68 protein-coding genes and 2 pseudogenes (2 of these 70 running past the window's edge) are annotated in these 55,829 nt (G+C 40.9%); 12 read left to right on the top strand and 58 right to left on the bottom strand.

Annotated elements, in window-relative coordinates:
- Positions 1-440, top strand: the end of a protein-coding gene (locus MHH52_RS12910; RefSeq protein WP_340009014.1) for a GNAT family N-acetyltransferase. The gene continues 442 nt to the left of window position 1, outside the view; only the last 440 of its 882 coding nucleotides appear in the window; its start codon lies beyond the left edge, outside the window; it ends in the stop codon at positions 438-440.
- 54 nt (positions 441-494) lie between these two features.
- Here MHH52_RS12910 and MHH52_RS12905 read toward each other — a convergent pair whose 3' ends face one another.
- The 9 genes from MHH52_RS12905 to MHH52_RS12865 all read right to left on the bottom strand — a co-directional run bounded on the left by MHH52_RS12905 (position 495) and on the right by MHH52_RS12865 (position 6,547).
- On the bottom strand, positions 495-1,211 hold the full coding sequence (locus MHH52_RS12905; RefSeq protein ID WP_340009012.1) for a hypothetical protein: 717 nt from the start codon (positions 1,209-1,211) through the stop codon (positions 495-497).
- Positions 1,212-1,231: 20 nt separating this feature from the next.
- Positions 1,232-1,735, bottom strand: coding sequence for a GNAT family N-acetyltransferase (locus MHH52_RS12900; RefSeq protein WP_340009011.1), 504 nt, complete (start codon positions 1,733-1,735; stop codon positions 1,232-1,234).
- Between the two features lie 10 nt (positions 1,736-1,745).
- A complete protein-coding gene (locus MHH52_RS12895; RefSeq protein ID WP_340009008.1) occupies positions 1,746-2,261 on the bottom strand; it encodes a TlpA disulfide reductase family protein in 516 nt (171 codons plus the stop codon).
- 134 nt (positions 2,262-2,395) lie between these two features.
- Entirely contained in the window at positions 2,396-2,923 is a 528-nt protein-coding gene (locus tag MHH52_RS12890) for a ClbS/DfsB family four-helix bundle protein (RefSeq protein WP_340009629.1), read from the bottom strand.
- A gap of 25 nt (positions 2,924-2,948) precedes the next feature.
- Positions 2,949-3,281, bottom strand: coding sequence for a DUF3024 domain-containing protein (locus tag MHH52_RS12885; RefSeq protein WP_340009006.1), 333 nt, complete (start codon positions 3,279-3,281; stop codon positions 2,949-2,951).
- Between the two features lie 26 nt (positions 3,282-3,307).
- Positions 3,308-4,165, bottom strand: a complete 858-nt coding sequence (locus MHH52_RS12880) for a S66 peptidase family protein (protein ID WP_340009004.1) — start codon at positions 4,163-4,165, stop codon at positions 3,308-3,310.
- Positions 4,166-4,185: 20 nt separating this feature from the next.
- On the bottom strand, positions 4,186-4,821 hold the full coding sequence (locus MHH52_RS12875; protein ID WP_340009002.1) for a pyridoxamine 5'-phosphate oxidase family protein: 636 nt from the start codon (positions 4,819-4,821) through the stop codon (positions 4,186-4,188).
- Positions 4,822-4,832: 11 nt separating this feature from the next.
- Entirely contained in the window at positions 4,833-5,594 is a 762-nt protein-coding gene (locus tag MHH52_RS12870; protein WP_340009000.1) for a class I SAM-dependent methyltransferase, read from the bottom strand.
- Entirely contained in the window at positions 5,591-6,547 is a 957-nt protein-coding gene (locus tag MHH52_RS12865) for a phosphotransferase (protein WP_340008999.1), read from the bottom strand. The genes MHH52_RS12870 and MHH52_RS12865 overlap by 4 nt, the downstream gene beginning before the upstream one ends.
- Before the next feature lie 178 nt (positions 6,548-6,725).
- Between MHH52_RS12865 and MHH52_RS12860 the strand changes: the two genes are divergently transcribed.
- The 3 genes from MHH52_RS12860 to MHH52_RS12850 all read left to right on the top strand — a co-directional run bounded on the left by MHH52_RS12860 (position 6,726) and on the right by MHH52_RS12850 (position 8,073).
- Complete coding sequence (locus MHH52_RS12860; RefSeq protein WP_340008998.1) at positions 6,726-7,220, top strand: hypothetical protein; 495 nt, start codon at positions 6,726-6,728, stop codon at positions 7,218-7,220.
- A gap of 139 nt (positions 7,221-7,359) precedes the next feature.
- A complete protein-coding gene (locus MHH52_RS12855) occupies positions 7,360-7,554 on the top strand; it encodes a hypothetical protein (protein WP_340008997.1) in 195 nt (64 codons plus the stop codon).
- A gap of 108 nt (positions 7,555-7,662) precedes the next feature.
- On the top strand, positions 7,663-8,073 hold the full coding sequence (locus tag MHH52_RS12850) for a hypothetical protein (RefSeq protein ID WP_340008995.1): 411 nt from the start codon (positions 7,663-7,665) through the stop codon (positions 8,071-8,073).
- A gap of 70 nt (positions 8,074-8,143) precedes the next feature.
- On the opposite strand, the gene MHH52_RS12845 is transcribed toward MHH52_RS12850, so the two are convergent.
- Positions 8,144-8,617 carry a GNAT family N-acetyltransferase gene (locus MHH52_RS12845; RefSeq protein ID WP_340008993.1) on the bottom strand — a complete coding sequence of 158 codons (474 nt, stop codon included), beginning with the start codon at positions 8,615-8,617 and terminating at the stop codon, positions 8,144-8,146.
- A 43-nt stretch (positions 8,618-8,660) separates the two neighbouring features.
- Positions 8,661-9,698 (bottom strand): annotated as a pseudogene (locus MHH52_RS12840) (Gfo/Idh/MocA family oxidoreductase); the annotation flags it as partial.
- Positions 9,699-9,763: 65 nt separating this feature from the next.
- Between MHH52_RS12840 and MHH52_RS12835 the strand changes: the two are divergent.
- Positions 9,764-10,114, top strand: coding sequence for an AraC family transcriptional regulator (locus tag MHH52_RS12835; protein WP_340008991.1), 351 nt, complete (start codon positions 9,764-9,766; stop codon positions 10,112-10,114).
- A gap of 145 nt (positions 10,115-10,259) precedes the next feature.
- On the opposite strand, the pseudogene MHH52_RS12830 reads toward MHH52_RS12835, so the two are convergent.
- The 5 genes and pseudogenes from MHH52_RS12830 to MHH52_RS12810 form a co-directional block, all read right to left on the bottom strand.
- Positions 10,260-11,361, bottom strand: a pseudogene (locus tag MHH52_RS12830) (Gfo/Idh/MocA family oxidoreductase).
- 20 nt (positions 11,362-11,381) lie between these two features.
- A complete protein-coding gene (locus MHH52_RS12825; protein WP_313640321.1) occupies positions 11,382-12,104 on the bottom strand; it encodes a ThuA domain-containing protein in 723 nt (240 codons plus the stop codon).
- Between the two features lie 25 nt (positions 12,105-12,129).
- Positions 12,130-13,290 (bottom strand): Gfo/Idh/MocA family oxidoreductase, encoded by a 1,161-nt coding sequence (locus MHH52_RS12820; protein WP_340008989.1) that lies wholly within the window; start codon positions 13,288-13,290, stop codon positions 12,130-12,132.
- Position 13,291: 1 nt separating this feature from the next.
- On the bottom strand, positions 13,292-14,407 hold the full coding sequence (locus MHH52_RS12815; RefSeq protein WP_340008987.1) for a LacI family DNA-binding transcriptional regulator: 1,116 nt from the start codon (positions 14,405-14,407) through the stop codon (positions 13,292-13,294).
- Between the two features lie 96 nt (positions 14,408-14,503).
- Positions 14,504-15,379, bottom strand: coding sequence for a LysR substrate-binding domain-containing protein (locus MHH52_RS12810; protein WP_313640324.1), 876 nt, complete (start codon positions 15,377-15,379; stop codon positions 14,504-14,506).
- A gap of 129 nt (positions 15,380-15,508) precedes the next feature.
- Between MHH52_RS12810 and MHH52_RS12805 the strand changes: the two genes are divergently transcribed.
- Positions 15,509-16,402 carry a DMT family transporter gene (locus MHH52_RS12805; protein WP_340008983.1) on the top strand — a complete coding sequence of 298 codons (894 nt, stop codon included), beginning with the start codon at positions 15,509-15,511 and terminating at the stop codon, positions 16,400-16,402.
- Positions 16,403-16,487: 85 nt separating this feature from the next.
- Here the strand turns inward: MHH52_RS12805 and MHH52_RS12800 are convergent, their stop codons facing one another.
- The 4 genes from MHH52_RS12800 to MHH52_RS12785 all read right to left on the bottom strand — a co-directional run bounded on the left by MHH52_RS12800 (position 16,488) and on the right by MHH52_RS12785 (position 20,841).
- On the bottom strand, positions 16,488-17,987 hold the full coding sequence (locus tag MHH52_RS12800; protein WP_340008981.1) for a DHA2 family efflux MFS transporter permease subunit: 1,500 nt from the start codon (positions 17,985-17,987) through the stop codon (positions 16,488-16,490).
- Between the two features lie 254 nt (positions 17,988-18,241).
- Positions 18,242-18,991 (bottom strand): stalk domain-containing protein, encoded by a 750-nt coding sequence (locus MHH52_RS12795; protein ID WP_340009627.1) that lies wholly within the window; start codon positions 18,989-18,991, stop codon positions 18,242-18,244.
- Between the two features lie 131 nt (positions 18,992-19,122).
- Positions 19,123-19,881 (bottom strand): M15 family metallopeptidase, encoded by a 759-nt coding sequence (locus tag MHH52_RS12790; protein ID WP_340008980.1) that lies wholly within the window; start codon positions 19,879-19,881, stop codon positions 19,123-19,125.
- A 51-nt stretch (positions 19,882-19,932) separates the two neighbouring features.
- Positions 19,933-20,841: a hypothetical protein gene (locus MHH52_RS12785; RefSeq protein ID WP_340008979.1), complete on the bottom strand. Its 909-nt coding sequence runs from the start codon at positions 20,839-20,841 to the stop codon at positions 19,933-19,935.
- Between the two features lie 184 nt (positions 20,842-21,025).
- On the opposite strand from MHH52_RS12785, the gene MHH52_RS12780 reads away from it, so the two are divergent.
- Both MHH52_RS12780 and MHH52_RS12775 read left to right on the top strand, forming a co-directional pair.
- On the top strand, positions 21,026-21,559 hold the full coding sequence (locus MHH52_RS12780) for a PadR family transcriptional regulator (protein ID WP_313639629.1): 534 nt from the start codon (positions 21,026-21,028) through the stop codon (positions 21,557-21,559).
- 58 nt (positions 21,560-21,617) lie between these two features.
- Positions 21,618-22,436, top strand: a complete 819-nt coding sequence (locus MHH52_RS12775) for an SDR family oxidoreductase (RefSeq protein WP_313639630.1) — start codon at positions 21,618-21,620, stop codon at positions 22,434-22,436.
- 159 nt (positions 22,437-22,595) lie between these two features.
- Here MHH52_RS12775 and MHH52_RS12770 read toward each other — a convergent pair whose 3' ends face one another.
- Together MHH52_RS12770 and MHH52_RS12765 are read right to left on the bottom strand one after the other, a co-directional pair.
- A complete protein-coding gene (locus tag MHH52_RS12770; RefSeq protein ID WP_313639676.1) occupies positions 22,596-24,050 on the bottom strand; it encodes a DHA2 family efflux MFS transporter permease subunit in 1,455 nt (484 codons plus the stop codon).
- 49 nt (positions 24,051-24,099) lie between these two features.
- A complete protein-coding gene (locus MHH52_RS12765) occupies positions 24,100-24,669 on the bottom strand; it encodes a TetR/AcrR family transcriptional regulator (RefSeq protein ID WP_313639631.1) in 570 nt (189 codons plus the stop codon).
- A 146-nt stretch (positions 24,670-24,815) separates the two neighbouring features.
- On the opposite strand from MHH52_RS12765, the gene MHH52_RS12760 reads away from it, so the two are divergent.
- Complete coding sequence (locus MHH52_RS12760; RefSeq protein WP_313639633.1) at positions 24,816-25,250, top strand: DUF4395 domain-containing protein; 435 nt, start codon at positions 24,816-24,818, stop codon at positions 25,248-25,250.
- A gap of 6 nt (positions 25,251-25,256) precedes the next feature.
- On the opposite strand, the gene MHH52_RS12755 is transcribed toward MHH52_RS12760, so the two are convergent.
- The 16 genes from MHH52_RS12755 to ltrA form a co-directional block, all read right to left on the bottom strand.
- Positions 25,257-25,790, bottom strand: a complete 534-nt coding sequence (locus tag MHH52_RS12755) for a hypothetical protein (protein WP_340008976.1) — start codon at positions 25,788-25,790, stop codon at positions 25,257-25,259.
- Between the two features lie 64 nt (positions 25,791-25,854).
- Positions 25,855-26,289 (bottom strand): NUDIX domain-containing protein, encoded by a 435-nt coding sequence (locus tag MHH52_RS12750; protein ID WP_313639636.1) that lies wholly within the window; start codon positions 26,287-26,289, stop codon positions 25,855-25,857.
- A 26-nt stretch (positions 26,290-26,315) separates the two neighbouring features.
- Complete coding sequence (locus tag MHH52_RS12745) at positions 26,316-27,191, bottom strand: serine/threonine protein kinase (RefSeq protein WP_340008973.1); 876 nt, start codon at positions 27,189-27,191, stop codon at positions 26,316-26,318.
- A gap of 175 nt (positions 27,192-27,366) precedes the next feature.
- Positions 27,367-27,633 carry a PQ-loop domain-containing transporter gene (locus tag MHH52_RS12740; RefSeq protein WP_313639641.1) on the bottom strand — a complete coding sequence of 89 codons (267 nt, stop codon included), beginning with the start codon at positions 27,631-27,633 and terminating at the stop codon, positions 27,367-27,369.
- A gap of 98 nt (positions 27,634-27,731) precedes the next feature.
- Complete coding sequence (locus MHH52_RS12735; protein WP_313639643.1) at positions 27,732-28,706, bottom strand: ROK family protein; 975 nt, start codon at positions 28,704-28,706, stop codon at positions 27,732-27,734.
- A 106-nt stretch (positions 28,707-28,812) separates the two neighbouring features.
- Positions 28,813-30,327, bottom strand: coding sequence for a PLP-dependent aminotransferase family protein (locus MHH52_RS12730; protein WP_340008970.1), 1,515 nt, complete (start codon positions 30,325-30,327; stop codon positions 28,813-28,815).
- A 32-nt stretch (positions 30,328-30,359) separates the two neighbouring features.
- The gene (locus MHH52_RS12725; RefSeq protein ID WP_313639645.1) at positions 30,360-30,671 is read right to left on the bottom strand and encodes an AzlD domain-containing protein; all 312 of its coding nucleotides are present in this window, start codon (positions 30,669-30,671) and stop codon (positions 30,360-30,362) included.
- Positions 30,668-31,057: a hypothetical protein gene (locus MHH52_RS12720; RefSeq protein WP_313639646.1), complete on the bottom strand. Its 390-nt coding sequence runs from the start codon at positions 31,055-31,057 to the stop codon at positions 30,668-30,670. Before MHH52_RS12720 ends, MHH52_RS12725 begins: the two co-directional genes overlap by 4 nt.
- 156 nt (positions 31,058-31,213) lie before the next feature.
- Positions 31,214-31,411 carry an AzlC family ABC transporter permease gene (locus MHH52_RS12715; protein WP_340008968.1) on the bottom strand — a complete coding sequence of 66 codons (198 nt, stop codon included), beginning with the start codon at positions 31,409-31,411 and terminating at the stop codon, positions 31,214-31,216.
- A gap of 150 nt (positions 31,412-31,561) precedes the next feature.
- Positions 31,562-32,665 carry a PRK06851 family protein gene (locus tag MHH52_RS12710; RefSeq protein ID WP_340008966.1) on the bottom strand — a complete coding sequence of 368 codons (1,104 nt, stop codon included), beginning with the start codon at positions 32,663-32,665 and terminating at the stop codon, positions 31,562-31,564.
- 91 nt (positions 32,666-32,756) lie between these two features.
- Positions 32,757-33,212 carry an NUDIX hydrolase gene (locus MHH52_RS12705; RefSeq protein ID WP_340008965.1) on the bottom strand — a complete coding sequence of 152 codons (456 nt, stop codon included), beginning with the start codon at positions 33,210-33,212 and terminating at the stop codon, positions 32,757-32,759.
- Between the two features lie 151 nt (positions 33,213-33,363).
- Entirely contained in the window at positions 33,364-33,984 is a 621-nt protein-coding gene (locus MHH52_RS12700; protein WP_340008964.1) for a thermonuclease family protein, read from the bottom strand.
- Positions 33,985-34,152: 168 nt separating this feature from the next.
- Complete coding sequence (locus MHH52_RS12695; RefSeq protein WP_340008963.1) at positions 34,153-35,328, bottom strand: MFS transporter; 1,176 nt, start codon at positions 35,326-35,328, stop codon at positions 34,153-34,155.
- Between the two features lie 82 nt (positions 35,329-35,410).
- The gene (locus MHH52_RS12690; RefSeq protein WP_149644331.1) at positions 35,411-35,722 is read right to left on the bottom strand and encodes a winged helix-turn-helix transcriptional regulator; all 312 of its coding nucleotides are present in this window, start codon (positions 35,720-35,722) and stop codon (positions 35,411-35,413) included.
- Positions 35,723-35,769: 47 nt separating this feature from the next.
- Entirely contained in the window at positions 35,770-36,723 is a 954-nt protein-coding gene (mraY, locus tag MHH52_RS12685; protein WP_340008961.1) for a phospho-N-acetylmuramoyl-pentapeptide-transferase, read from the bottom strand.
- A gap of 318 nt (positions 36,724-37,041) precedes the next feature.
- The gene (ltrA, locus tag MHH52_RS12680) at positions 37,042-38,304 is read right to left on the bottom strand and encodes a group II intron reverse transcriptase/maturase (protein ID WP_340008960.1); all 1,263 of its coding nucleotides are present in this window, start codon (positions 38,302-38,304) and stop codon (positions 37,042-37,044) included.
- Positions 38,305-38,478: 174 nt separating this feature from the next.
- Here ltrA and MHH52_RS12675 point away from each other — a divergent pair, with 174 nt between their 5' ends.
- The gene (locus tag MHH52_RS12675) at positions 38,479-38,802 is read left to right on the top strand and encodes a hypothetical protein (RefSeq protein WP_340008959.1); all 324 of its coding nucleotides are present in this window, start codon (positions 38,479-38,481) and stop codon (positions 38,800-38,802) included.
- A gap of 178 nt (positions 38,803-38,980) precedes the next feature.
- Here MHH52_RS12675 and MHH52_RS12670 read toward each other — a convergent pair whose 3' ends face one another.
- The 6 genes from MHH52_RS12670 to MHH52_RS12645 all read right to left on the bottom strand — a co-directional run bounded on the left by MHH52_RS12670 (position 38,981) and on the right by MHH52_RS12645 (position 43,907).
- The gene (locus MHH52_RS12670) at positions 38,981-39,451 is read right to left on the bottom strand and encodes a GNAT family N-acetyltransferase (protein WP_340008958.1); all 471 of its coding nucleotides are present in this window, start codon (positions 39,449-39,451) and stop codon (positions 38,981-38,983) included.
- A 37-nt stretch (positions 39,452-39,488) separates the two neighbouring features.
- The gene (locus MHH52_RS12665) at positions 39,489-40,043 is read right to left on the bottom strand and encodes a hypothetical protein (RefSeq protein ID WP_340008957.1); all 555 of its coding nucleotides are present in this window, start codon (positions 40,041-40,043) and stop codon (positions 39,489-39,491) included.
- A gap of 281 nt (positions 40,044-40,324) precedes the next feature.
- A complete protein-coding gene (locus MHH52_RS12660) occupies positions 40,325-41,068 on the bottom strand; it encodes an ABC-2 family transporter protein (protein WP_340009624.1) in 744 nt (247 codons plus the stop codon).
- 48 nt (positions 41,069-41,116) lie between these two features.
- Positions 41,117-41,866: an ABC-2 family transporter protein gene (locus tag MHH52_RS12655; protein WP_340009622.1), complete on the bottom strand. Its 750-nt coding sequence runs from the start codon at positions 41,864-41,866 to the stop codon at positions 41,117-41,119.
- 127 nt (positions 41,867-41,993) lie between these two features.
- Positions 41,994-43,049: an ABC transporter ATP-binding protein gene (locus MHH52_RS12650; RefSeq protein WP_340009620.1), complete on the bottom strand. Its 1,056-nt coding sequence runs from the start codon at positions 43,047-43,049 to the stop codon at positions 41,994-41,996.
- Positions 43,050-43,127: 78 nt separating this feature from the next.
- Complete coding sequence (locus MHH52_RS12645; RefSeq protein ID WP_340009619.1) at positions 43,128-43,907, bottom strand: GTP cyclohydrolase II; 780 nt, start codon at positions 43,905-43,907, stop codon at positions 43,128-43,130.
- Between the two features lie 194 nt (positions 43,908-44,101).
- Between MHH52_RS12645 and MHH52_RS12640 the strand changes: the two genes are divergently transcribed.
- Positions 44,102-44,428 carry a helix-turn-helix domain-containing protein gene (locus MHH52_RS12640; RefSeq protein WP_042127276.1) on the top strand — a complete coding sequence of 109 codons (327 nt, stop codon included), beginning with the start codon at positions 44,102-44,104 and terminating at the stop codon, positions 44,426-44,428.
- 91 nt (positions 44,429-44,519) lie between these two features.
- Here MHH52_RS12640 and MHH52_RS12635 read toward each other — a convergent pair whose 3' ends face one another.
- The 12 genes from MHH52_RS12635 to MHH52_RS12580 form a co-directional block, all read right to left on the bottom strand.
- Positions 44,520-45,404, bottom strand: coding sequence for an ABC transporter permease subunit (locus MHH52_RS12635; RefSeq protein WP_340008956.1), 885 nt, complete (start codon positions 45,402-45,404; stop codon positions 44,520-44,522).
- Positions 45,401-46,393 (bottom strand): ABC transporter ATP-binding protein, encoded by a 993-nt coding sequence (locus MHH52_RS12630; protein WP_340008954.1) that lies wholly within the window; start codon positions 46,391-46,393, stop codon positions 45,401-45,403. The genes MHH52_RS12635 and MHH52_RS12630 overlap by 4 nt, the downstream gene beginning before the upstream one ends.
- Positions 46,390-47,511: a hypothetical protein gene (locus tag MHH52_RS12625; RefSeq protein ID WP_340008952.1), complete on the bottom strand. Its 1,122-nt coding sequence runs from the start codon at positions 47,509-47,511 to the stop codon at positions 46,390-46,392. Before MHH52_RS12625 ends, MHH52_RS12630 begins: the two co-directional genes overlap by 4 nt.
- A 54-nt stretch (positions 47,512-47,565) precedes the next feature.
- The gene (locus MHH52_RS12620; protein WP_340008950.1) at positions 47,566-48,084 is read right to left on the bottom strand and encodes a sigma-70 family RNA polymerase sigma factor; all 519 of its coding nucleotides are present in this window, start codon (positions 48,082-48,084) and stop codon (positions 47,566-47,568) included.
- 178 nt (positions 48,085-48,262) lie between these two features.
- Complete coding sequence (locus MHH52_RS12615; RefSeq protein WP_340008948.1) at positions 48,263-48,580, bottom strand: hypothetical protein; 318 nt, start codon at positions 48,578-48,580, stop codon at positions 48,263-48,265.
- Positions 48,581-48,727: 147 nt separating this feature from the next.
- Positions 48,728-50,179 (bottom strand): N-acetylglucosamine-specific PTS transporter subunit IIBC, encoded by a 1,452-nt coding sequence (gene nagE, locus MHH52_RS12610; RefSeq protein WP_340008946.1) that lies wholly within the window; start codon positions 50,177-50,179, stop codon positions 48,728-48,730.
- 48 nt (positions 50,180-50,227) lie between these two features.
- Positions 50,228-50,734, bottom strand: coding sequence for a PTS glucose transporter subunit IIA (locus MHH52_RS12605; RefSeq protein WP_313639662.1), 507 nt, complete (start codon positions 50,732-50,734; stop codon positions 50,228-50,230).
- A gap of 22 nt (positions 50,735-50,756) precedes the next feature.
- On the bottom strand, positions 50,757-51,629 hold the full coding sequence (locus MHH52_RS12600) for a PRD domain-containing protein (protein WP_313639663.1): 873 nt from the start codon (positions 51,627-51,629) through the stop codon (positions 50,757-50,759).
- 211 nt (positions 51,630-51,840) lie between these two features.
- On the bottom strand, positions 51,841-52,227 hold the full coding sequence (locus MHH52_RS12595; RefSeq protein ID WP_313639679.1) for a DivIVA domain-containing protein: 387 nt from the start codon (positions 52,225-52,227) through the stop codon (positions 51,841-51,843).
- Positions 52,228-52,320: 93 nt separating this feature from the next.
- Positions 52,321-52,680 (bottom strand): helix-turn-helix transcriptional regulator, encoded by a 360-nt coding sequence (locus MHH52_RS12590; protein WP_042127258.1) that lies wholly within the window; start codon positions 52,678-52,680, stop codon positions 52,321-52,323.
- A gap of 634 nt (positions 52,681-53,314) precedes the next feature.
- Positions 53,315-53,668, bottom strand: coding sequence for a GNAT family protein (locus MHH52_RS12585; RefSeq protein ID WP_313639664.1), 354 nt, complete (start codon positions 53,666-53,668; stop codon positions 53,315-53,317).
- Between the two features lie 18 nt (positions 53,669-53,686).
- Positions 53,687-53,878 (bottom strand): hypothetical protein, encoded by a 192-nt coding sequence (locus MHH52_RS12580; RefSeq protein WP_340008943.1) that lies wholly within the window; start codon positions 53,876-53,878, stop codon positions 53,687-53,689.
- A gap of 121 nt (positions 53,879-53,999) precedes the next feature.
- On the opposite strand from MHH52_RS12580, the gene MHH52_RS12575 reads away from it, so the two are divergent.
- Positions 54,000-54,890, top strand: coding sequence for a GNAT family N-acetyltransferase (locus tag MHH52_RS12575; RefSeq protein ID WP_313639666.1), 891 nt, complete (start codon positions 54,000-54,002; stop codon positions 54,888-54,890).
- An 88-nt stretch (positions 54,891-54,978) separates the two neighbouring features.
- Here the strand turns inward: MHH52_RS12575 and MHH52_RS12570 are convergent, their stop codons facing one another.
- A complete protein-coding gene (locus MHH52_RS12570; RefSeq protein WP_313639667.1) occupies positions 54,979-55,341 on the bottom strand; it encodes a YmaF family protein in 363 nt (120 codons plus the stop codon).
- Positions 55,342-55,444: 103 nt separating this feature from the next.
- Positions 55,445-55,829, bottom strand: partial view of a GNAT family N-acetyltransferase gene (locus tag MHH52_RS12565; RefSeq protein ID WP_313639668.1) — the end only. It continues 554 nt past the right edge of the window; only the last 385 of its 939 coding nucleotides appear in the window; the start codon falls outside the window, past its right edge; the stop codon is at positions 55,445-55,447.

The following is a 55,829-nucleotide window of genomic DNA, read 5'->3' as shown; positions in this document are numbered from 1 at the left end:
TAACTCCCAAAGGCATAACAATAAAGAATCTGGATATCCAAAACGACTTATATAAACATCAAAAAGTACTGTGGGAGGGCTTTAACAACGAAGGACCTGTCCCCACCGATGAAGCTACGATTATTAAACAGAAGGTAATGTTGTCGGCACCCAATTTGAATCCTACCTTACATATCGCTGCCCAAAATGAAAACGGGGAATATGTTGGATACTGCGGCTTATGGTATAGTACGAATACAGATTACGCTTATGTTGAACCTGTTTGTACTGTTCCAGAATATCGGTCTAAGGGAATAGCTAAAGCACTGCTTTCAGAATCCTTGAACAGATGCTACGCCTTAGGTGCAAAAAGAGCATACGTTATCTCCAATGATTCTTTTTATAAATCCTTAAGCTTTAAACAGCATTCACATTATACTTTTCATTGGCATAAGGGATAACTTTACAGCACTGATTTCTTTTGGATTGATATTCTTAACCTAATAATACATGCCCTATCTACGAGATTCGATTGCTTTGTACAGTTCATTAAACGCTACGCCCTTATTTAATCCCTCAATCAGTTCCGATAAGCCTGATTTTCCTACGACACCAAACCATCTAGCAACTTCTGAATGGGCGATCTCATAATTTTCTTTAACTTGTGAAGGTTCATAAAAAGTATCTCTACTACACAGATCATTAATATTATCTAAACGTATATTTTCATTACTCATATATCTATGATCAACGATGGTTGCTAACCCTTCATCAAACCATACAGGCACCTTATCCTTATTCTTTAATCTCGTTCTTAGTTCACTATGCATCAGTTCATGAGCTACCACATCCTCATTAAATCCATCAGGACCAATAACAATGTAATTTCCCCAATAAGTATAATAAGTCTGGCCCGTTCGATTCTTCTGAGCATACTTCTCAAGGGCGTGTGGAGATTGAACAAAAAGAATGGTTGGAGTAGCATGTACCCCGTCAAAAATCCCAGAAATTCTCTCTTTGGATTGTTCGAGATCATTTAAAATCATATTCTCAATATTCTCAGGGATGTCAGGTTCTATATAAACTTGTTCCTCATGCTCCTCCATACTAGAAAAGCCTACCATCATCGCATGAACAGGTTGAGGGTTTAACATATAGCTAGCTATTAGTAACAATAGGAAGATGGAGAGAAATGCGGCGATGATGAATATCTTTTTCCTTTTTTTGATCATACCCCGTAGCTCCTTTAGGTTTAAATACTAAGCGTCTTTCGATAAAAATATTTATTATCCTCATCCACATCAGCAGACTTTATGAACCCAACACTTCTCCAAAAACTTTCATTCGCCTCATTAGTTGGAGTCAACTCCATGTACTTGGCACCGTCTGCATAAGCCTGCTCTTCAGCCATAGAATAAACTGCCTTCCCATAACCACTCCCACGGTAAGCTGGCTCCAGATAATACTCCATTAAAAAACACTTTCCACCCTCATCAAAATAAGTAACATACATTAAAAATCCAAGCATAGTACCGTCCTTATGTATAAGAAACAAATTCAAAGGATTTATATCTCTTGTTCTAAGCTCTTCAATGGCCTCTCTATACTCGTCTGAATAAAAGTAATCCAAGTCAAAATCATCACCCATAGATACATGGAGAGATAATTCATTAATGTAACTATTAAAAAGTCCCCAAAATATATCTACATCCGATTGATCTTTTGCTACAAAAATCTCTAAATTGGTCGTATTCATTTCAACCTCCTTAATCATAGTTTTTAATAAAAATCTTAAACGAGCTCTCAATAGCGTCAAAATCAGTCGAGCCAATAATTTGATCCATAACCTTGCCATCAGAGTTCATAAAAAACAACGCAGGAAAAGCTTGTTCACCAAAATGTTTATGGAGATCGCCTGTTTCGTCTAGGAGAACGGGATAATTAATGTTGTAATCCTCCACATATTGTTCTACTTCAGAAAGATCATCTTGATAAAGCAAATTAATTCCGTAAATGTTCACTCTATCTTTATATTTCTCATACAATGAGACAATCTTAGGAGCATCGTCATTACAATATGGACACCATGAGGTGAAAAATACGAATACCGTTGGTTTCTCCGAGAAGTTCACTTGTATTTTGTTTCCATTCGACAACTCTTTTAGTTCAATGTTCTCAGGACTCTTAATGGGTTTGGAAGAGTTGTTTACCACGACAAATATAATCGAACTTAATGTAATCAATAATATAAATGTACTTACAATAATAGATGGTTTCTGCAAAAATAATCCGCCCTTTTCTAATCTATTAACCACTGTTATACATTCTCTTCTACTAATCCTATATCCTCCATATTGATCATTGAACAGCTCAAAACAGCCCCTGCTTCAGAGATTTCTCTTAGGCGGGGGCTTGATTATACTTCCTTAGTTAGATTAAGTTTTTTCCATTTACGAATCTTAGAACGAAAAGTCTTGAACGGTGCAACTGAATTAATATGAATCCATTTGATCATAGGCCATCTCGGATTATTCCCTGTCCATTTCCGGACGCCTTGCGTAAAGAGTTCTTCATCACTTAAAAAATCAATCCAGTCCTGCCATTGCTGTTCTGTTTCTTTAAATAAAGATCTTAATTCGTCTAATGAGTAAGTAGCATATGTATGATAAAAAGATTGATATAATCCGCCAAGTTGATTCCATTTATAGTCCGGTGAAGGCGTAATGACGGTTCCCCCTGCTTTTTCATCCCTATCCCATTTCATCACAAGGTTCAACCATCCCAATTGATAGGCAAGGATTTCTACAGGAGTACGATCGACCCCTTCCATACGAATGTCTTTTTGAGTATTCTCAATGCCCTCAAACTCATGATCAAGAGACAAATAGGCAGTATGTATAGCATTTTTCAATATTTCTTTAGATGGGTAGTCGTGTGTAGACATCATAACTCTCCTTTACGAACCTTTGTTAACCCCAGAACATCCCTCTACTATCGTTATCAACGATTTCCAACTGTTTTTCAAAATCATCTTGGGGGGCAAAATCATCGACAAAATGCCATTTTTTCTTGCTGTCTCTCCAATATATTTTCCACTTATGTTCTTCAAATCGAAATTGCGCGATGGGCATTTCTACCCATTTATCGCTCATAAACGCCGGTCTTTCTTCATTTAATGTAACGCTATTTCCTTTGAACTTATAATTAAGTTTAATTTGATTACTAATGTGTTTTGGTACCTTCGCTTCAATGTAAGTTGACAGTATCTTTTCAATTCTCTTTTTAGTGAATGAATCCAGCATATGGACACTTCCTTAGTAATATTATTTCACAACGTAATATTCTCACCTATTTTAATACACTTACTATTACTACCATGCCCGATCTCGTTTGTCTTAACGATAGGAATTGGGCTGATCTCCTTCACATACTCTTCTACTATTGAAAATTCATTATTGCTCTCAAGTTCAGTAAAAGACCCAAGAATCAGTCCAGCACATTTATCAAAGATTTTAACTTGCTGAAGCTGGGCAAATAAGGAGACGATTTTGTTAGCTCTACCACTTAAACTCTCTAAGAATAAAATCTTGTTCGAAGGGTCTGGAAAATAACTTGTTCCTGCTAACTTCATAAAACATCGAATATTGCCGCCAATTACAATCCCACTCATCTGGTTCCCACGGACCCAATGAAAGTCGAAATCGTAAAGATCGTTATGTCCTTCGAAAAATGTTCGATAAAAAGCAGCTTGCTGCTCCGACCCATTAGTAGAAACTAGATTCATCAACTGAAAATGATAAGATTTTGAATTACTTTGCGTATATAAAGCGTTCAAAATAACTGACAAATCACTCATTCCAAAAAAGGGCTTGGGGTTTAATCGGATATTATCGTAGTCTATATACTCTAAAATCTGGTTGGCGGAATCCCCACCTGAAATATCAAAAATCGCGCGAATTTCATCATTTTTAAATAGACGGTTTAATTCGGTTGCTCTTTCCTTAGGATTACCGCTGAAATAACCATCTCTTCTAAACAAGGTGTTAGACATCACTACCTCTAGACCAAACGAGTTCATAATTCTAATTAGTTCTTCAACTTTAGGTAGGTTCTCTACTCTCACACCATCAGAACAAGCGATAAGTCCTACTATATTCCCGGGAGTGAGTTTTAAAGCATTGCTCATCTTAGTTAATCCTTTCATTTCTAATATAATCGGTTCTCATAGCTGTCCTTTAATCCCTTTGATACATCCTCTTGAGAAATCCCAAGCACTTTCGCATGTTCTGCAATGATTACTGAGGGTTTAGGTAGCTCTTCTTTCAACGGCCAATACGTATCATCCCATAGATGTGATCTCTTAAAAGCTTTAGCACAATGGATAAAACACTCATCAACTTCTACAGCAATGCCTACCATCGATATTTTACCGTGAGCCTCCATACGAGCCATTATTTCTTGATCTTTGATTATCCTTGCATGCCCATTTATTCTTAAGGTTTCTTCAAGTCCGGGTATTATAAATATCAATCCCACTTTTGAATTTAAAAGGATGTTGCGCAAAGAATCAAACCGTCGATTACCAGGTCGCTCAGGAATTACTAAATGTTTGTCATCTAACACATATACAAAACCTGCAGCATCTCCACGCGGTGATACATCACAATTTCCAGATGAATCACATGTTGCTATAAAGAGTAACGGTGATTTGGATATATAATCTCGGCAATGGTGATCGATGAGGGTTATACTTTTGTTGTTTACCAATTCACTGGGATACCCATACATTGACCTTAACTCTTCTTCAGAATCTATAACTTCCTTGAAAATATTATAGTTCATTTTTCCCCCTCCTACTTTCGCAGTTTAAGAACCAAAAAATCGCTGCAGCGAAAATCCTCCTCAAAAGACGGATACTTCTCAAGCATTTCAGCAGATGGCTTCGGCTCGATCATTTCTTCAATTTGAAAGCCAGCCCGTACAATCGTATTTACATAACTGGATAATGTCCTATGAAAAATCAGAAACTTTTCCTCTTGATCTATAGGGAAGATCTGATTATAAGTGCCCTCGTAGAAATAATTATCTACTTTCCAATAAAGCTTCTCTCCAGTATCCGACTTCACCCATCCGCTACCAGGGGTTACAAAGCAAGGGTGTGGAATTGAGAATATAAACGTCCCACCAGCGACTAACAACCGATACATTTCATGAATCGCCATCTCATAATTGGATAAATCATGAATCACCATGTTGGAGACGATTAAATCAAAGCTCTTGTCATGAAGAAAGCTAAGTTCTTCACAATTGCCATGAAGGAAGCTTATTTTTAACGACTCTGGTGATTTTTTCGTGGCTAGCTTTATCATATTCTGCGAATAATCAACCCCAGTGACTGAGGCTCCTGCCTTAGCTATCATTCTGCTTAAATACCCTTCACCACAGCCTGCATCTAGCACCTTCTTATTTTCAACAGAACCCATGAGACTGAATAAAGCAGGATTCAAAAAAATTTCTCGATGGATATCCCCGTTTTCGCCGTACGAAGTTGAGATTAGTTCTGCGTATTTATCCCATCTTTTTATGGCTTCTTTACTGCCCAATTCATTATTCATTTGATCAACTCTAATTTTCTGAAATAATCCATTTTACTATCGATAAATCCATTGTCAAAGTCAGCTGCACCAATAAGTTCACCTTCATTAAAACATAAAGCAAACAGCCAAAGCTGTCTAAGCGCAACAAACATAGGAACAGCACTAATATCATTGTCACTGAGATTTCTTAAACTCTTGTATCCATTTAAAAATGCTGCCCATAACCGTTCAACTTCATCTTTATTATGGCCACTATGAATCTCTCTTGCCAATCTAAACTCTGCGATATCATAGGCTCTCCATCCGTAGCCACAAATATCGAAATCATAATGTGTTAGTTTCCCCTCGTCCGTAAAGGCCACATTCGTATTTCCATGCAAATCGCCATGGCAGATGCCCCAGTCCAAACCCGCTTCCAGATGAGCTTCAATCTGCGCTTTTAATTGCATTACAAGATCATACAAGAATTGATAATCCTCTTGTCGATGGTCCATATGCAGTTTGATCGTATGAAGCGGTTTTTCAATTAAATGTTCAAAATCAAGCATACCTCTCACATGTTCACTCTTAAAGTTATCCGTAGCTTTGTGGATTTGTGCAACTGCTTGTCCAAATAAATAGCTGTCTTCTACCGCATGAATAGGCTTTTCATTTCCTACAGCAAAACTAAACATAACGCCATACTTCACACCCTCAGGCACCAAAAATTCATTAATCATGATTCCATCTTTTCGAGGAATAGGGATGAAGACGTTTATACCTTTATCTTGCAAATCGTTCAACAATTCTAATTCAAAATCAATATCCGATTTACTCCGTCTATCCGCACGATAAACACGAAAGATGTATTTTTCCAATGCCGTTTCTAAGATGTATGTATCGTTCATGCCTCTAAGAAAATACTGTAGTTTATCTGGTTCATGAGTCTCATAATGATCTTTAATATGTAATAATAATGCGTCTGTTGCCAAGAGTGAGTATGTAATAGGAAAAAAACTCAAGTGTATCCCATCCCTTTATGTTTATTGATAGTAATATTTACACCATACCATATTTAGGGAACCGAATCATTTTCTTCTTGAATCTGCGAAACCAATGTATGGTAATATAAGTATAATAATACAGAATCAATTACATGGGGGTGTTCTGGTGCGTAAATCACCGTTGATCTTGAGTATGATTTTATTATCCCTAACGTTAATTATGGGCTGTAGTTCAGAAGTGGATGATGCCACTAAAGCCGCTGAGAAGTACAAAAATGTTGAATATACCATCAAGGTTTCTGATGAATTATTTTCTGAGGAATCCATTCTAGCGCGAAATGAAGAAATGAAACCGTACTTTACAGAATACTATACCGAAAAAGCTATAGGGAGCCGAATCACAACTATCCCTTATCAAATCGCTAATAAACAAAAGCTTTCTTTAAAACCAGATAATCTAAAGTTCACCCTTTCCGAACAAAAGAAAAATATTGTTGAGTTAAAATATACTTGTGATCTTGTTTTGTTGGATAAGGATGACAAAGAAAGTAAACGTGTGCCATTGGAAGGTATCATGACTATGTTTGATGTGGACGGTCAATGGTTAGTGCAAGGGGATCGATTTGACACTGAGGCTTTAATGAAACTCATTTATGACTAAATACACTTCATATACCATATTATTACTGGAACATATTATCTATCAATAGTAATATTAATTTCCAGTACATAGTAATATGATAAGAAGCTAATGAGTCATGAAGCGAACTGCATGGATCATAGTAACATTACTTTTATTATTGGGGAGTATTCCAATTACTGCGTCAGCAAAAGCAGCAACTGCAACATGGAAGACACTTTACTCTGAGTATATCAAGAAAACGTTAATGGATGCTACTAGAGACAGGTCTTATGACGATAACTTCAATTATTTCACTTTAGTAGATTTGAACTTTGATGGTACTCCTGAACTTATACAGGGGTATTCTTTTTGATTCATTCAGCCCATCAACATTGCTCTAATCGTCCAAAATGGAAAAATCATTCCATTCAATTATCAAGGAAAACTGAAGGATATTTCAGAGGGTATATTTAATGTAGGTATGGGTGGATTTCTACCGCGCGATGAAAATCGTGGCTTGCATCTCTATAAGAACAAAAAGGATGGAACATTACATTATATTGCTTTTGTAGATGGCAGTGGCTCGTACAATTCTTATCTGCAGGTTTTCGAGATTAATTTTCAAGGAACCAAATTTAATGATCAAGAGATTTTCTTGGCAGACATACCAGACCAAGAAAAAACGGATGATATGCCAAGCTATTATGTAAATCAAAAAGAAGTGAATAAATCCGCCTTTGATAAGGCGTATAAGCAATATTTTTCAAGTTTAACGTTAGTACCAAGTAAAGTTATCACTGCAAACTATACAGACCTATTTAATAATGAAGATAACAAATTCGTTCCAAACGGAATCGCTAGTTTTATAAATCTTTATTCTTCATCCAAATAAAGCTTATTGATTGATCCTCCTTCATTAAATATAAAAGCAGACTGCTCACCATAGCAATCTGCTTTTTTGATTAAATTAGCTTTTTACTCATCCGATAATTAACTAACTGAACCCCTTTTCGTTCAACACTTTGTTGTGCAACAAGCTCGTAACCATGTCGTTCGAAAAAGGGTTTCGCTGTAATACTTGCTTCCGTATTCATTTCATTAAGACCCAGTATTCTCGCCTCCTGCTCAAGCTTGTTCACTAATGCAGAAGCTACGCCTTGCCCTTGGAAATCTTTGTGGACATAAAGGCGATCCAAGTGTCCTTCCACCGTCATATCCGAAAAGCCAACTACGTAACCGTTAGTTTCGGCTACATAAGTGATATTTTGTCGTAAAGAAGCTTTCCAACTTTTAAGCTTGAGCGCTTCTTCCTCTTTAGGTGCCCAAGCATCCAGTTGTTCCTGTGTGTAGTGTAGTTTATTTACAGAATAAACCGTCTCATAGAACAAAGAGATAAGCTGACTAATATCCGATTCTTGATAAGCCCTAATTTCCATTGCGAATTCTCCTTGCTACATTGCTACTATTTCACAAGTACTTTTACAGCTCTGAAGCATTCATGAACTGGATAAGATCAATTTTCCGGCCTGTTTTCGCACTTTCCAGCGCTCCGAATACCATTGCCATACTATATCGATTATCTCTACAGTTCGTTTCTGCTGGGCGTTCTTCTTCAAGTGACAGGAACATTTCCTCCAAACAACCATGATGGAAGGTCTTGTTCATCTCAACAACCTCTCCATTTGCACGCTCAATGTCGCGCATAAATTTATCGCTCTGATCTCCTGCTATGACTACCTCTGCATATGGCATATCATGCCCATCCCAAATCGCAGTTCCTTTTTCCCCATTCATCCGCCAAGCTGCTTCCCATGAGGTAGAGGCACCTTCAGCACACCAAGATCCCTGATAAGTAAATACAGACCCGTCCGACATCTGGAAAATGCACACTGCCGACGCATTCCCCTTATACCATGAACCAGGAGGATTAAACTCCTGACAGTAAACGGAAATCGGATTTGCTCCACTAATAAAGCGGGCCTGATCAAAGGTATGAATCGCCATATCCAGCAGCAGCGGACTTTTCATAACATCACGGAATCCCCCGAAATGAGCCCCGAGGAAAAAGCTAGAACTGATGTATCCTACTCTCCCAATGGTATCAGACTCGATTAAGTTGCGTAAAGAATGAATACGAGGGTCATAACGGCGATTCTGCATCACAGCATGGGCATTTCCAGTTCTTTCTGAGATCTCTACAATCTTAGTGCACTCCTCCATAGTCTCGGCCAGCGGTTTCTCACTAAACACATTACATCCGAGTTCCAATGCGGTGCTAGAAATACTGTAATGGCTTGCCGGAACCGTAACGTCAAAGACAAGATTAGCTTCAGTCTCCTGAATGGCCTGTATAATGTCAGTAAACGTTAGACAAGGAATTTCATGCTTTGCTGCCATCGCTTGTGCTGACTCCAGCCGTATATCTACAAGAGCGACAATCTGAGTATCTGAACGTGTTAAAGCGTATTCAATCCACGCGTTAGCCATCCCACCGCAGCCTGCAACCGCTACACGATACTGTGCTGTATAATTCCTCCCCTCAACGGTTAAAGCGGATTAGGTATAAAGCTTCCGCCGCGACATTGTTTCAAATAGTTCAAACTAATGAGCGTCATTCCTTTAATCGCGAGCGTTTTAAGCCACTACTAGAGTACATGGAGAACCATTTTGATGACAAAATGACCATAGAAAGCGCCGCAAGGTCCGTTAATCTAAATCCTTATCATTTCTGTAAAACCTTTAAGAAGCTGACGGGCCGAACCTTCATCGACTATGTTAATCTTTGCCGAGTAAATGAAGCGGAGCGATTGCTGCTTGAGACAGATTTTACAGTAACCGAAATTGCTGGGCGAGTGGCCTGCGACAATCCCAATTATTTTACCAAGCTGTACAAGCAGTATAAGGGCATTACCCCATCAGGGGTTCGGAAATAGGAGATTCGGTCACTAAAAAATAGCACCGTTCCCCTCTCGCAAACGGTGCTGACTATAGGATTATTCCGTAACAGCAAGCTCCAGCCTCATTAAGCAACTGTGACTTCGGATTGAATGAGAACCTGTCAGATTCAGCAAGAACTCTCTAATCCAAAGTATAAGGATCAAGTCCGATAGGAAGTGCTACAGGACGAGTACAGGTGCTCTCCATTTCGTAGAATGTATGAGCATCAGAAGAATCATGGAATGCCCACATCGCTTCCAGTACATGATAAGCCAATTCTCCACTAGCGCGGTGCTTTCTTCCCGTCCGAATGGCATAAGCCATATCCGCTGGACCAATTCCACGTGTATTCTGGTCATATCCAGACAGTAGTGGCTGCTCCGTCCAGTCATTCTCACCTATTAGGCGGTACTTCACTGGACCTCCAAAGTTATTAGGATCTGGTACTTGAATCGTTCCAAGCGTGCCGTAGATTTCTATATGCGGCAGGTTACTTCCGCCAAAGATATCAAAGCTTGTAATCAGCGTTGCAATGGCTCCATTCTCAAATCTTAATGTTCCGGCAACGTGAGTTGGAATTTGAACAGGAATTTTATTACCCAATTTCTTCTCACTTGTAATCGTGCGTTCTTCTAACGCTTTTCCAGTCATTCCGCTAACCGTACGAATTGGACCCAATAGCTGCACCAAAGCCGTCAAATAGTATGGTCCCATGTCGAACATTGGACCACCGCCTGCGGCATAGTAGAATTCTGGATCTGGATGCCAATGCTCATGTCCACGACCCATCATAAACGAGGTGGCTGCAACGGGCTGGCCAATTACACCCTCGTCGATCAATTTGAGCGCCGTCTGAATCCCTGTTCCGAAGAATGTTTCTGGTGCACTACCCACAAGCACTCCCTTTTCTTGTCCTGCAGACAGAACTTGGCGTCCTTCTTCTCTCGTAACAGCTAATGGCTTCTCTACATACACATGTTTGCCCGCCGATAGCTTTCAAGCATACTTCCGCATGTACCGCTGGAATCGTTAGATTAATAACGATTTCGATCTCTGGATCATTTAGCAATTGTTCTGTGGTATAGACGTGAGGAATATTGTATTTATCCGCTTGCTCTTATGCTCTAGCCAAATCTAAATCCGCACATGCAACTAGATCCAAGACCTCGAATTTTTGACAGTTCTCCATATAGATACTACTGATTTTACCGCATCCGATAATACCAACTTTGACTTTATCCATTAGTTGATCTCTCCCAGAGTTTATTGACTGTCTGCCATTCCGCTATAGCTATTACTAACCGTTGAAAGATTGGATTGTGCAAGAGCTTTACCCTCGGCTGCCCATAGTAGTCCTCTGCGCATCATTTCCCGTACCTGAGGCATAGCTACAATATCCGCATGATGTCCGAGTGAATTATAATACACTCTTCCATGGCCCCAACGTTTAGTCCAACATACCGGCATATCCACGGCTTTGTTGAATGAATGTGGGCCTTCAGTAACCGGAAAGCGAGTCGTTGCAAGAACTTCAACAGCAGGATCTACATGCAGGTAATATTGCTCTGAACAAACGCTGAAATCCTCTAAACCTTCTACCAAAGGACTTGAGCATTGACAAATCTCTACGGTATAGTTAATACCGTCATTTCCGGGATGAGCTACCCATTGTCCACCCGTCATAAACTGCCAATCCACATTATTTCGGAAAGAATCACACATACCGCCATGGCAACCCGCAAGACCCGTCCCTTGCTGTACAGCTGCTGAGACATTATCAACATGTTTCTGATCGATTGCACCCATCGTCCATACCGGAACGATCAAATCTAATCCAAGTAGCTTCTCTGCATCGGCGAAAGCCTCAAGCGAATTCGAAACCTCCACTTCAAACTGTTCCTCTTGCAACACCTTAGCGAATATATCAGCTACCTGTTCAGGCTCATGACCATCCCAACCGCCCCATACAATCAATGCTTTTCTCATCTTCAGCACTCCTTCAAATGATAGATTACATCTCGGATATCTCGACCCAGCGGCGCTGCTCAATAGAGCGTTCTACTGCTTCTAGCACAGCTTGGCATTTCACTCCATCATGGAAATTAGGTACAGGCTGACGTCCTTCTTCAATCGCGTTGGAAAGCTCCAGCATCTCGTGAATAAACGTATGTTCAAAACCAATCGTATGACCAGGCGGCCACCAAGCCTCCGCATATTCATGCGCAGGGTCCGTTGCCAGCACACGCCGAAAGCCCTGTACATCCTCAGCATCTGAGGTTAAATAGACTTCAAGTTCATTCATACGCTCGAAATCGAATTTCACACTACCAAGGCTTCCGTTGATCTCAAAAGAATTGGTAGAGCGATGACCTGCTGCGAACCGCGTAGCTTCAAAACTACCTAAGGCACCGTTTACAAAACGAGCTAAAAACAATGTAGCATCATCAACAGTAACCTTGCCCTTTGGTGCATTCTTGTCACCTTTGGCGCTTAATCCAGTCATTTCAGCAGCAAGTGGACGTTCTTTAATGAAGGTCTCACTCATGCCGGTTACTTCCTTCACATCACCTACTAAGAAATGTGCCAAATCAATGAGATGCGCACCTAGATCTCCATGTGAGCCTGAACCCGCAATCTCCTTCTGCAATCTCCACACTAACGGGAACTCCGGATCAATAATCCAGTCTTGTAGAAACCAAGCCCGAAAATGATAGATCTTCCCAAGCCTCCCGCTCTCTACAAGCTTCTTAGCAAGTCTAACCGCCGGTGAAAAACGATAATTAAAACCAACCATATGTGTAACCCCTGCAGCTTCAGCGGCTTGCAGCATTTCACGGGAATCCGCCAAGGTCAGCGCGAGTGGTTTTTCACAAAAAATATGTTTACCAGCTTTGGCAGCTGCCAGAGCAATCTCCTTATGTGCATTACTAGGGGCATTTATATCAATAAGATCGACGTCCTCATGAGCGATTAGATCTCTCCAATCCGTAACACAATCCGACCATCCTAATTGAGTGGCAGCCTCTTCAAGCGCTTCAGCATTGCGTCCACAAATCACAGACATCTCAGGTTTAAGCGCTTTCGGGAAAAACATTGGCAAACTGCGGTAAGCATTACTATGAGCCTTGCCCATAAATTTATAACCGATCATTCCGATGCGAAGCTGTTTCATCTTATTCCTCCTTAGGATTCATAATATTAGATGAAGCTCGTATAACAAGTTCTGTCGGTAGTTTAATCTGGATGACTTGGGAGGACGCTGATGTTTCTGAGAGATTAGTACCCTCCAATTCTAACACCTTAACAACAGCGATTTCTCCTAGCTCATAAAAGGGAACACGTACACTGCTTAAGGCTGGTGTAGTAAGCTCAGCAGCGTCTGAATCATCATAACCCACGATGGCTGGGATGTGATCCCTTGGGATGCCTAGCTCCTGCAGACCTTGCTGCAACCCAATGGCCATTCGATCATTAGCGGCAACAATGGCATCAATCTCATTCAGCAGAGGCAACATCTCCTTGGCAGCAATGACGCCGCTTTTACGACTGAAGTTACCTTCGAATAGAATCGAATCATCCAAAGGAATGTTCGACTCCGCCAAAGCGTGGGCATAACCAGTTAAACGATCTCGGCTGTTCGAATAAGATTCTGGGCCGTTTAGAAAGGCAATCCTCGTAAATCCCTGATCCAATAAGTGCCTTACTGCTTGCCAGCATCCTTCGACATGATCGGCATCCACCTCATGAAAAGCTTCTCCTTCAAAATGCTGATTAATCAGACAAAACGGATGGCCTTCCTCCTTCAAACGGCGAAGTGAAGCTAGCTCACCAGGTTCTTCTTTGGCGCCGAGTACAATGCATGCATCAATCTTCCGCATCTTAAACAATTCGCTATAGTCCATTGGCTCTTCGGCATTTCGAAACAGCATTAACAGATCATAACCCTCTTCTCGCGCTTTACTCCCAATTCCACTTAATATTTCTGAAAAATAATAAGTGGAGAACAAGCGAGCTTTTGGCAAATAAGGCATTACTACACCGAGGTTCCCACTCCTTTTGCGAGCAAAGCTCTGAGCGAGTGAACTAGGGGTATATCCCAGCTTGAGTGCAGCTGCCAACACACGTTCCTTCGTTTCTTCCTTGAGCGGACCTACATTGTTTAACACGCGAGAGACTGTGGCTTCTGAGACTCCGGCAAGCTCGGCAACCTCTTTACGGCTGGCGATAGAAATCCCTCCTACGAAAGCGCATTCAATAGATGTACGCGCGTACATTCTCTCATGGACCATGCCCTCCGTCAACCCTTATTTTGGATATTTATTAATACTAAATCCCCTGTAATGAATCAGGGGATTTTATCAATCAAAAAGGTGTATTCTCAGAATTTAGGGATTCCCCATCAACCACGATTGTACATGCTTTAGGAATTTTTTAGTGACAGGAGATGCGTATTTCATAGAATGGACAGCTATTCCTAACGATCTGAAACTACGTTCCTCCAATTCAAGCATAGCTACTTTATAATTCTGACGAGTTAGTACAAGCTCTGGCAAAATACTAATCCCAAGCCCCTTCTCCACCATGGCCATAATGGCATAATCATCACCCGCTGAGAATTTAATATTCGGTTTGATGCCCGCCTTATCCAGCACACGTCTAACATCATAATCCGAACCAGCCTTTGGGATAATGAAATCCTCCTTAGCAATTTGTGATAATGACAGGAACGGTTCTGCACTAAGCGGATTCTCTTTGGATACGATGCCTAACATCCGGTCCTTTTTTAAGGGAATCACTTCGAACTTCTCACGTGTAGGCAGAGAAATAAAACCGCAATCTACAACTCCAGCCTCGATCCATTGCTCAACCTCTAAGTAACCACCTTCCATCAACCTAATTTCTATAAAGGGGTACTCACAGCGAAATTGCTTAATCATTCCTGGTAGCCAATGCACGGATACACTGGTGAATGTACCAATGGTTATGGTCCCGACCTCTAGCCCATGTATATCTGCTACCTCCTGCTTCAATTTTTCATTCCACTTTAGAATTTCACGGATAGGCTGTAGTACTTGCTCCCCATTTACCGTCAATTTAACGCCAGATCTATTTCTAATTAATAACGTGAAACCAAACTCCATCTCCAGGCTACTAATCGTGTGGCTAATTCCAGATTGCGTAAAGCCCAGCACATCTGCTGCTTTTGTTAAGCTCCCTAGCTCTACAACTTTTAGAAAAATCTCATATTTATTAATGCTCAAACGCTATCCCTCACCTTTATAAATTACATAAGTTTTACTCATGTATCCTATGATAAACATTCAGTTACCTTATGTATAGAGCCGTATTATACTAAATTAAGTTGAAATTAAAGAAGGATGGATGACGAGATGAAACCGCTCAAAGCTGAGCTGATGCTGTTAGTTGTAACATTATTTTGGGGTTCTTCCTACATATTTATGAAAATGGGGTTAGGCACGTTAGGCGAATTCAATCTGATTGCACTCCGCTTCGGACTTGCTTTTATATTAGCCGCAGTGATCTTCCACAAACGTTTAAGAAAAGTTGACATCAAAACATTGAAATATGGTGCTCTTCTCGGATTCTTACTCCTCGGCGTGTTCACATGTATAACGTTCGGACTTAAGACCACGACAACCTCCAATGCAGGATTTTTAGTAGCCCTGACGGTCATATTTGTACCGATACTAGATCGGGTTATTTTCAAAAAAAGAGTCGCACCTCCGCAAGTCTTTGGCTCCGTACTCGCTATAGCTGGAATTGGACTCCTTACATTAAACGCAACCTTAAAGATTCAGCCGGGTGACTTCCTATGTATCCTTTCGGCGGTGTTCTATGCGGTACAGATTTTATTTACAGGCAAGGCGGTAAAAGAATGTGATTCACTCAATATTGGGATCTTGCAGTTAGGTTTTGCCGGAGGGTTTGCTTTAGTATTATCTGCACTGTTCGAGACACCTTCGCTTCCTTCGACTTTACCAGCTTGGATAGCGATCCTCGCACTTGGGATTCTCTGTAGTGCCTGTGGCTTCATCTTACAACCCATTGCTCAAAAATATACTTCCCCAACACGCACCGGATTGATCTTCTCCCTTGAGCCGGTATTCGCCGCGCTGTTTGGCTACTGGTTCGCTGCTGAAAAGCTATCGATGCAAGGATATGCTGGCGCAGCCCTTGTTCTACTGGGGATTGTAGCATCGGAGCTACTTGGTAAAGTTACGTTCAGCCCTCAGTGGGCACAAAAGAAACCAGAACATCTATAGGATGATTTTCTCATACAAAAAAAGGCGTCGCTAGCTATACAAGCTAAACGACGCCTTTTTATTTTATCAAAGATTATCGTATGAATTAATGTCCCATCATCATTGCTGCATCTGCCTTCTGACCTTCTCCGGAGGAGGAATCATTTGCGGAAAGCTTCGGTTTGCGCAGGATAATACTCATGAGTACACCGACTACAGCTATACAGCCAGATAGGAAGAATACATCATCGAAGCCTAGAACTGCTGCTGATAAAGGATTACTTCCCGCTTTCAATGCTCCCATGTGAACAGTAATTTGACTTGTCAGATAGCCCGTTAAGCCTGCGACGGCAAAGGCCACCACCACCTGCTGTGCTGCCGCTGTAAGCGATGTGACACGGCTCACCAATTCACGCGGCGCTGCATTCAGAACATGTGTATTGAGCGGCATCATCGCTATGCCCATCCCAAATCCTAATAAAGCAAGATACATCATAATTGTGTTTAGACTTGTAGTTATCGTAATCCCCGATAGCAGGAATAAGGTAATTGTAATGATGCTCAGACCCACAAATGCCAGAGGGCGGGCTCCTATCTTATCAAACAACTTACCACCAAGCGGCATGCCGATTACACAAGCTAAAGCTTGTGGAAGCAGAATTAGACCCGTTTCTAGTGGTGTATAAGCCCGAATCTGCTGTAAGTATAGCGGCACGAACAGCATAGAACCAAACAATGCGGCTTGCATAACCCATGTTAAGATAATGCCGCGGGTGAAATCTGAGGAACGAAAGACGCGTAGATCCAGCAAAGGCTGTTTATGCCGTAACTCAACGATTATAAAAAGAATCAGTGCAATACCCCCAACAGTTAACCCGAGGATTGCTGGAGTTGATGACCAACTATTCGCCCCACCTTCATTTACTCCATAAGCCAGCATGGAGAACGCAATCGGAGCCAGTATAATGCCTAATACATCGAGATTGCCTTTACCGATCTTCTCCGTCTTAGGTAGATACTTAACACCAAGAATAATACCAACAATCCCAATCGGCACGTTGATCAAGAAGATCCAATGCCAGCTAACATATTCAACAAGCCATCCGGACAAAATCGGGCCAAGTGCAGGTGCAAGCAGCATGGGAATTCCAAGCATCCCCATAATCGATCCTCTTCTTTCTGCTGGAGCTAATTTAAAAACCATAGCCATCCCTATTGGGGCAACCATTCCCCCACCAAGACCTTGAATCACACGAAAAATAACAAGCTGCGAAGAGGTTTGAGCCACTGAACATAACATGGAGCCAAGAATAAACAACGTGAGCGTCACCAGAAATACTTGTTTTGACCCAAAACGGTCAGTCATCCAGCCTGCGAGTGGTATTACAGCGGCTAAAGCTAAAGTGTAACCTGTAATCGTCCATTGAATCGTTTGGAGATCAGAGCCGAAATAATCCACCAGCTTGGGGACAGCCACATTCACGACGGTTCCATCTAGAATAACCATAATCATACCCACGATAATGGCAAGAAGCGGGGGTATGATAGCTCTTAGCGAGAATGGCTGTTCTTCTGTAGCACTCATTCCAGTCATTGATTTTGTCATCCAGTACTCCACTCTTTTCTCTAATTTAGTTAAATGCTTTAACAATTATTTCAAATTTTAATTTACCTTCGTTGAATGTGAAAGTCAACAAATAAAACCCTTTTTTACAATAAAAATACATTGTGTTTACGATCATCTCAGAATGTATGTTGAAACAAAAAAAAAGACTACGCTTAGTCCCTATAAGAAATTTCTTCTTAAGGAACATGAGCATAGTCTGTTATGTGTGTATCTGAATGTTTGAAATTCTCAGATTACTTTAGAAGCAACTTCTCCCGTAGATCAATAATTTTTCCGGACTTATTCAGGATAATCTCAAGCGAAGCATCCGCCTGAGCAAAACTCAATACACATTGTATTGAGAATTGATCCACCGTTTGATTGCTTTCTGTAGCTTTTACTCCATGGTAATTACCTGCTTGTACCGATAGTTCCTCCCAGTTTTGTTGCAGACCCGTAACCGAAATCGAACGCTTCAGTTCTTCACTAAAGAAACGATCTTCTAATACCTGAAATTGTCCGGTGGTAAGTAACCCCGCTATCGCATTCGCAGTCACCTCAGGGGTATAGATCTCCGCTAGATTAGCGTCAGCATCATAGGCAGTCAATAGTCCTAAACTAGTAAAAAAAGAAAGTGGAACGTATAAGTGTTCCTTCTTAAAGACAACATCATCTTTAAAATCTCTTTTCTCTTTATCATTAATGGTAATATGGTCGTCTCCTACCTTATATTCAATCTTTTGTTTGACTCCACTTAATGTAATGGTATCTGAGCTTTTTTGATAAGCCACTTTGTATTTCAAGGCAATTGATGATTCTCTAAGCGGGATCATGACCGTAGAACCGTTAGGATAGGGCGAATACGGGTCTGCGTTTAGAACTTGTCCGTTTAAAATAACCCTGACATCGCTCGAAGCAGCCCAGACCGTAGAAGAGGATGTTATTCCAAATCCATTAGCTATTAACAATACACTCAACACAACAACAGCCACGATTTTCTTCATCACCTCAAAACCTCCTTTTTTATGCCTACTATTATTATATTCGTTTCCAGCTTGAGCTAATCCTCTGAGATTCAAACTCCATAAAAAAAGAAACGTTCCAACATTATGTTGAACCGCTTCTTCTAGTTCAGTTATTCCACTTTGAAGTCAAAGTATTGTTTAGGATAAGATTCCTTGATCAAGGTAAAATGCCACCATTCCTTACTATAAGGTTTAAATCCCTGTTCTTCCATTGCCTCTTTGAGGATTGCGCGATTTGCTTTCTGAGTCTTGTTGATTAAGGACGTATCATAATAGGAGATATCTCCGAAAAAATCAAAAGGGCTACCCATATCTACATCAAGGCCCGTTTCTTTATTTACGATCGTTAAATCGACGGTGCTCCCTCTGGAATGACCTGATTTTTTAGCTATAAATCCGAGTTTGAATAAATTACGTTTATCCAGACGCGGATAATATTGCTGCTTCATCTTAGTATCTGCGGCATTCTGTGACCATTTTACAAAATGATTCACCGCCGTCTGCGGACGATAAGCATCATAGATTTTAAGAATATATCCTTGGTTCGCTAAATCCTCACTTACAGCCTTTAAAGCCGTTGCCGCTGTCCGCGAGAATATCGCTAAAGGTGACTTGTAACCATCAATCCGCTTCCCAACAAAATTATTGTCCCCGTAGTATCGAATCTCATATTGTGCTGTAGGAATCACTTCATCCAAATAGACAAACCCTTGCGGTAGATGGTTTTTCTTCTCCAGTTGCATTTGCTGCAGCACAACGTCTGTGGATGAGCCAACATAAGCGGCATCTGCACTGCCCATAAAAATAGTGTTTGTCCACAACAACAGTACAAATACGAAAACTTCGATTCTTGTTCCTCTTGATCCCATTCTCAATTGATCCAGCCTCTTCTCAGATGTTGTCTTCACATACTCTAATAATTATGAGTTTACGGTTTCTACTAGAAATTTTTCTATTACAGGTGTGAATTTATTATTCGTGGAATTCAGTAATTGTAGTAGCTTTTCTAAAATCGAAAGAATTCTAGTATCAACTTTGCTATCTTTTAGTGCATCCTCATACGCCTTTTTCACTTCTGGTTTGATAACTTGCTCATCATAGTCATATGCAGGTGTATTACTTGTTCCATATAATAGGCGAGACGTTGCAATAAGAAGTTCTTTTTGAAGAGCGGTTGACCGGTTGGAAGCAGGATATTTCGTCACAAAATCCTCTATCGCGAGCGCTCTATTCGTTAAATCTGTCCAACTGATAGCAATTGCTCCATCAAATACACTCGGTTGATTAGATTCGGTGGCCATGATGTCAATGTAAGCAGCAATGTCTTTTGTGATATACGGCTTAAAGCTTTTGAAGCCCTCATAATGCATCACTGGATAATACATGCCCTCACTGGTCTCCAGCTTATACCCCTTATCTCGGCCTTCCTTTAATACAGAACGGATCTTAGAATCTTTTATCGTGTTAAGAAGAGTGGTATACGTTAGACTTTTACTTTTGCTATAAGCACTGTTTATCGCTTTCTGAACATTCTCCGGAAAAACCTTTTCAGAGTAAACAGGTAAATATGCCTTCTGTGCATTCTCGAGATGAAGTGTCATCTGAGTCGCTGTCCAGGTATCCACTTCTTTGATATGGTTAATTAAATAATTGCGTGCATTAGTAAGAGATGCTGGCTTCTGGACATACTGCTGGAATTGCTTATTAACTTTTACAGTTTCCTTTGCTGTTGCGGCAAGTACTGGCTCTATGCCCAAAGTTCCTAAACCTGTCACAGAACCTAAGGCTATAGCAATACTTAACAAGCCGGCTTTTTTCCAGTTCATCATAAGACCTCCTTATGCCATATAAGTAATTGTACTTAATATTTAGACATTCGGGAATAACCTGAATCTAACTTAAAACGGCACTTCTTTTTTGTATCTAAATAATATATATTGACACAATATATATCGAACCGATATATTATAAGCGTGATATACAAATTTTTCTAAACTACAAGGAGGTTCTATTTTGAACAGTCAGGATGTTATTTTAGGCATGCTTATGAAAGAATCGTTGACTGGATATGAAATAAAACAGTTATTAGAGAATGTATTCTCTAATTTCTATAGTTCCAGTTATGGAACGATTTATCCCACACTTGCTCGAATGGAAAAGGAGGGTTTGATAACTAAGGAAAATGTGCAACAGGACGGTAAGCCTAACAAGAATCTTTTAAACATCACGGATAAAGGAAGAGTTAGTTTTAACGCCTATTTACTAGCCCCACTTGAGGCAGACAGTATTAAGAAATCTGATTTTATGATGCGGCTTTATTTTGGTGAATTTGTTGGGTATGACAAAGTGATTATTTGGTTGAAGCAAGCACAAGAGGAATCACAAAATAAGTTAGATCAATTACTTGAGCAGTATTCACTTTATAAAGATGAAATGCATCCAGCACAGATCATCTGTATCCAAATTGGCATAGAAGAATATAAAGCAAAACTCAGAATCATTGCCGAGGGATTGTTAAACATGGAGCAGTTAGTGCTTACGAAGTAAGTTTTGTACAAACCAGGTTAAGATGTAACGCTCACAAAACTTTTAGGAGGAATTGTTAATGAAAACAATTTTCATTACAGGGGCTTCGTCTGGCATAGGAAGAACAACAGTAAAATATTTTGCTGAAAGAGGATGGAACGTCGTAGCCACGATGCGTTCTCCTGAACAAGAAAGTGAATTCAATACACTTGATAATGTGTTAGTGTTAAGGCTTGATGTTGAGAAAGTAGATACGATTCAATCTGCGTTAGCGGAAGCGATTAATCGGTTTGGTAAAATTGACGTTCTTCTCAATAATGCTGGTTATGGAACAATGGGTCTTATAGAAGTAGCTACAGATGAGCAGATCAGAAGACAATTTGAGGTGAACGTTTTTGGTCTTATCAGTATGACTAAAGCCATGTTGCCCCATTTTAGATCTAATCAAGATGGTTTGCTGATCAATATCTCTTCTATGGGAGGGAAAGTAACCTTTCCTACGATGTCTCTGTATCATTCAACTAAATTCGCTGTAGAGGGTTTTTCAGAATCCGTATCTTATGAATTAGCATCACAAAACATCAAAGTAAAGTTAATTGAACCTGGTGCTATTCAGACGGACTTTGGTGGAAGATCGATGGAGTTCTTTTTTAATGATGCATTAACGGATTATAAGCCCTTTACTACTGCATTTTTGGGTAAATTGGGTGAGATGGAAAAACAACCTGCGTATGCTTCGCCTCCAGAAATTGTTGCGGAAACAATCTATCAAGCCGCCACAGATGGGACAAGTCAATTCCGATACATTGTTGGAGAAGATGCAAAGATGCTCATTCAAATGAAAGAAAATACGGATGAAGAAGAGTATCTGACTAATATAGCCCAGCATTTTTCTTAAAAAGAAGTTAAGTGGCGGACGCTTCTCGGTATTCTACCGGGGAGAGGTCCCTCTTTCATGTTGTGGGCAAAAAAATCCCCTCCGTTCAACAGTGGTTTGTCCATACGTTCATGAACTTTCTCCACTATCTAGCGTAAGGGGATTGTACAAACTTAATTATTAGTGCATTGGTGTATTCATTTTATGATCCACAACTACTCTTTTTACGAAGAAAGCAAGAATTAGACCCACAATGGCCATGCTCATTCCAAAAATAAATGCGTTTTGTACACCTTGCGTGAACGCAGGTAACATATTAGCTGGATCTGCTGGATTGGCCACAGTTTTCAAATAATTCTTCGAACCTGCAGACATAATGCTGACTGCTAATGCGGTACCGATCGCACCAGCAACTTGCTGCAATGTATTCATGATCGCTGTACCATCTGGATATAGTTCTAGTGGCAACTGGTTAATACCGTTAGTTTGTGCGGGCATAAATACCATCGACACACCGATCATAAGCGTACTGTGAAGTACGATTACGAATACGACCGTAGAAGCTACAGTAATACTGGAGAAGAACCACAAAGCTGCAGCTGCAATAACCAGACCCGGAATAACGAGCCATTTTGGACCGTATTTATCGAAAAGACGACCCATAATTGGGGACATCAATCCGTTAATAATTCCACCTGGAAGCAATAGCAAGCCCGCTTTGAACGCTGTATATCCTTGACCCTGTTGAAGATACATCGGAAGAATCAACATGGACGATAGGATAACCATCATACAGATAAATACCATAGCCACACCAATAGAAAACATTGGATATTTAAAAGCACTCAGATTAATCATAGGCTGCTTCATCTTCATTTGACGCAATCCGAACAACAAGAGTGATACCACACCTACTAATATAGCTATAATCACTTTTGGACTTCCCCAACCGGCTTCTTCACCGGCACTGCTGAAACCAAACACGATACCACCAAACCCGATTGACGATAACACTATGGAGAGGATATCGATCTTCGGCTTCGTAACCTTCGTTACATTTTGCATGAAGAGGATTCCGAATATCAAAGCGAGCACTAGGAATGGTAGTGACAACCAGAAGATCCAGTGCCAGCTAAGACTTTCAATTAGAAGTCCAGCAATCGTTGGTCCGATCGCTGGTGCTACCATGATAACCAAACCGATCATCCCCATCGCGGCCCCACGTTTTTCAGGCGCAATGATAATAAGGATAGTATTGAACATTAGCGGTAGCAGTAGCGCAGTACCCATTGCTTGTACCACACGTGCTGTAAGTAAGAACTCAAAATTAGGTGAGACTGCCGCTAGAAACGTTCCAAGTATTGAAAAACATAATGCAGCAACAAACAACTGTCTGGTCGAGAACCACTGAAGTAACATACCCGAAATCGGTACTAGAATTCCCAGTGTAAGCAGATAAGCTGTCGTCAACCATTGTGCCGTTGCTGGGGTAATTTGTAGGACATTCATAAGATCGCTTAAAGCTACATTTAGTGCTGTTTCACTGAACATTCCGATAAATCCTGCGAGCAATAAAGAAACGAGAATTGGTATCGTTTTAAACTTCTTTACTTCCTTTTGTTGATTTCCTTGCATTGTTGCTTCCACTCTTAATCCCCCTGATGATCTGTCTATTTGTCTGTGTCTAACAAAGTATTGCTGGGATAATCTTTGCCGCCGCGAGAAGCGGTTGTTCATCCCGAAAAGTCAGCGTCTGAAGAAGCGCTCCTTCAAATAAAGAGACTACAACTGAAGCCTTATCGGCAGCTGTCTTGTCCTCCACTCCTTCTTCAAGAAGGCGTTTTTTGATCACATCTTGCAAGTCCATAAACACAGATTTACATGCAGTCCGCAGCTCCTCACTAATACAAGAGGTCTCCGCCGCTAACCAAAAACTGAACGGAACAATCCCCTCGAATGAGGATTCAATTGCATCCATAGCCATTCCTAAAATGAAATCCTCCATCGCTTCAGCAGCATTATTGCAACTCTCCAAATGATACTTAAGCTTCTGAATAACTGTTTCACTAGTCCGGTTAATGCATGTTAAAGCCAGCTCTTCTTTGCCGTGGGGGAAGTAATAATAAAGAGATCCCTTCGGTGAATCGCTGTCTTTAATAATCTGATTTAGCCCTGTTGCATGATATCCCTGAGAAAAAAATAATTTCGAAGCGGTGTCCAGAATCGCCTCACGCGTATTCGGCTTGTTCGACAAGCTGACACTTCCTTTGCATTATAACAATTGGTCTACATAATAAAACCATATTTTTTAGAGATATGTCAACATATAAATTACTTAAATTAAAAGTAATTTGGTGGATGATAGTAGGGTTCGAGGTCAATCAGAAAGGTGTGAATAGGATGCAAGACGTACCCAAAGGATTTCCTCGGCCATTAGTAAAGACTAATCAGGCGTTTATCGTCATTTCTGTAATATTAACATGGCTAACAGGACAGCACTGGATACTTGCGCTGCCCTTGTTCGCCGGATTGCTCGGACTCTTGTTTGGTTATAATCCCATTATTAAGCTAGCTGCTAAGTTTCTGACAAAAGAGCGTTCGCACTATGTACTCGAAGATTGGTCTCAACAGAAGTTTAATCAAACCATTGCTGTCTTCTGCCTCACAGGTGGTCTGATCAGCTTCATCGCGGGCTGGACGATTGCTGCCTACATTTTCACAGCGCTCGTTGCAGTGGCAGCGACTGTAGCCATTCTTGGTTTTTGCATCGGATGCTTTATCCATTATCAGTGGAGAATGTACACCTACAAACGTAAACAGAGCAGCACACATTAAATCTTCTTATTCTTTCTCTTCTCCAACAACATCCCAACGATGGCGAAATTTTAGTAACCGTGGATGCAGTGATGAAGGTGCAGATGGCAACAATAACCGAATCTTTACAATCCACTCTTCAAAAGAGGAATAAGACGCAAACTGATTCGCCACCTCAGGCGTCAGATAAAGAAAGATCGGTGAAGGATAGATTTCAGCAAGATGGCGAAGCGCTGAATCAAGCGGAGTATACTTCTTTCGCTTTCCTTCCAAACTCTCTACTGTGATAAAGCTACGTCCTTGCTCCCGTTTCCATTCGTGCAGCCGGTCTTCACGTTTATAATAAGCGCTCACCGGCTCTTTGGTCATCCGTCTCACCGTTTCTTCATGAAGTGGATAAAGTACCAGCTTAGTGAAACGCCGATCTGCTGCTGTTTTTGCCGCGACTTCAAGTTCCTGATCTGTTATGTGTTCAAAAGAATCGTAAAACACTAACGTCCCTTTACGTTGTTCAACTGGTGGCTCATAGCCGTAGGGTACATGCTGAATGTCTCTTTTCAATGAAATCCCTCCTGCTTGTTCTATTTATAAATTATAGCATGCGACAACAGCAGGGCTATCATTCTTATCTAACAGGAGAACTGTCCATGAACTCAAGTACTTTTGAAATTAAAGCAGGATAAATCAATGGATAAGTCAGATCCGATGGTATCTCAATAAATCCTTTGATTTCTGCCATCTCATAGGGTGGGAGCTCAGCGAATTGTTCCACATTAGCAAAATACAGCTTTCCATAACTCCCAGGTGCATCATCCAAAATAACCGTATATACAGCTATTGGAACGATAGAGAATTGCTCCGCACCTGTCTCCTCAAATAACTCTCTAGCAGCAGCCTGCTCCGGTGATTCGCCAACCTCTATATGTCCTCCGGCAAACTCCCAAGTCGAACGGTCCTGATGTCTGGCTAATATCCATTCCTTACCATGCTTAACTATAATAACAACGTATTCCAGTTCAACTTCCTTTTCCTTGTCCAAATTGAATAAGTTTACCTGCAATTAACATCCCCCGCTTTTCACTCGCTTCAAACAAGCCCTACCTTATCCCAAGCTAATATAAATTCCGCTACATTCCGATACCGCTGTTCTCGCTCTGGGCAGACAGCCCGCAAAGCAACATCGTAGAGCGCTTGGCTCGCTTCCCATTTTGCAAACGATCGATCGGTGGCTCCTCCTAATAGAACAAAAGCAGTGGCACCCATATTGAATACATTTGTAACTTCATCAATCGGTGCACCCAGAATAAACTCTTCCGGAGACTTGAATCTTGTTGAGCCCCAGAAGTTCTCTCCTACATCATTTACTGTTGGTTTAAGTCTATAAAAATCAATATCACAAATTCTTGTTTCATCGCTTGTAAAATTATAAAGAATACTTCCATCGTAAAAATCCACGGCTACATAATCTTGCAACTCAACATGTTCATGAAACGAAAAAATCACATCTAGTGAAGCTAAACGCTTTTTAACGGATAACTGCTTATAGCGATAAAAAGGCGACTCAGGATGACTCAGCTTAGCTTCACCCGTAAAAAGCCAATGCGAATGTAAACATTCACCTTCAAACCAATCAAACACCGCTACATACCCCGACCCAACCTCAAAATGTGATACCAGTGTGATCAGCGCTTCATATCTAAGGTCCTTATACAACGGAATGGCTTCAATTAAACGGGTAATAGCATCTTGAGGATTTCCATCGTAAGTCAAAGGCTTCGCTCCAGCAAATTTAACAAAGTACTTCTGTCCTTCCTTCTCCACGCCAAAAGAAAGATTTCCAGAGTCCTGCTGATCGAACACTTTGAACACCTTACCAAGCTTCCTTAACCAAGTAAAGTCACATGCCTCCTGCAATTGAAAAGTTACCGCATCGATTTCATATGTATAATATTTTTCGCTCAAATTAACCTCCTGCAATCACTATTCTAAGTCAGATCTATCTTCATAAAAATCCCGGCGATGGTTGTATCTTGTGGACCTGTTCATGTTCATTTAGGATCACCGTTTGCTTTTCCTTGTCTATTGCAGCCTGCTCTAATTGATCAGAGGTAAGTGGATATTCCAGCAGCCTCATTCATTATCTTGTTCGATATTTAATCACTAGAATAATAACCAGCAACACAACACATAAGGACATCGTATTTGTAATCAAAAAAGCTAAACCTACCCCCGTAACCGCCAAACTGATCGCGTAAGCTTCCATTAGACTAATCCCGAGCAGCATAAGCAAATACGACTTCAAATTTAAATCGGCTACGGATTTTGATTTCAAGATCTGAACAATCTGAGGAATCCATCCCAAAGACAGGATCACTCCACCTATTAATTGCATGACTGCAAACATAACAGCACCTCCACGGATTTTATTACTGTTGTATTCCGGGCGGCTCCGTCTGGTTCCAGTCCAAACTAAATTAACAAGTAATTCTAAGCAACGATCAGTTACTCTACATCTTGAAGCTTACTATATGCATATGAAGCAGCACCTATAGTTCCGGCCCGACTTCCAAGCTCCGCTTGAACAATTCTACACTTACTGCCAGATAGCTTCAGCGCATGTTGATTTACAGTTTCTCTTACGGGTTGAAGCAGTTTGTCTCCCGCAGCTGCCATTCCCCCACCTACAATAATAAGATCAGGGTTGAGGATATTCACAACATTCGCTAAGCCAAATCCAAGTATAGAACCTGTCTCTTGCATTACCTCTATAGAGAGGGCGTCTCCAAGCTCGTAGGCTTCAGATATCATTAACGCGGTAATTTGCTCTTCTTGATTATTAGTCCAGGTCTGAATAATACTTGTTCGGCCTTCTTTCAGCTTCTCTTTAAAAGTATTCACCATGCCAATCGCGGACACATAGCGACCCAAGCAACCCGAGCTTCCACATTTGCAGGGACGTCCGTTCCTGTACATATTCATATGCCCGATTTCACCAGCGCTATAAGACGTACCGTAGATCACTTTTCCATCGTTCACGATTCCAGATCCCAATCCAGTTCCCAGTGTGATCAGAACTAGATTGTTATAGCCTTTTCCGGCACCTTGTAGCCATTCACCGTAAAGATTAACTCTCACATCATTATCAATAAAAATAGGAAAATCGTAAAACTGTTTCATCTCGTCAACAACATGTACGTGCTCCCAATCCGGAAAATTCGGCGAGAAAAAAGAAATCCCAGCAACCGGATCAAGTAATCCGGGCACTCCGATTCCCATACCTACTATTAAGTTCAAAGGGATATTCACTTCATCTGTAATCAAACGTACAGCTTCTCTAATCCGTCCCAGCACATGTGAGGGACCTTTAGCAGCTTCTGTTGGCGTAGATACTTCTTTTACAGCAATAAAATCAGTATCGTAAATTCCTGCTTTGATATTAGTCCCACCGAGATCAATCCCTATAATAAATCGTTTCATAATAACCTCCAGAAATAGAAATATATTCACCTTTCATTATGAATGCCTGAAGGCTGGAACTATAGAGGGAACATGCAAGTTATATGATGAAGTTCCAACTTTTTTATTACAAATGACTTCTACTAACAGCAGCTTCAGCTTCAATTTCGGCTATCATCAGTCTGTTCACGCCCATCTTAATTTGGTTCTCAGAGAGATTAGAATATCCAAGTAGAAATACTGGCCCTTTGGGTTTGCTCCTTACAAAATAAGACGATGCAGGATATACACGAACTCCGTAACGGAGCGCTACTTCAGCAATGCGATTCTCTTCGGCATCCGACTCCAGCTCAATCAGTAAATGCAGTCCGGCTTCCTCGCCATAATATCGAACACGACTTCCAAATTCAGTATTCAAACTGTTTACGAGACAGGCTCTACGAGAAGCATACAGCTTTCCCATCTGTGTAACATGTCTTGCATAGTGTCCATTCTGAATAAATTCCGCTAAAGCTTCTTGATCCAAAGCAGAAGACATACGACCCGTAATCCATTTGACGGCCAAAAAAGACTGAATCAAAGCCGGAGGCAACACAACATAACCTATCCGCAGAGAAGGAAATAATACTTTACTAAAGCTGCCAACATATATCACTCTACCTTCTACATCTAGCCCAGCAAGCGCGGACAGCTTCGGACCCTCATACCTATATTCACTGTCATAATCGTCTTCAATAATAAAAGCATGATTAGCTTTGGCCCAATCCAACAGCTGAACTCTTCGTTTCAAGGACAGTGTCATCCCAAAAGGAAACTGGTGAGAAGGAGTGACATACACTAACTTTGGTGATTTTTGAAGATTGACTTCTTTACCATTATCACTGTTTGTTTGGATTTCTTCCACACAGATGCCATCTTGATCTACCTTAACAGAGATGACCTCTGCCCCAGCAAAAGAAAAAATTTCACGCATAACACTATGTGATGGATCTTCAACAATGACACGATCACCTTTAAATAAGAAGATCCTCGATAAAATATCCAAAGCTTGCGTAGCCCCAGAGGTAATCACAATTTGTTCCGGAACAACGGGCATGGATCGTGTTGAACGTAATAAACGTGCAATCTCTCGGCGTAGTCCCAGTGAACCCTCCGCAGGACCATAACCTAAAGTATCCGGTGAGGCGCGGCGGCAAGCATTCATTAGCGCTTTTTGCCACTGATCCATAGGAAACGCATCCCAAGCAGGCACACCATGCCGAAAATCACAGAATACCGGGTTCAAATGATCAACTTCACTAGTAGAAGGAGGATTAAGCGTAAGGAAATCAGGTCCCTTAGTAATAAAATTGTAAGGGCTCTCATAGTCTTTGGTAACTTTCTCCTGCAAGGTCAACTCTGCTATAAACGTTCCCGCTCCTTTTCTCATCTCCAGATAACCTTCTGCCTGAAGTAGCTCATAGGATTGAAGGATCACACTTCTGGATACGCCAAGCTGATTGGCCAAAGTTCTAGACGGAGGCAGGGGGTCACCCCCACTTAAAGCTCCAGAATGAATAGCATTTCGAACTTGCTCGTAAATTTGACGGCTAAACGGAATCTGTCGTTCTTTATCGAGTGTGATCAGCAAATCATGCTTCATAAGAGGTCCTCCCCTTCTGTTCCGACTTTAGTTTAAAAATACATGGTAAGCATTTTTACGAGTAGTGCTGCGGAAACAGAGCCTAGAATCACGAAGAGCAGCGGAATTTTTCTAATTAATACCAGTATAACAGCGACAGTTCCTGATGCGATACCCACAAGATTAACATCTGGGTCCACCTGAATAATTCCAGGAACCGTTAACGCACTAAGAACCGCTATGGGCAAATACTCCAGCAGCGCTTGGACTTTGCTAGAACCATTCGTATGATTCGTAAATAGCAAAGGCACAAAACGAAATGAAAAAGTAATTATAGCCATACCCATAATGATTAATATAGTCATACGGATACCCCCTTCTCCGCTTCGACCTGCACTCTAAATAAGGAGCCCCCTGCCATGCCGATTAACATAGCTATAAGGATCGAAGAATTCCCCAGTAAGGGATGCAGCAAACATGATGATCCTGCAGCTGATATGCAAATAATCTTATTTCGTAAGCTGCCTTTTAATTGAGGGACAACAAGTGCAATCAACAAGACATATAATGAGGTGTTTAACGCCGATAAATATAAAGCTGGGATATTGGAAGCAAGGGTTATCCCCGAAGCCGTTGCTATCAGGTTAGCCACATAAGGAGGAATTTGTAACCCAAGCAGATAAGGAAGACCTAATGATTGTTTATTTTCTTCATTATCCGATTCACGATTTGGTAACTCTCGTGGGATCATGCTAACTGCATATACCTCTTCTGTTAAACTGAAGCCAATTCAGGTTCTCGCTAGGTAACTGATATTACGATTTAGCTGCCTTCCAAAGGATAAGCTGATAAACAAATATCTAAGGTTAATGATTAGGGTAAGCAGTAAGATCACTGGAGCGGCGGCTCATGCGGCAAGCATTTTTACACCGATAAATTGACTAGCCTCCGCAAATACGAGCGCTGACAATAAGAATACTTCCAGACTTCCCAGACCAAGACCTTTACCGACCAATCCAAACGTAAAACAAGCAGGGATAAATCCTGCAACAATTGCGATAGAATCCTTTAGACCTAATCTAAACATCATTCTCTGATCATTCATTGGTTTGACTCTCCCTTTACTTTATTCATAGAGAGAGCATACTTGGATTCAGTTGCAGTGGAAATAACCGCATTGGTGTGTATGAACCATACCAATTACTTTTCTCTTAAAAAAAAACCGCCCTCTAAGAGAGCGATCTTTAATGAAGGTTTAAACCTCCAGTGGACTTTCAACAATCTCGTTGATTTCCTGTACAATCTGCGATTTAATCTGATCTACTCGAACAAAATCCACGGTTGAAGCATAGATTTGCTTTAACGCATCCAGGAATACTTTTGCGTCTGTCAGATGTTGTGTGGATTGTTTCATGGTGCTCGAATATCGTTCTTTAATGCCGGCTATAGCTTCGGAATGTTCTTCATCTGTGCCAGGCTGTATACACCGGGAATACATATCGACGATCTCGTCGGTGGCGCGATCTGGGTAGTACTCATGTGGAGCCGTGCTATCAAAAATAGCAAATCCGAGCTCACGAACAATAATCATATCAAGGCTATTTGGATCGAAGCCACAGTGGTAAATTTCAACATCGAAGCCACGCTTGATGCCTTCAGCCGCTATTTTCTTCAACAGTGTAGATTTGCCTGAGCCCGCACGTCCTTTAACCAGATATCTTTTTAATCCTGCAGTTAGATTAGGAACAAAATCCATTGCACCTTTAGGCGTAGCTGCACCTAAAAAACGGTGATCTACCCGGCTGGCTTTTTCAAATTTCCGATCACTATACAGAAGCTGAATATACTCCTGTGTCAGCTCATCGGCTGCTTGATAATTCATTTTAGCGATATAAATCGCTTCCCATTCGTCATGAATGCGAAGTGCTTCAGCAAAGCCAGCATAAGCGAGTTCGTGCTCTTGCTTGATTGCTCCCACTAAATTATCGATTTCCAACTTGTGCTGGCTTAACTGGAACTGATCTGCAGCCTGCTCCAAATCTAAGTATACAATTGACTCCTCAGGAAGTTCAGGGTTAATTACACGCGGAGCTGTTCCATCCACGATTCCTACATTTAATTTTGGAATAACGACTCCGTCAAGTGAATCGTTATCTGAGGCAGTGTGGATGAACCAGATCTCATAGCCCTGCTTCGCCATATGATCACCGATTTCACGAATTAGCTTGGTCTGCCCGGTACCTGGGCCTCCTTTTAAAACAAACAGACGTGTTAAACCTTGCAATGACGACTCATAGAGGTTGTAGAAGCCGCGTGCCGTATTGCCGCCAGCAAAGAAATTTAGGATTGTTCCGTTCATAATCGCACACCTTTCCGGACTAATGTCATGGTTCATAATTCATCGTATTATGGTTCGCTGGGAAAGGTGACACTTTAAGTAAGATGTGGTCTTACTTCATAAAACGATCCATAAATCTCTTAATGACTGGAACATCAGGAGGTGACAACTCGCTAGGCAATTCTCCATAATTAAAAAAACGGACTTCTTGCACTTCAATTCCATCTTCTTTAAGCGCCCCATCAAATTCTGTACATAGGTAAGCGGCTACAACATTATATACTTCATCACCGTTTGGATATTTGTAATAAAGTTCTTGTCCAGAGAACATGTCAAACAATTCAAGTCCTCTGGCTTGTAAACCTGTCTCCTCAAAAAGCTCCCTTCTAGCAACCTCTTCCAAAGTCTCCCCAAGCTCCATCGAGCCACCTGGTAATCCCCAACAACCGTTGTCCGTTCTGCGTTGTAATAGTAATTGCTGTTCGTTACACAATAAAACGCAAGCTCCTGCCATAATAAGCGGCCTCGAACCTACTAGTTTTCTTAGCTCCATAATATATTTGCTCATTTAACAGCACCCTTTTTCTTAATGACTTATTTTTTTTGATCCTCCCCTAGCATAACCACAGGAATCATACCACAATATTACAATTATACCATTCGAAAGCAAATAAAAAAGCTACCTCATGGTAGCTCTATAAATCCTGATTACTAGATGTTTATTTCGTTTTGGGTACATGAAAACCATTGTTTTGCGCGTAATTTTCAATACTCCAGATGCCGATTCCTTGCTCTCTTGCTTTATCCTGAATAGCTCTAAATTGATCTACGTATTTCGTATTAGGTGCAAATACATATGCCACACGTGCATAACCCTGCTCTAGCAGTAGCTCATTAAACATTTTGCCATCGATATAGAGATAACAGAGTAGACGACCATATTTATCCCGCTCTGATACATCTAGTTCAATTTGCACATCTTTATCTGTAAGCATCTTTTTGGCATAATTAGAGGCTTCTATCGAAAATGGCTGTGGCTCAGGAATGTTCGGATTAACGGATTCAGGAGTATCAACTAGTAACAAACGAATAGTTTCTTTTTTACCGTCGATAGTCAGTTTCATGGTGTCACCATCAACTACTCGTGTTACCTTTGCATCTAATAAACGTCTGTTGTCCCCTTCTGTATTCTTTGCGGTAGCATCAGATTTAGGGCTTGGACTTGTTGTTATTGATGGAGCTTGATCTGGAGTAGACGGCTCGGTGATTGTGCAACCGGTAGCTATTCCGAGTAGGAGGGTAATGGCTAAGCAGATTTTTACTAGATACATTTTACTCATGGATAAACCTCTTTCTTAAACATATGTAAAAGCTTCATGGGGTCTAATTAAAATAAATCAAAACAGTGAAAAATACAAGACAAGAGACTTAATATAGAAAAACACGACAGCCTTGTACCAGAAAAATAAGATACTTGGCTATCGCTGTTTTATGAATATCTTTTCACGTTAATGTACATTTACTTCGACTACGCTAGATTTAGAAATTTTAATTTTGACTATGATCGTTAAGAAAGCAAGCAGTGAAAACATAAGTCCAATCCAGTTGAGTTCATGTATACCCGAATGAGAAATAAACCAACCACCGATAGAAGTCCCTATAGTAATCCCAAGATTAGAGAATGAGATAAACAAGCTGTTACCAAATTCGGGAGCCTCTTTCGCCTCAGTCGTTAACCATGCTTGACTGACAATGAGCCCGCCGGAATGAACTGCCCCCCAAATGAGGATGATAACAACCATTGGAATGAAATAAGAACCAAGATAATAAACGAATAAGTAAGTTACCGCATATAACAGAGGAAACATGATGACGGTCTTTGGAATGCTTTTATGTAAAAGGCCCCCAAATAAAAAATTCCCAAAAATCATGACTATACCAAAGGCCATTAACATGATACTAATCCATGACCCATTCATATGTGTTACTTGACCAAGATACTCAGCAAAGTAACTATATACAGAAAACATCGCTGCAAAGATAAAAATAACTGTCACTATGTTTAACCATAATAGGGGTTTTCGTAATATACCAAGCTGCTTGCCATAAGACATTTTTTCTTTAACAGGCATGGAAGGAAGCCAAGCGAATATCCCTAAAAAGGCAATTATACTTACAACAGCACCAAACAGGAAAGCAATTTCTAATGATATTTTGTCCGCGAGATAAGAAGTCAAAGGCACACCAAAAGCAAACCCGACTGTGATTCCGGCGAAAACCTTTGTAACTGCTTTAGTACTCTTTTCTGGAGGGACAAGTTGAGCAGCGGTAACAAGAGCAACTGAAAAAAAGACAGGATGAAAAATAGCAGGGATAATACGAAAAATCAGCATTACTTCAAACATAGTTGTATAAGCGTACACAACATTTGAAATTGCAAAAATAAGTACAGCCGTTAATAGAATAACTTTACGATTAATACCAGAAGCCAGTAATGTTAGAAATGGACCAGAAATGGCAACGACTAAAGCAAATATACTTACAAGCCATCCAGTCTGTGAAGTCGTTATATTAAATTTTTGAGTTATCTGCGGTAGAACACCTATAATCCCCATTTCCGTAGTGATAATACCAAATACACCTAAAGCCAGAATAATGATAAGCAACGGGTTAATCTTTTTCATTTTTAAAATAATCCTCCATTTATATTTACATATATAGATTTGTAGATATGTATTATCAAAAAAAAGTCTTCCCTCCTCTCATTTATAGTTTCTGTTTAATATACTCGGAAAACTCCTGAATTGTCTTCTCATTCCGACGATAGTACGTCCATTTCCCAATTCGCTCAGATTCCAACAAACCAGCTTTTTGCATAGTCAATAAATAGCTCGAGATAACAGACTGTGCAAGTCCCGCTTTAGCTTGAATATCTCCCACGCATATACCAATTCGAAAACTTAGGCCTTGTTGTAAATAAGGCTTTTCATCAAAGAATTCCTCCGGAGTTTTTAACCACATCATAATTTGACTACGTGTCTCGTTAGACAAAGCTTTAAATATCACTAAAGGTTCCATGTGTTTCATTATATCTACTTTTATAGATTTGTAAATATAAAAGTTATTTAGTGCATGAGATATTTCCAAATCAACCAGCAAAGCAGTACGGACATCCACGAAATGAAACCAAATATCATCACGATTTTGTTTTCGCTCCATCCGTATTTTAAACTGAAATGGAAATGGATCGGAGCCATTCGGAACAGCCGCAGCTTTGTTCGTTTGTAGTACCAAACTTGTAAAATGACCGACAACTGCTCCGCAAAATAGACAAAAAACAAAATTGGAAGCAAAAGCTCGACCTTCTCAATGACAGCCAAAATGGAAAGCGAGCCACCAATCGCCAGTGAACCTGTATCGCCCATGAACGCTCTTGCCGGATAAATATTATAAAGGAAAAGCCCAAGCAGACAGCCAATCATGACAAGGGAAAATGTCTGCACTTCAGGTTTGTCCGAAATCATAAAAAAGAAAAAATACGTTGGAATGGCCACATTGATCAGTAGCCCATCAAGACCGTCAGTAAAATTGATGGCATTTGCAGAGCCCACCACAAACAGCAAAATGATTCCGACATAAAGGTACAATGGCAATTGCAGATTGTGCCCTTGAAATAACTCAATATCGCTCGTCAGGCCGAACGAATGGAACAACACATACAAAATGGTTCCAGTAAAAATAAATTGTAACACTAGCTTTGAGCGGCCGGTGATACCGGACGGATTTTGCCAAAAAGCCTTTTTGAAATCATCCAGAAATCCGACCGAGCTGAACAGCAAAAACGTGACGCATAAGAGTAACATTAGAGATCCGGGATGAAACTGCAACGAGATCGCTATACCAATAAGTAGGACCAACCCTGCCATAAGCGGTGTACCACGTTTGGCCTGATGATCCGCTGGTAACTCGGAGCGAATCGGCTGCGTTAGCCCCAGCCTGTGTAGCGTCCAGATCAACAGCGGCGTAAACATCGCCACTAGAAGAAAAGACAGGCCGGAAATAGCCATAATTCCAAACATATAACGAACTCCCCTCTTTGAAAAGCATCATTTATAACACTTCCACTCCAAGTATTCCTACTCTAGAACCTAACTCACACTCACAAAATTGTTTCGAGAGTTATTAAAATCGCTTGAATTATGTACAGTTTTTATCCCTCTCGGTTTTATCTTTAGTAAAATCATAAATGTAAATAAACCTTTGATAAAGAGAAATTATTCTATTTTTATTTCCTGTTTTTGCTCCTCATTAAGAAATACTTCCGTCAATCGAGTAGGAGGGGGCGGCGAGCCCCCGGCCTCTCACACCACCGTACGTACCGTTCGGTATACGGCGGTTCATGAAATATTCCGTAAGAAGTTGTATCTGTCCAATACACTCTTTAATCCATTGGATTCCCAATATTGGTTATTCAATGCACGTTGCAGAATTGGACTCCCTGCAATTCGCCAATATCCTTTCCGAGTATTTCCCCACTCATAAGCTATATCCTTAGGCACGCCTAAGGATATAAGCCTTTTGACTTTGGTTCTCGGGTTCTTCCATTGCTTCCAGAGACACATTCGCAATCTCCTTCGAATCCACATATCCATCGCTTTAAAGGCACTTGGCGTATCCGCCAGCGAGAAATATCCGTGCCATCCCATCAAGTATCGATTGAGCTCCTGGATTCGTTCTTCCATTCGCATCGCTTTCTTCCGGGACGTTATCTCCCGAATTCGAGCCTTCGCTTTCTGCAAGGACTGTTTTGCTATCCTCACCTTGGGCTCTTTATCACTACTAAAGCTAAACCCAAGAAATTTCCGTCTCCATGGGCGGTCCACCGCACTCTTCGCTTGGTTCACCTTTAGTTTTAGTCTTGTCTCAATGAATCTGATGACGGATGCCTTCACTCGCTCTCCTGCTCTTGGTGTTTTCACATAGATGTTACAGTCGTCCGCATAACGGACGAAGCGGTGTCCACGTTTCTCGAGTTCCTTGTCGAGCTCGTCCAAAACGATGTTAGATAACAACGGACTGAGTGGACCACCTTGCGGTGTCCCTTCTGTTGTCGTATTTACTAGCCCGTTCTCCATCACACCTGACTGAAGATATTTACGAATCAGCAGGAGAACTTTCTTGTCCTTCACTTTAGCCGAAATCTTCATCATCAGTCGGTCATGGTTGACGCGATCAAAGAATTTCTCCAAGTCCAGGTCGACTACGAATCGATAGCCTTCTTTCATGAATGCTCTAGCTTTCTTTACCGCATCATGTCCTCGCCTTCTCGGACGAAATCCATAACTGTGGTCGGAAAACTCTGGATCGAACAACGGAGTTAGTACCTGAGCGATTGCTTGTTGAATCATTCGATCTGTCACGGTAGGTATTCCTAATAACCTAACGCCTCCGCCACCGGGTTTCGGGATTTCGACTCGGCGTACGGGGCTCGGTTCATAGATTCCTTCTTCTATCGCTTGCCGCAAGGTTTGCCAGTTTTGTACGATGTGTTCTCGTAAGGATTTTACGGACATCCCATCTACGCCATAACTTCCTTTATTCGCTTCAACACGCTTTAAGGCTTGCAGAAGATTTTCCCGTGACAGCAGTTGCTCCAACATTTTTTTTACCTCTCTTTACGTGATTTATACCTTCCTCTTGTGCCAGAGAATGAATTCTGCCCTGCCGAAGCTCCTCACGGGATTCACCGCTTCCTTCTTCAGTTAGGTCCTTTCGGTTTTTTTTTCTGCTTTCATTACCCACTCTGAACGCCTGGATGTACAAATACCTATTTCATGTTCAGCCCTTCCGCAGCTGTTGCAACAGCTTGCGTACTATGGCGTCTGCTGACTTCTGTGCGTTCAGCCTACTTTCACAAACAGGGTTACGAATTGACTTCGCCTACCGCACAGATCTCCCCAGGTAAGAACGCTATCTTCCTCTCCATCTATCTGCTTCATTTACTCTCGTATGCCTTTGACAGTATGGACTTTGGTTTGTTATGCAACCTCATCCAGCCTACGTTAGCCTTGTATGAAGTTCGTGTTCCTCAGACCGGAGATTTGCCGCTGGCTTCCTTCAGATTCCACCTCGCGATGGACACCCTTGCCTTAGGCTAATGGCTACTACTGCCTTCGCCATTCGGGACTTCAACCCTATAGATAGCGCCCATGCTGGGCGCACATAAATAAAGGACTGCCTATCGGCAGCCCTTTATTTATTGAACTATCGTCACACATTAGCTTACTCTCCAGTAATCGGAAATTGTTATCCCATTTAAAATATAATGGTCCGATATCAAACTTCAACTTTAACCATAACAATAAACACAGTACTCCCTTTAACGAATTCAGCTTCCCGGCTAAATCCCAATTTTTCATACAATCGTATCGCCCTATCATTAAACTTTGCCACGGTCAGACGTTTTGATCTTTTCTCGAACATTGTATCAATTTGGCTTAGAACAGCTGTGAAAAATAGAGTCCCATTTCCCTGCCCTGTAAACTCTGGTCTCATCCCTATGCCAATATCTATAAACCTCTGAGAATACGTATATGACTCATTTGGAACCTGCGCTGAGCTTCCTGCACAGAAGAACCCTACCAACTCTTTATTTTCATCAAATACGGAAAAATATGATTCTGCAAGCATTTCACTAATCGCTTCAGAAGATTGTTCATTATTGTAAAAATCATAGGGTGGATCATATCGCCAGTTTAATATATCAGTTGCAGCATCAGTACTCGTCTTATCTATGTGAAGCTCCATTATGCTCCTCCTTTTGTTCATAATCGATAATTACCCATCAGTCTATCCCCTCTAACTCCTGAAAAACTTTCTCTACGTCGCTATCAGGATTTATTGCTTTGATCATCTCTCTCGTAATGGCTGCGCCCTCATAAATCTTCGCAACAATCTCTATGGGTAGGGTGAGTTCAAAATAACCTTCTGCAAATTCCACAAAATCCTCAGCTGTACGGAAAATAGTCCCTATCAAAAAGTCCGAACCATCTTCTGCTCCATCAGGAATTTCTACCTTCCCTTGCTGCCACATCGAGTCATTATTTTCATACCAAAAGCAAAAAGTAACATCTTCCTTAGCTATCGCCTCATCTTCCAGTAAAGACAATAATGAGGTTGGGACTTCTTCATAGATCCCTGGCCAAACTTCATGTTCGTCCTGCGCATATGGACTTACTTCAGACTCATGATCAAAACCTTTGATTATCGTTCCTTGAGGCGCAAATATAATAAACAAATGATCGCCTGACCCATTATCGATGGATGCTATGGAAACATTATCATCTGATTCTGGAATAAAACTATGGTAACCGAAGCCATTCTTCTGGACAACATACAATATTTAAAGATGCAAGAATTTTCATGTTTTTCTTTAAATTATTGGGTTCCGGTAAAAGCTCAATCATACTCAATGTGTACTTCTCCTTGTTATCTTGATGAAAACCTAGTATATATTAACAATTTTAGCATAACTAAAGATCTTCTAGCGAAAAAAGACTGCATTGAAACAGACGATTTCACTTATCTATTGTATAGAATAGCACTAACAAGCATAAAAAAACCGCTCAGAATTGCCTCTGAGCGGTTGTACTAGCAACCAATTGTTTTCCCCGGCTTAACTCAAGACCCTGCTCCCTTATATCTTCTAACCCCATAACTCCAAGCTAATAGACCAATCCCAAGGAATATCGCACCTACTACTGGTGTCATCAGAGCAAGACTTGTCATCTCATCACGCTGCAGGAAGAGCGCTGCCGGATAGACTCCGACGAATGCAAACGGAATGATCCACGTAAGTAATACCTGAATAGCCCGATTGTAGATCGTTACCGGATAACGGCCATAGGTCTGAATATTGTACATTAGCGGAAGAATGCCAGTTGGTGCATCTGAATAGAAAGACAATGAAGTTAATGTTGTATAAATCCCCGTATAGATAGCAACCGCACTTAATGTAAGAATGATCAGAGCTGGTATCGTCCACCATTCAAAGGGAAGACCCAGATTGCCACCACTGATGGCCATAATAATAATACCTATGAATGAGCCCATAAGTGCTGGTGGATCAACATTTTCCAAGAAGATCTGGAACAAATTATGCGCCGGACGTGTCAAAATGCGGTCCATCTCACCTTTAACGATGTAACGTTCACTAAATCCCCATAGATTCACAAAACAACTAAACACCCCAAAAGGCACCATAAAGAATCCATAGACGAACACTACTTCGTTCTGATTCCAGCCACCCAGGCTGTCCGTATGCATAAAGATCACCATAATAAAGATAAAGTTGGTCGCCTGAAAGAGCAGGTCCGACACCACCTCTACCCAAAAATCTGCGCGATAGGTGAGCCGGGTCTTCATATAGTTCTTGATGTATTCAATTAATAATCCAAGGTAATACACGTTTCCTCAACCTCCCTGCACGAAGAGACGCTGCCGCGCCGCATGATATAGCCAGACAATTGGAATTAATAGCGCTAGGAACCATACGATCTGAATCCCTAGTACATTCCAAATCCCATCCCCTTGCACTCGTCCCGTAAATACTGAACCTGGCAAGTAAGTAATCGCCTGAAACGGCAGCACCTTAAGTACGGAAGATAGCCAGTCAGGAAACAGACTGATCGGTACGATCAGACCGGAGAACAAATCAACAATCACCCGCTTCATACGCATCATGCCCTCATTATTCTCAACAAAGAAGGCCGAGAGCCCAGTAATAATATTAATCTGTGAATTAATCAAAAAGCTGAAAAAGAGCATCACAAGAAAGCCTGCCCAAGCAGATGGCGCTGTCGGTAATTGAACCGGGAACAACAACATCGCTATGACCATACCGGGAATCATGAACAAGAGGAAGCGGAACATTCCCTCTCCAAGTCCTTGCATCATTTTAACTAAAACATAGTTATAGGGCCTTATAAACTGGATAGCGATACTTCCGTCTCGTATATCCGTAGAGATCTCACGGTCTAGATTATTAAAATAAAAGGCACGCGCCATCCAAGAAACAGCAACATAAGACGTCATTTGCGTTGCGGTAAAGCCACCCAGCGAATCCCCATTTCCATAGATAGCCATCCACGTAAAATAGTTAACCCCAATATTTAGTGAATAGATGAGAATGCCTGAGTAATAGTTGATTCGGTAAGCGAGCATAGTAAGAAAACGAATACGAATAAAATCGAGGTAAGCCCCAAATAGTAATCTACGGCTATTCTCCTGCAGACCACCTGAAGACGAACCTCCTGTGGATGAAGACGTAGCTATTTCAGCATTAATCTTATCAGACATTCAAAGCCTCTCTTTCATCCTTCAGAGCGGCTGCCATTTCATCGGGTTTATCCGCAGACCCAGATTGATAAATACTGCGAACAATATCGTCCGTATTCGTCTCAATGATTTTGATATCAGTAATATCTGCTTTTCCTACTACTCTTCCTAACACATCAGATACATTTAAATCTAACGGAATCCATACGGATGCTCCAAGATCATTCTCGGCAGACCAAGTAACTGGCATCCCCTCTGTCCAAAGCTCAAGCTGCTCACGTTTCGTTGCATTTCCAAATTGAAATTGAACTTCACGACCAGTTCCCCAGCGCTGCTTCAGATCTTCTAGTCCTCCGTCATAAATAATTCGGCCATCATCAAGCATAATCACACGCGAGCAAAGCGCCTCAATATCTTGCAGATCATGTGTAGTCAGCAGTATGGTTGTCCCATGCTCACGATTCATATCTTTAAGAAATTCACGAATCTCTGATTTCACCACAATATCTAAGCCAATAGTCGGTTCATCTAAAAATACAATCGATGGATTATGAAGCAATGCTGCGACTAATTCACAACGCATCCGCTGACCTAGACTGAGCTTACGAACAGGACGATTCAGCAGTTCTTGCAGCTGCAATCGTTCAACCAATTCATCCAGCCGTTTCTTGAAGTCTTGTTCAGATACACGGTATACCTTGCGCAGCAGCTGGAAGGATTCAATGACCCCGATGTCCCACCATAGCTGGCTGCGTTGCCCGAATACCACGCCGATATTTTTCACGAATTTCTCGCGCTCCAAATAAGGAACATAACCACCCACCGTAAGATTTCCTGAAGTTGGTACGAGAATACCTGTGAGCATTTTGATGGTGGTTGATTTCCCAGCACCGTTCTCGCCGATATAACCACAGATCTCCCCTTCAGGAATGGAGAAAGAAATATCCTTCACGGCAGTCACTTCCGTATATTCCCTTTTAAACAAATCAGCGAAGGCCCCTTTGAGACCTTCGCGGTTTTTTTGTACTTTGAATGTTTTGCGTAAGTCTTGTACTTGAATAGCAGTCATATTGTACCTCACTAAGCTTAATGTTGGGTTCCAGTAACCCATTATAATGTAAGAAGTGCAACAGCACTACCTTTATCTTTATTTAGCCAGTCTTCCTACAATTGGATTCGCGTCCTTCACTGCCTCTAAATGTCCTGAACGAGCCACTTTGGTGCGCAAGTACTTCTCGTTAAAAGAAGATACATCTCCCCATAGTGCTACTCTTTTAACAGCATTCATACCTGCAGCCTTGAGTGCTTCCAATTTCTTCGGATTGTTTGTAATTAACGTGACTGGTTTATGACGTAGATGTTGTAGAACGCTAATCGCTTCTGCATAATTTCTTGAATCATCAGCAAAACCCAGCTCTAAATTAGCTTCAACTGTATCGTATCCTTCTTCTTGTAAAAGATACGCTAAAGATTTGCTAAACAATCCAATGCCTCTACCCTCATGGTTAGCAAGATAGAATAATGCACCTGAACCGTGTTCGACGATCATTTTCATGGACTGATGCAGTTGGAAGCCACAATCACAACGTTTGCTACCAAAAATATCGCCGGTATGACAAATGCTGTGCATTCGAATCAAGGCTTCATCTGACCCTTCGAAATCACCATATACTAAAACACTGGATTGCTGTCCATCTGCGAGGCTCATGGATGGTAACTTTGAAATCAAAGCGGCTGTTGCTTCACTATTATCACCAAGAAGCTCTGCATCCGTAGTGTTCAGCCAGTTGTACCATTTAAAAGTAACGGTCTCTCCGTCTAAATTCACGGGTAAAGTAATCGGTCCAACCAATATATTTGTACTGTTTTCTAAAGGAATTCGAGTAATTTTATTTTGTAGGATAGAAATAATATCTGGTTTAATCATGGGTACACCTTCCTCAATGTCCATCGATGCTTAGCAGTAGCTAAACTTAAGGATCGAATATTAGTTAAAATATAAGTAACTATTTGTAAGTAAGTTTATCATTGTAATATAACTTCGTCAAGTTATATTATATCTTTAAATATTTATAATTACTTTATGTAAGTTTATGATATAATGAATGTCGAGGTGATATTATGAATGATTTCAACATGTGTCCTCGCTTTGAAAAAGCGGTAGACTTGCTAAGTAAACGTTGGGTCGCGCTGATCGTTTTCGTGCTTATGCCAGGTCCACGTCGTTTTGGCGAAATTGAAAGCTGTCTGTCCAATCTAAGTGGTAAAGTGTTATCTGACCGATTAAAAGAAATGGAAATCGAAGGTATTATTGAGCGAACCGTATATCCAGAAATGCCAGTACGCATTGAGTACTCTCTTACTCCAAAAGGAACAGCGTTGGCTCCTATACTTGGTGAAATTGGAAATTGGTCTACGGACTGGATTGAGCTTGGTGTTACAAATTAATCCGACTTATACTAACTTGAAGAGCCCTTTTTGTTCCGAAAATTCGGCAACAAAAAGGGCATTTTAAGTTCTTCGATGTATTGTTAAACTGCTATAGATCCTTCCGTTGAAAACGATACAATCCGATTAAGAACGCCAATAGTGTATAGAAGATCGCATAGACGATAAATGTATTAGATGGGACTGAGGTGAAGTTATCTAATCCAAATAGACTATTGGAAGCAATAAACATCCCGTTCATTTCGTTAATACTAAACAGTTCAGCAGTCATTCTGCGCTGTAACCCATCTACAGGCATAAGTAAGGACATTATACCCGTCATATTATTTAGAGTGCTAAGTGCTTCGGGCTTAGATAATAAAGAACTACTTACCTTGTCAATCATTCCTCCTAGCCATCCTGCTCCATAAAGCATCGTCATAAAGACTCCATTCCCAAGGGCCGAGAAGAATCCTGAACCCAGCATAGAAACAGTTATTAGCAACGGTACGATGGAAGAAAAGAGCAAAAATGATTTGAATAACGCTAATCCATCTCTTGGAACTGCGGCATGGGCTTGCGTAATTAGCAATATAGAAATAAATAAAATAAGCGCATAACCTATTCCCAGTGTTACATAACCAAGCCAGCGACCTGCATACCATTTCCAGCGTGGAATTGGTCTTGGAAGCAAGGCTTGCATCACTCCCTGCTCTGCCTCACCTGAAATGGCGGAAAATGAACTAAAAATAGCTAAAAAAGCAATTACAAAGGCTCCGAAGAAAAATCCAAACGATAAAATAAATAAACCATTTGTAAAACGAATAAGGAGTTCTTCTCCGCTAGGAATACTCGATCCGTGAGACATAGAACTTTGCCCGATCGTACTTGCAATAAACCAAAATCCTATAAGAAAAACCACGGTCATAAGTAATGTCAGCACCATTACTCTTTTTCGCAGCAATTCCTTCCAGGTCATACCCATTATAATTCTCATTCCTGTTCACCCCTGTGGTTTAGTCCTGATACAGCATTCATAAACCACTCTTCCAGACGTTCTTGCTGACGAGAAACTTCATACAAGGTCATTCCTTGTTCTACAATTAGCGTATTCAGCCACCCCACCTGCTCTTCACTTTCCAGCTCCGCTTCCAACCAAACTGTGCTACTGTCTATTGATTGTAGATTTACCAATCCATTTATCAATTTTTCTTCGGTATGGGAAGACACCCGAATCTGCAAGCCTGTGTTCTCATTCAGCCATGACAATAAAATAGGCGCATAACCGCCTACTTTAAAACGCCAGCTCATACGCTTGTTTAACACCTCGGACACTTTGCCATGCCGGAGAATAACACCGTTATTCAGTAGCGCCATTCGGTCACAGAGTACTTCAACATCCTCTAACAGATGAGAGTTTAGAAATATCGTAACCCCTTTTTCTTTTAGTTTCTGTAAGATACGCCGGACTTCCTGACGTCCAATTGGATCTAGTGCCGATGAGGGCTCATCTAAAAATACGATAGCCGGCTCATTAACAAGTGCACAAGCTAATCCCAGTCTTTGCTGCATTCCCTTAGAGTAATGCTTCACTCGGTCTCGTCCACGCTTACCAATTCCAACCTCAGCAAGCAGTTCTGGAATTCTCTTATCTGCTACAGAACGCTGCATTCCGCATAGTCGTGCATGCAGTCTCACAACCTCTTCACCTGTCAGCCATTCCTGATATCGATACAATTCCGGCAAATAGCCGATAACTGATTTAGCTTCCAGTGAACCAACTTTATGACCGAACAGACTCGCACTGCCACTTGATGGATGAATAAGACCTACTAGCATTTTTACAAATGTGCTTTTACCTGCACCATTAGGGCCGAGGAAGCCAAAGGCTTCCCCTTTCCCTACAGTAATACTTACATCTCGACAGCCGCGCCCGTTATCATATTCCTTGGTTAGGGACTTAGCTTCAATTGCAGCAGTACTCATGATTCAATCAGCTCCTGAACCTTGGTCATAAGCTTCTCTTTACTCGAATAGAGCTCACCTGATAAATTGAATAGCTGTCCATCCTGAATCCATGTTGCTTGATATACAGCACCGCGGCTGTATTCATAATGGTCAACAATAACTAAAGTGTCGCCCACCGTTATTTGTTCAGTATTTTCTCCAGCGATTAACGGCATTGGGATTTCTCCAGATAAGACCCGGCTTTGCATTAAGCTAGTCTTCAAATAATCTGGCAGCAGAGGAAAATTAACTACAGCTTCCAATGCTTCTTCCACTTTAATAGATGGATCGATGTTCAGTACTGGTGTGTTCATTTGCGACAGACTTGCCCAGTGACTCTCGTCTGATGAGAGATTGTAGCTCACAATTTCCGGAATATGAAGTGTAATCGGTTTACCATCAATAGATTCGGGCAGCAAATGCTCTGCTCCAATTTTTTTCAGGGCTTTGTTCACTTCGTCCACTTTCAGATTAAGTGTAATATCTTGCGAAGCGCCTACCGAAACTGTATTTTTCCCTTCCACTAATGCAGCGTTTTTAGCGGGATACCCAAGAGTAGCCTTCAATTGATCCGCGGGCACCTCACCAATATTAGCTCCGTTAGTGTTTGTAAACTCACCAAATTGGTTAATTGATCGATTAAGTTCACCGTCTTCAGCTACTTGTGTGAAAATATTACGAAGATCACTTTCTTGTACAACTGTAACCTGTTCCATCCGGAACTGATTCAGAATGGATGCCATTGCTGTGTTGCCAATCGGAGTCGCGAGTATGACAGCAAAGACCGCCACACTTGCTACTACAGCTCCCAGCTTCCGGCGACGGTTCATACGTAGACGCCGCGGACGCTTAGCTTGTTTATCTTGGTTAACTACAAGCATGTCCTGTACTGCAGTAGGTTCTGACTCAAATTCAACGCTCTCTACATTTGCTGGCTGACTTAAGTTCACAGAATCCTCAGTATGGGTCTTCGGATTTTGACTCCATTCCGCCCACCGAGGATTATAAGGCTCATTCTCTAACTTACTTTGCAGCTTAGCCCAGGCTTCCTCTGTACTTTGCTTATCTTTATCTTGCTTTCCTGAATAGTTAGTCATTACTGTACCTCCTGAATTATAAAGATTACTTCGTAGCTGCTCTTCGATTAATGTCTACTTTGTCTGGGGTATCGCCTTCGTTGCATTTTGTCTTAGCTTCTCTGTCGCTCGGTGAAGCAGGGTTCCTACTACTGGAGGTTTTACACCAAGCTCTCCCGCTATCTCCACATAACTGTACCCGGAGTAGCGAAGGAGAAGCGCTTGTCTGTCTCTTTCAGGCAGTTCATTCAGCCAGACATGTACATCCTCCTGATCTAGCTTACTGATTATGATTTCTTCACCTGAAGGGGGAGATTCACTGGCATCATAAAGCTGCTCTTGTTTATTCTGTAGCCGCCGTTCCCTCGCTTTTTTGTCCAGATAATCATATCCAATACGAGTGAGGACTCTATGAAGCCAAGCACCCAGCGCTGCTGGATCATCTGGTGGATTACGGTACAATCTTAGAAAAACTTCTTGCGCTAAATCATCCGCTGCCGATTCATCGCGTACCAAAGCGGCAAGCTTACGTCTGACAACAGGATGATGTTCATAAAATATTGCTTTAAAAATTTCAGATTCCGGAATTTCCATTCTGTAAAGCCTCCTTATCAGCTGCAGCTATAAGTAAGACGACCGTCAGCGCATTTTTGTATCAGAATTCTTCAAAATTATCATAACCAATCTTCAAACATATAAAAAAGACAGCTCCTCCTTATTACAAGGTAACTGTCTTAAAGTGTCCGGTCTCACATATCTATTTCGACCCCAATCATCGTATTCGAATGTATCTGTTCAGAATCTTTTTTGATAAAATACTCCGCTCCAGCTTAAGCTCCAAGAGCTGCTCTTTCCACTGAAACACTTGCTCGGAATCTTCATTCTCTCGCAGCTTCTCAAACAACTTCATGATCAATATGTTAACGGCATCAAATTGTGACCATAATTCTATGACACTTTCTTCCTGAACCTGGGGGGCTTCTGATACCGCGCTAAGATTCTTTAAACTCTCTATGATGTCAGCCTGCCACTGTCCATCGTTAATTGCTTTGGCATAATTTAAAAGGTCCAGATAATCGTCGACTGACATATGTACCGACTCCTTTGTCTGTTTATACCAAGTATTATACTAGGCATTATATATATTGCAACACTTTATCCCTAAGAACACAAAAAAAAAACAAAGGCCAGTATGCGGACTAGCCCTTGTTTTAAGAATTCAAAGAATTCAATTTAATTAGAGTAACTTCTCAATATCCTCTTTGTATTGTTCTGATTTCGGACCAAATACGATTTGTACAGCACCTTGACCAAGTCTCATCACACCGGAAGCACCAAGCTGTTTCAGCGCTGAATCTTTAACGGCTTTCTCGTCTTTAACGATAAGACGAAGTCGTGTAATACAAGCATCAATATTGACAATGTTTGTAGGTCCGCCGATGTGCTCAAGAATTTGAGCAGCCTTGGAAGACGCTGAACCTGTTGCGTTACCTTCAGTTGTTGCTACAAGCGCATCATCATCATCTTCACGTCCAGGTGTCTTAAGCTTGAACTTCGTGATGATAAAGCGGAATAACACGTAGTACAGAACGAAGAAGCACAGACCTACAGGGATAAGAATCCATGCATTGGTGGATAGTTTCATGTTCACCAGGTAGTCAATCAAACCAGCGGAGAAGCTGAAACCAAGCTTAACATCTAGAATATACATTAATGCCATTGAGAAACCAGTTAGTAAAGCATGCACTAAGTACAATACTGGTGCCAAGAACATAAAGGAGAATTCAAGGGGTTCTGTGATCCCTGTTAAGAAAGAAGCGATGGCAGAACCGACGAAGATGGAAGCAACCATTTTACGTTTTTCGGGTTTAGCTGTATGAATAAATGCAAGTGCTGCACCTGGAAGCGCAAACATCATGATTGGGAAGAAGCCTGTCATAAACATCCCAGCTGTTTTGTCTCCAGCGAAGAAACGATACAAGTCACCGTGTACCAATTCACCAGCTGCATTCGTAAAGTCACCAATTTGGAACCAAGCAATCGAATTAAGCACGTGGTGAAGTCCAATCGGAATCAATAAGCGGTTAGCTGTACCGAAGAAGAACGCTCCTACTGCTCCCAAAGATACAACCCAGTTACCGAAATCACTAATTACATCTTGTATAGGGCTCCAGACCATCCCAACTAATACTGCAAGGACCATCGTGGATGCAGCTGTAATGATTGGAACAAAACGTTTACCAGCAAAGAACCCGAGCCAATCTGGCATCTTAATATTATGATATCTCTTGTATAGGAATGCTGCCCAGGCACCGGCAAATATACCTCCAAGCACACCCATATTCAACACTACATCATCATTGATGAAGGAGAACTGAAGGGGTACGACAGCCAGAATCTTGGTCAGCACCATGTATGCAATTACTGCTGACAAGGCTGCTACGGCGTCTTTGGCAAATCCAATGGCGACACCAACCGCAAAGATCAAGGCAAGGTTTCCGAAGATAGCACCCGCACCGGCGTTTAGAAATGGAACAAAATATTGGTTCAGGAATCCTCCGACTGCGGATCCTAGATGCAAATCTTTTTCAAAATCAAGCAATCCAATCCCTTGCAGAATACCTGCCGCAGGCAAAGTTGCTACCGGAAGCATAAGCGACTTACCTAATTTTTGTAGAAAAGCCAACATAACAATATCATCCTTTCGATTCAATAGTAGTAATGCTTTAGTAGCTTATTACTTTGAAGCCACAGTAAGAATCAGATCCTGTCCTGCTGTAACCTGACCATAATGTCCGTTCACTTGAGGTGGTGTATCCTCTGTACTGGTCACGATTACAGGCGAAATTGTGTCACAACCTGCTGCGCGAATTACGTCCAGATCAAATTCGATTAAGGTTTGACCTGCTTTCACTTGATCTCCAGAGGCAATATGACTGACAAATCCGTTGCCCTTAAGGCTGACCGTATCGATTCCGATATGTAACAGCAATTGCACACCGGAGGCATGTTCCAGAATAACTGCATGACTCGATTTCACGATATGAGCAACCGTGCCATCAAAAGGAGCTTTTAGAATCCCTTCGGAAGGTCTGATTGCAATCCCGCTACCCATATGACCACCAGCAAAGGTTTCATCAGGAACCTTTGTTAATGAAACTGCTTCTCCACTGATTGGTGCCATGATTTCGATTGTATGTCCAGTATGTTTCTCTTCTTTTTTTGATTTCCATTTGGAAAACATATGCTCCACTCCTCTAAAGATGTTAATTTTGTTTCACCAAGGTCTGAAATAATCGGTGTAAGTGCATCGCCAGGAAACACAGCTCTTCTTCCGGGATTTCTACACCTAGAGATCTTTGCATTACTTTGCCGAGTTTTTGAGATAACTTGTATTCCTCTTTGTATTCCTTCTTAATATGTTTCACAAAGGGATTATCTATTAGTGATCCCTTCAAAATACGTTCCAGCGAAAACCGTAAATGGATCATTAATCGAATATGATTCATACTGCCATGCTCAAAAGTTATATTCCGTTCTTGCTGAATCATGTCTAGAAGTTCACTCACAATATTAGATGCTTTTACTAACTGACCCACCGATACATTGTTAACTGCGGAGTACACATGATAAGTAAGAAATCCAACCTCGTCTTCGGGAATTTGCACCTGAAATTCAGCATTGATCTTCTCTGATGCCTTGTAAGCGATATCAAATTCCTTCGGGAAAGACATCTTAGTTTCTTGTAAAAAAGGATTAATAATATCCATCCCGTTGCGCAGACGGTAAATGGTGAACTGAATGTGGCTCGGGAGTGCCAGATAAATCTTGTCGTTTAATTTGTCAGGAAATTGACTTTGGATATCAGCAATTATCTCATCAGTTATTCTCATCACTTTGGGATCTATGTCTTCCAGCAAAATTTGATACTGACTCCAGGCTTCGCGGTCTTCTAGACGAAACAATTTCTCAATACGAGGATCGTTTCCTTCAATCACACCTGAACCTTTCACAGCAAAACCAATACCTTTGCCAATGATGACATATTCCTTGCTGTTCTTGCTTCCCTGAACCATTACAACGTTGTTCCCAATCACACGCTGTACTTGAAATTGCTCGATCTCCCGCGACAAGCTCATCACTCCTTTCTCATATTATCGTCAATTAAGAACAAAAAAAGCCAAGAATGCCTCATCGAGATGAAGTCAATTCTTGGCTCATGCCCTTAACGGTAACACGCCACTAAAATATAAATGATCATTTATGAACATATCATAATTCATGAACTGCTAACTCGTCAATGGTAAATTTACAAATGTCAAGCGGAGCACCTGATATCAAAATTCATGCTTATAAATAGCTTTCGATTTGGGGAAGCTTTTCTTTAAGCTGACGAACATTGGTCTCCAATTTTAGAATGACCTCTTCTAATTCCTTTGGGTCGATGCCTCGAAGCACTGGAACTTGAATAACCTCTGTGGCTTTGGTTTCTGTCTTTAATTCTCGCATCTCCAGCTGCTGTTCTTGCCATTTATCCATCAGATCAGCGATCGTCGCATAAAAACGCTCATAATCCTTGATCACGCTATCTAGAAATGTATCTACTTCCTCCGCATCGTAACCGCGAAGCTTCATACTGAATTCTTTTTCATGTATGGTTAGAGCATCTAGTGTGATGCCAAGTTGGCTGAATAGCTTACGTTGTTTGTCCAATCGACGTTTCATATGTTCATCCATCATTTGTTACCTCCAAGTATATACTGCAATTATCTGGCAGTAACCATTATAACAGGGTGAGAGCATCCTGAAAATATAACTATAGTTCCAGTTCTAGAAGTTATCCGCAACCGCCTTGTTCAAAATACCTAAGCAGCGATCAAGATCAGTCTTCACCTGCTTCTTATAAAGCTTCGCTTTCTCTTCTCCATCAGAAGTAAAATGATACAAGACAATTTCTTGAAAATCCACCTTCGGGTCATTCCCTTTTAGCTGTTTAGTACGATATAAAATCCCTTGCTGTACCAACTCATGCAAGGCGCGATAGATTTCGCTCTGTGGAGGGGAATATCCATGTGCCTTGAAATCTCGACGTAAATCCTCAAGCATTTGGTATCCATACCCGCGATGTTGTTCTACCATCGTTATAAGATACACCTTGATAAAAGCCCGTTGAGCAATCATAAACGCCATATAAACCCTCCTCATGTTGTATTTTTTTTGGCTAATCTTACCTTCTATAACTCTAGTATAAGCACTATTCTCCAACTTTCACAACCTGAAATGTGGTAGTGGGTTCACTTTTTCCAATATGTATCTGAATGTAGTAGATAATGATGATGATTTATATGGAAGTACGTAGAGAGAGTAGATTTTTGTACTTTTCTATTGTGAATTTTTCATATGATGAAAGTGCATAATATAGAACTATAGAAGGTGCTTTCTAGGATTTTCTTTAGAAAAGAATTGTGCTTCCGAAGCAGCTATGGACACAGTTGACCTTAAATGCAGCATTATCCCACATTTGGAATGCTAACGGACCCCATAGGCGCTATTGGCATGACAAACAGCAAATATATAGTCCTTCCTAATGAATAGCTGCACTGGAGTCCGAAACTATGCTCCAAAGGCTAAAAATCTGCAAATAACGTCATCTGGGTCCAGACCTTTAGCGGATGATTGAGCCATGCTGAAACAAGCTGCCCAGCTCATGAACCATAACGAAAACAGCGATCCTCCAGTAATGGAAGGATCGCTATTCTGCGGAATTTCTCATTCATTGAAAATCAAAGAATGAATTCAAAGTCCCTTTCAATCTTACAAATCCTCACTCGTTTTTCTCCATAAATTCATCCTTTGTCAATCCGAACAATATCAAATCATAATATCGCCCATTCGTGTAGATCACTTTCCGCCGCACGCCCTCTTGAACACAGCCGACTTTCTTTAACATCGTTATAGAACCTTCATTACCTTCAAGCGCACATTCATTGAATTTATTTAGTCGTCGCTCGAAAAAAGCATACTTTAAGAGGATCGTTATAGCTCTCGTCCCATACCCTTTACCTCGATGATCTTTATCCACTTGCACGCCTATACTGAACGTACTATTTTTCTCGTCAATGCTATTCAGATTTACTCCCCCAACATTCTCACCATGCAAATTTTCGATCGTAAACATTAGTCTATTGGATGAGAACTATGCATAAGTTTCCGTAAAATTCTTGGCCTCTGCAATAGTAGGTGGTAGTTCAACAGCACATTGTAAGAGTCGCCATGCTGGAGTATCGAAACGATTCGTGTAATAGCCTTCCCAATCCCCTTCTTGTATAGATCGCAATCTGATTTTCTCGTCTTTCCAGTAATAATTACTATAATCTATTTCTCTCATTTTCTAGCCTCCAAATATTTTCGGGATTGTTTTTTTATAATAAACATTACTTTAGAACGGTGTAGTAAGATATAACCATTATCCGTGACTATGAAAAACACTTTGGAAAAGAGGCTTACTTATGAGCGATTACCAATTGATCAGTGATTATAAGCATATCGAAAAATATAAAGAAAGCTTTAATACATTAGCTAAGACGATCTTTGGGATCGATTTTACACCTTGGATTGAACAAGGGTGCTGGAATGACAAGTATATTTGTTATTCCTTTGTTGACGGAGATCACGTGATAGCAAATGCATCCATAAACAAAATGACCATTATTTTAAATCAAACAGAGTATAAAGCTATTCAAATTGGCACTGTAATGACACATCCTGATTATCGTATGCAAGGATTATCCAGAAAATTAATAGATCATATTATCGCTATGTACGAACATGAATGTGACTTCATCTACTTATTTGCAAATGACAGCGCTTTGGACTTTTACCCTAAATTCGGATTTGAACGCATGCAAGAAAGTAGCTTTTCGATTAATGTTACTCATCTTAGTAATCAACCGTCTAAACCCTACTCTGTGCGGCCCTTATCTACGAATAATTCTGTTGATTTCACCTTGATAAAAAAGTTCGCAGAAGAAAGAATACCGGTATCCTCCGTACTCAGCGTGATAAACAATGAACATCAACTGCTGTTTTATTTTATCCTTCCATTCCATGATTCCTTTTATTATATTGAAGAAGCTGATGTTGTTATTATCTTTAAACATGAAGATCATCAGCTTCATATTTTTGATATTATCAGTACTACAAGTATTGATATCGACGCGATATTGAATAGCATTATTTCTCCTGAAACTGAGGCTATACATTTTTATTTCACACCAGATTATACAATAGATCACATTAAGGCAGAATTAATTCCCCAGAGTGAGGATACTTTGTTTGCGCGTCCACTTTTAAAAGAACTACCTAAACATTTCATGTTTCCCATAACCTCACATGGCTAGATTTACGTAAAAAAAGGATGCCAACCGGCATCCTTTTTTATTTGCTCTTTCATTCCGCGTGAGCTTCATTCCATACCTAATTTATTCATTACACAAGTGGAGCTTGAATCAATGTTGCGAAATTGAATCGGTGTACGTGACCATCATTTAATGTAGTTTGGCCAGATACAAAATGTACATGCTTGCCATTTCCGACTGAAATAGCAGGGCCTGTTCTTATCTTTTTCAGATTATGAAAGTGGTTCAAGAAATCAGTTCTACTAAGATCAATTTCATGGATATGGCTATTCCCTACTCGAATCGCCTGCCCCGTAACACCTGCAAAGCGATGGTTATGTCGATCTGCACCTTCTTCAGCCAATTTAGTACTACCTTCAAATTCATGTACATGTCTCTGTGCAAACTGAGAATATAATGTTTTCTTCTTTAGAGTAGCTTTTTTCTTCAGCATCTGTTGTGAGCCTCCCTATAATTATGGACTTCACAACATTCTATTAAGAAAACACATTTTATGTTCTTAGTAAGTGTCAGCGTAATCCATTATGATTTGTTCGCTACTCGCGTGCAGGAAGATACATGCTCTGTATCTCTTGTACCCCTGGAACAAATCCTAGATTTAAATAAACAGACTCCGCGTCATTACCTTCCATGACATATAATCTTAGGAAAGGATACTTATCTTTAAGGAGATGAAGCCCTCTTTTCAACATCAGTGTAGCTAACCCTTTACCTCTGTAAGTGGGTATTACACCAATACTGTAGACTGCTGCGTAGTCGTCTTGTAAACCCAAGAGACAATTCGCAATTAACTGTCCCGATTTCTGATCATACACAAGTGTTGACGCTGTAAGTAATTCTTCATTTGTATAATTAGGTTCTTCACTCGGAATAAAATCTTCATAAGAGAATTTCTTTCTCCTAATCGCTTCGAGACTTCCA

Origin of the sequence: Paenibacillus sp. FSL K6-0276 (genome assembly GCF_037977235.1) — a bacterium.
Taxonomy (GTDB): Bacteria; Bacillota; Bacilli; order Paenibacillales; family Paenibacillaceae; genus Paenibacillus_AQ.
This window is presented reverse-complemented; position numbering and strand designations above follow the sequence as displayed.

What these genes read in the sequence shown, in the direction of transcription:
- MHH52_RS12580 (WP_340008943.1), bottom strand. Translation starts at nt 53,878, where the DNA reads ATGAGAGAAATAGATTATAGTAATTATTACTGGAAAGACGAGAAAATC.
- MHH52_RS12635 (WP_340008956.1), bottom strand. Translation starts at nt 45,404, where the DNA reads ATGAGAATTATAATGGGTATGACCTGGAAGGAATTGCTGCGAAAAAGA.
- MHH52_RS12700 (WP_340008964.1), bottom strand. Translation starts at nt 33,984, where the DNA reads ATGAGTAAAATGTATCTAGTAAAAATCTGCTTAGCCATTACCCTCCTA.
- MHH52_RS12720 (WP_313639646.1), bottom strand. Translation starts at nt 31,057, where the DNA reads ATGATCCCACGAGAGTTACCAAATCGTGAATCGGATAATGAAGAAAAT.
- MHH52_RS12815 (WP_340008987.1), bottom strand. Translation starts at nt 14,407, where the DNA reads ATGGTCCATGAGAGAATGTACGCGCGTACATCTATTGAATGCGCTTTC.
- MHH52_RS12805 (WP_340008983.1), top strand. Translation starts at nt 15,509, where the DNA reads ATGAAACCGCTCAAAGCTGAGCTGATGCTGTTAGTTGTAACATTATTT.
- MHH52_RS12900 (WP_340009011.1), bottom strand. Translation starts at nt 1,735, where the DNA reads ATGAATACGACCAATTTAGAGATTTTTGTAGCAAAAGATCAATCGGAT.
- MHH52_RS12675 (WP_340008959.1), top strand. Translation starts at nt 38,479, where the DNA reads ATGTTCAGCCCTTCCGCAGCTGTTGCAACAGCTTGCGTACTATGGCGT.
- MHH52_RS12645 (WP_340009619.1), bottom strand. Translation starts at nt 43,907, where the DNA reads ATGATTAAACCAGATATTATTTCTATCCTACAAAATAAAATTACTCGA.
- MHH52_RS12795 (WP_340009627.1), bottom strand. Translation starts at nt 18,991, where the DNA reads ATGAAGAAAATCGTGGCTGTTGTTGTGTTGAGTGTATTGTTAATAGCT.
- MHH52_RS12735 (WP_313639643.1), bottom strand. Translation starts at nt 28,706, where the DNA reads ATGAAACGATTTATTATAGGGATTGATCTCGGTGGGACTAATATCAAA.
- MHH52_RS12595 (WP_313639679.1), bottom strand. Translation starts at nt 52,227, where the DNA reads ATGGATGAACATATGAAACGTCGATTGGACAAACAACGTAAGCTATTC.
- MHH52_RS12785 (WP_340008979.1), bottom strand. Translation starts at nt 20,841, where the DNA reads ATGATGAACTGGAAAAAAGCCGGCTTGTTAAGTATTGCTATAGCCTTA.
- ltrA (WP_340008960.1), bottom strand. Translation starts at nt 38,304, where the DNA reads ATGTTGGAGCAACTGCTGTCACGGGAAAATCTTCTGCAAGCCTTAAAG.
- MHH52_RS12705 (WP_340008965.1), bottom strand. Translation starts at nt 33,212, where the DNA reads ATGAGCAAATATATTATGGAGCTAAGAAAACTAGTAGGTTCGAGGCCG.
- MHH52_RS12590 (WP_042127258.1), bottom strand. Translation starts at nt 52,680, where the DNA reads ATGGCGTTTATGATTGCTCAACGGGCTTTTATCAAGGTGTATCTTATA.
- MHH52_RS12620 (WP_340008950.1), bottom strand. Translation starts at nt 48,084, where the DNA reads ATGGAAATTCCGGAATCTGAAATTTTTAAAGCAATATTTTATGAACAT.
- MHH52_RS12605 (WP_313639662.1), bottom strand. Translation starts at nt 50,734, where the DNA reads ATGTTTTCCAAATGGAAATCAAAAAAAGAAGAGAAACATACTGGACAT.
- MHH52_RS12800 (WP_340008981.1), bottom strand. Translation starts at nt 17,987, where the DNA reads ATGACAAAATCAATGACTGGAATGAGTGCTACAGAAGAACAGCCATTC.
- mraY (WP_340008961.1), bottom strand. Translation starts at nt 36,723, where the DNA reads ATGTTTGGAATTATGGCTATTTCCGGCCTGTCTTTTCTTCTAGTGGCG.
- MHH52_RS12905 (WP_340009012.1), bottom strand. Translation starts at nt 1,211, where the DNA reads ATGATCAAAAAAAGGAAAAAGATATTCATCATCGCCGCATTTCTCTCC.
- MHH52_RS12875 (WP_340009002.1), bottom strand. Translation starts at nt 4,821, where the DNA reads ATGAACTATAATATTTTCAAGGAAGTTATAGATTCTGAAGAAGAGTTA.
- MHH52_RS12625 (WP_340008952.1), bottom strand. Translation starts at nt 47,511, where the DNA reads ATGACTAACTATTCAGGAAAGCAAGATAAAGATAAGCAAAGTACAGAG.
- MHH52_RS12640 (WP_042127276.1), top strand. Translation starts at nt 44,102, where the DNA reads ATGAATGATTTCAACATGTGTCCTCGCTTTGAAAAAGCGGTAGACTTG.
- MHH52_RS12825 (WP_313640321.1), bottom strand. Translation starts at nt 12,104, where the DNA reads ATGAGAAAAGCATTGATTGTATGGGGCGGTTGGGATGGTCATGAGCCT.
- MHH52_RS12790 (WP_340008980.1), bottom strand. Translation starts at nt 19,881, where the DNA reads ATGGGATCAAGAGGAACAAGAATCGAAGTTTTCGTATTTGTACTGTTG.
- MHH52_RS12845 (WP_340008993.1), bottom strand. Translation starts at nt 8,617, where the DNA reads ATGGAAATTAGGGCTTATCAAGAATCGGATATTAGTCAGCTTATCTCT.
- MHH52_RS12730 (WP_340008970.1), bottom strand. Translation starts at nt 30,327, where the DNA reads ATGAAGCATGATTTGCTGATCACACTCGATAAAGAACGACAGATTCCG.
- MHH52_RS12570 (WP_313639667.1), bottom strand. Translation starts at nt 55,341, where the DNA reads ATGCTGAAGAAAAAAGCTACTCTAAAGAAGAAAACATTATATTCTCAG.
- MHH52_RS12775 (WP_313639630.1), top strand. Translation starts at nt 21,618, where the DNA reads ATGAAAACAATTTTCATTACAGGGGCTTCGTCTGGCATAGGAAGAACA.
- MHH52_RS12690 (WP_149644331.1), bottom strand. Translation starts at nt 35,722, where the DNA reads ATGGAACCTTTAGTGATATTTAAAGCTTTGTCTAACGAGACACGTAGT.
- MHH52_RS12770 (WP_313639676.1), bottom strand. Translation starts at nt 24,050, where the DNA reads ATGCAAGGAAATCAACAAAAGGAAGTAAAGAAGTTTAAAACGATACCA.
- MHH52_RS12630 (WP_340008954.1), bottom strand. Translation starts at nt 46,393, where the DNA reads ATGAGTACTGCTGCAATTGAAGCTAAGTCCCTAACCAAGGAATATGAT.
- MHH52_RS12820 (WP_340008989.1), bottom strand. Translation starts at nt 13,290, where the DNA reads ATGAAACAGCTTCGCATCGGAATGATCGGTTATAAATTTATGGGCAAG.
- MHH52_RS12670 (WP_340008958.1), bottom strand. Translation starts at nt 39,451, where the DNA reads ATGGAGCTTCACATAGATAAGACGAGTACTGATGCTGCAACTGATATA.
- MHH52_RS12615 (WP_340008948.1), bottom strand. Translation starts at nt 48,580, where the DNA reads ATGTCAGTCGACGATTATCTGGACCTTTTAAATTATGCCAAAGCAATT.
- MHH52_RS12715 (WP_340008968.1), bottom strand. Translation starts at nt 31,411, where the DNA reads ATGAATGATCAGAGAATGATGTTTAGATTAGGTCTAAAGGATTCTATC.
- MHH52_RS12710 (WP_340008966.1), bottom strand. Translation starts at nt 32,665, where the DNA reads ATGAACGGAACAATCCTAAATTTCTTTGCTGGCGGCAATACGGCACGC.
- MHH52_RS12575 (WP_313639666.1), top strand. Translation starts at nt 54,000, where the DNA reads ATGAGCGATTACCAATTGATCAGTGATTATAAGCATATCGAAAAATAT.
- MHH52_RS12890 (WP_340009629.1), bottom strand. Translation starts at nt 2,923, where the DNA reads ATGTCTACACACGACTACCCATCTAAAGAAATATTGAAAAATGCTATA.
- MHH52_RS12650 (WP_340009620.1), bottom strand. Translation starts at nt 43,049, where the DNA reads ATGACTGCTATTCAAGTACAAGACTTACGCAAAACATTCAAAGTACAA.
- MHH52_RS12760 (WP_313639633.1), top strand. Translation starts at nt 24,816, where the DNA reads ATGCAAGACGTACCCAAAGGATTTCCTCGGCCATTAGTAAAGACTAAT.
- MHH52_RS12600 (WP_313639663.1), bottom strand. Translation starts at nt 51,629, where the DNA reads ATGAGCTTGTCGCGGGAGATCGAGCAATTTCAAGTACAGCGTGTGATT.
- MHH52_RS12850 (WP_340008995.1), top strand. Translation starts at nt 7,663, where the DNA reads ATGGGTGGATTTCTACCGCGCGATGAAAATCGTGGCTTGCATCTCTAT.
- MHH52_RS12655 (WP_340009622.1), bottom strand. Translation starts at nt 41,866, where the DNA reads ATGCTCGCTTACCGAATCAACTATTACTCAGGCATTCTCATCTATTCA.
- MHH52_RS12880 (WP_340009004.1), bottom strand. Translation starts at nt 4,165, where the DNA reads ATGAGCAATGCTTTAAAACTCACTCCCGGGAATATAGTAGGACTTATC.
- MHH52_RS12660 (WP_340009624.1), bottom strand. Translation starts at nt 41,068, where the DNA reads ATGAAGACCCGGCTCACCTATCGCGCAGATTTTTGGGTAGAGGTGGTG.
- MHH52_RS12725 (WP_313639645.1), bottom strand. Translation starts at nt 30,671, where the DNA reads ATGACTATATTAATCATTATGGGTATGGCTATAATTACTTTTTCATTT.
- MHH52_RS12695 (WP_340008963.1), bottom strand. Translation starts at nt 35,328, where the DNA reads ATGAAAAAGATTAACCCGTTGCTTATCATTATTCTGGCTTTAGGTGTA.
- MHH52_RS12870 (WP_340009000.1), bottom strand. Translation starts at nt 5,594, where the DNA reads ATGAATAATGAATTGGGCAGTAAAGAAGCCATAAAAAGATGGGATAAA.
- nagE (WP_340008946.1), bottom strand. Translation starts at nt 50,179, where the DNA reads ATGTTGGCTTTTCTACAAAAATTAGGTAAGTCGCTTATGCTTCCGGTA.
- MHH52_RS12885 (WP_340009006.1), bottom strand. Translation starts at nt 3,281, where the DNA reads ATGCTGGATTCATTCACTAAAAAGAGAATTGAAAAGATACTGTCAACT.
- MHH52_RS12740 (WP_313639641.1), bottom strand. Translation starts at nt 27,633, where the DNA reads ATGTTTGCAGTCATGCAATTAATAGGTGGAGTGATCCTGTCTTTGGGA.
- MHH52_RS12585 (WP_313639664.1), bottom strand. Translation starts at nt 53,668, where the DNA reads ATGTTTACGATCGAAAATTTGCATGGTGAGAATGTTGGGGGAGTAAAT.